The organism is Winogradskyella helgolandensis, assembly GCF_013404085.1.
GTDB classification, from domain to species: Bacteria; Bacteroidota; Bacteroidia; order Flavobacteriales; family Flavobacteriaceae; genus Winogradskyella; species Winogradskyella helgolandensis.
The window spans coordinates 403,701-461,371 of record NZ_JABFHO010000001.1 but is presented as its reverse complement, the minus strand read 5'-3'; the positions used below and the strand labels follow the sequence as shown (position 1 = coordinate 461,371).

The window sequence follows — 57,671 nt, the reverse complement described above, 5'->3', positions numbered from 1 at the left end:
AAAGAAAACAAACTTCATTTTAGAAGTCGTTTAATATTCAAATTTTAAAAATATATTCAGACCTGTTGGGCTCCAAAAAACCTGACAGGTTTTATTATGCATAAAAAAAGTGCCCAAAATTACTTTCGGACACTTCTAACCAATCAATCAACTTTTGAAAATCTTACTTTTTCATAGCTGTTACTAAGTCGTGAGTAATTTTAGTTCCTTACAATAAAATTCATAAGATTATTTTTGGTGGAGTGTAGGTAGCAGTTTTATTAGCATTCTAGTTTTTATTTTGAATGCAAATGCAATTTACAAAGCCATTAAATTACAGCCCCTAATATCTGAATTATCAAATCTTCCGATGATTTCAAACTGGCCATTGTCATCGACTTTTCCTAAATCTTGAGTCGCAATAAATGAACACGAATTTAAATTTGCTAAATCAATAACATTAATACCTCCTGTTTTATTTGGTTGTTGGATAGTGAGTGCATCTTCAGTATCTCGCGTTAGTATTTTCATCCAAGGTGGACATTCAAAAACACCATTACCTTTAGAGTAGGCCTGACTTAAAAGTTCTGTCATGCCGTATTCGCTATGTATTTGGTTAACTCCAAAACCGGTTTGTAAAGTTTGATGTAACTCTTGCCTAATAATTTCTTTTCGTCTACCCTTCATGCCTCCTGTTTCCATAATTATGGTATGTTTCAAATTTAGTTGATAGGCTTCAACCAAATCTAATAATGCAAAGGAAACTCCTATGAGTAATGTTTTTTGTTGTTTAGCTTCAAGTGTTTTTAGTGTATTTGCTAATTCTTCAAGGTTGTTGAGGTAAAATCCACTTTCAATTTGATTAGATTTTTCAATTAAATCATTTACCATATAGATCAGTGAAGAACCATCGCGTTCTAAATAAGATGGCAATAATGCTAAGACTACATAGTCTTCAATAGTCCCATAAAAGTGCTTAAACGCTTTTAGATAGCTCTCTTCGTAGAGATTTAAGTCTGTAACTAAATGTTTACTCGTAATACTTCCTGTTGTGCCAGAGCTGCTAAATGTTTTTTGAATTGGTAAAGAAGAACTTAAAACCTCATGAGATTTGAAAAATTGAATCGGTAAAAATGGAATTTCAGAAACTTGTTTTATATCTGAAGGATGTTTATACAATAAATCGCAAAATGAACGATAGACTTTGTTGTTATTAAACTGAAATTTAAAAACTTCCAAAGCTAGATCATCGAATTCGGCATTGGATTTTATATTAAAAATGGAGTCTTTAGATATCATTCTGCAAAAATATGGAAAATAAAAAAGCGTCCCGATAATTTTCGGGACGCTTTTAATAGGTATTAAAATTTATACTTACTTAATCACTAATTTCTTAGTAGTAGAAGCATTATTCTGAGTAATTTTTACAATGTAAACACCAGACTTTAAGTTAGCAACATTTAACGTGTTGTTGGTTATAGTTTGGTTTTTAACTTGCTTACCTAAGATATCAAATACTTGCACAGAGATAGCATCGCTATTTGTAGAAGAGATTGAAACAGACCCAGTGTTTGTTGGGTTAGGATATAAGCTAAAAGTAGTAGCATTAAAATTAGTAACACTTAATGGTGCTGCAATATCGCTAGTGTATCTTGGGAAAATTTGATAATCGTCATCGAACTGACCACCTAAACCTGTAATACTTACAGCAGTTGTAGGTATATCAGTACCAATTAAATCTTCGTCACCAAATGCAACTCTACAAATTGTAGTATCAGCACCTTCAGAAATGTTGTAATTTGTGTTATCTGTAAATGTACCAGCATCAGCAAATGTTGCACTGTTAATAGTAATTAATCGGCTTTCGTAGTTTTCTCCATTGTTTAAAAGATCTGAAACACTCACAACGATTGGAGTTAATGTGTTACCTGTAGAAGACGCACTTGCTACATTCTGAGTTGGAATAAACTGAAGTGTATTAGCATATTCAGTAAGCTGTCCTCTTAAGCCTGTAATACCATCACCATTACTAAAAGCAGTACTTAATAAACCAGCAGTATCATCGATTAAGATCCCAGCACCACCATCTTGGATGTATTTTTGGTTTCTATTACCTTCAGTAACAATATAGGATATAATAGCTTCACCTGTTAATTCGTAAGTTTCACCAAGTGTACCAGCTCTTAATTCAGTGATGCTAGCGACTTGGTTTAAAGATGCAACGCTAAACATTATAGTAGTATCAACAGCAGGTGCTATAGGAGTATGGCTATTATCAACTAGTTGCATAAAAACCGTGTAAGATTGACCATCTGTAACAGTTAAAATTTCATCGTTGGTATCGTATTTCATTGGTTGAGCAGTACCATTTATTGTCCAATGAATATGACCATCAAATCCACCAGTAGTTGCACCAACATTAAAATTTTGAACATTAATTGATAAGGTTACACTAGTTGTACCAGGTGCTAAAGCAGAATTATTACTAGGACTCGTTATTGTAATGCTAGGAGCGGTGCTTCCAACAGTAGAGTATGTGCCAATAGGAAATATAGAAGCACAAGATGTATTATCTGTACAGCCATCAACAGCATTAGGACCACTAAAAGTCCAATTAGATTCAACAAAATTTGATCCATCAGGTCCTGTACCGTCAACACGATAAGCCCAACCATCTAAATATTCCCAAGCTGTATCAGTTCCATCATTATTAATATCTCCGAAAGTGTCAATTACAGCTCCACCCGAGAAAATTTCAAGAGCATCATCTCCATTAATAGCAGCATTACTATCAATATAATCCGGAGTTATACCAAAATAAGCATTTGTTGATCCTGGGTTTTCAGATCCACCAGATCCTTCAAAACCAACATAAATAAAATCTCCAGCAGATGCAGAACCAGCAAAAGTAAGTTCTTCACCATCTGTACCTCCACCATTGGTTGCAGATCCAAATCCGTAAGTTGATAAATCAGCAATATCATTAACGACATAAATTTCAATTAATTTTGGTGTACCTCCCGTAAGTGGTCCATCAAAAGCACCAGTAATTATCATGTCCTGTCCAAAAGAAAAGGAAGCTACTAGTAATGTAAGTAATAAAAAGTAAATTTTTTTCATAATTTTATTTTATAAGGTTTAAGTAACAAATATAACAACAAATCCTTAACTTTAATAATCAGAATCGTTAATACTTATCATTTTACAATATGATAACATCGTAAATTTCAGGTGTTTCTAGTAGTCAAGATTTTAGAATTTTAATGTTAGGGAATTGTTATCAATTACATATTTACAGGTGGTTAATAGAGATATAAATTATATTTACAATTATTTAAAACGTAATTCAATTGAAAAAGAGAGATATTAAGATATTATTAGTTGATGATGACCTAGATATTTTAGAAATAGTAGGTTTTAATTTGTCTGCTGAAGGCTATCAAGTTATTAAAGGTGAAAATGGAGAAGAAGCCGTTAAATTAGCTAAAAAACATCAACCTCATTTAATTATAATTGATGTAATGATGCCAAAAATGGATGGCATTGAGGCCTGTGAACGTATTAGAGAGGAGCCTAATCTAAGCGAAACGATTATTACGTTTTTAACTGCAAGAGGTGAAGACTACTCGCAAGTAGCCGGTTTTGAAGCTGGTGCAGATGATTATATCTCAAAACCTATAAAGCCTAAAGTTTTAATTAGTAAAGTGAAAGCTTTGCTGAGACGTTTAAAGCATTCTGAAAGTAATGTTGAAACGGTAATGGAAATTGGTGATTTAGTAATTTATAAAGAAGAGTATAAAATTACAATAAATGGTAAAGAAACCGCTTTGCCTAGAAAAGAGTTTGAATTGTTATCTTTGCTAGCAACCAAACCAGGTAAGGTTTTTAAACGCGACGAGATTTTGGATAAGGTCTGGGGAAATGAAGTCGTTGTAGGCGGAAGAACCATCGATGTCCACATTAGAAAACTGCGTGAAAAAATAGGAGATAAATCCTTTAAAACCGTAAAAGGTGTTGGTTACAAGTTTGTAGACTAATGCAACATAAAACTCTTAAGAAATCATATAAGTTTGCCTTGCGAACAGCACTATATGTTACGTTGTTTACGACGTTGCTTGTAAGTGCTTTTTTGCAATATTACCATATAATTAACTGGCACTTTATTTTTTATCCATTAACATGTTTTCCGTTTACTTTTCTTATTATTCAGTATCGGGTTGAGCGATTTATATACAGACGTGTTAAGAAAATATACGACGATTTAACCCTTTTAGAATCGACAAGTCTAAGACGGCAACCCATAACTACAGATATGGGAACGTTAACAAAAGAAATTGATAAATACGCCAAAAACAAAAAGTTTGAAATTGAAACACTAAAAATTAGAGAAGAATATCGCAAAGAATTTATTGGTAATGTCTCTCACGAACTAAAAACACCTTTATTTACCGTACAAAGCTATTTACTGACCTTATTAGAAGGAGATATAAAAGACGAAAAAATCAAAAATAAATATTTAGCTAGAGCCACTAAAGGGGTTGAACGTCTAACCTATATTATCAAAGATTTAGATATGATTACCAAACTAGAAGTTGGTGATTTGAGTTTAGAAAAAGAAAATTTTGATATGGTTAAAGTGGTTCAAAATGTGTTTGATCTTTTTGAAATGAAATCTGCTAAAAAACACATTACCTTAACTTTTGATATTGATTATCCTGAGCCTATAATGGTTTATGCCGATAAAGAACGTATCCAGCAAGTTTTAACCAACCTTGTTGTTAACTCTATAAAATATGGACGCGAAAAAGGAACCACAGAAGTAAGTATAGAGAATCTTATAAAAAACAAAGCTATTATCAGAGTTACTGATAATGGAGAAGGTATTGCAAAAGAGAATCTTCAGCGTCTATTTGAACGTTTTTATCGTGTAGACAAGAGTGGTTCTCGTAAAGAAGGTGGTTCTGGATTGGGATTATCTATTGTAAAACATATTATTGAAGGGCACGAAGAAAAAATATATATTGAAAGCGAATTAGGAGTCGGTAGTGAGTTTTCATTTACTCTAGAAAAGTCCAAATAATTTCTTGTAATTTAATTCGTATTCTTGAGATTTAAATCCGCTAAATTTTTCAATTTCAGATAGCATATTAATATCAAAATCATCTTGGTCACAATACGGAGCAATTCTTTCTGAAGATAGCCGTTTAGCTAAATACTCTTGTTCAAACTGTCCTGGAGTGGGTATAAAAAAAGCTTTCTTTTCAAGTTTTTCTAAATCCATTAGCGTTGTATAACCCGATCTACTAAGAATAAGGTCGCTTTTATTTATGGCAATTTCAAGCTGTTCACTGGTCATATAATTATAGACAATTACATTGTCCGTAACCGTTTTCTGTTGCTCAGATTCTACCTTTCCTTTTACAAAGAGCACACGCCCTTTATAGTGTTTTAAGTCACTTAAAAGTTTTTCTTCTAAATACGTGCGTTGCGGTTCAGGACCAGAGAGTAAAACAAGTAGATTGTATTCAGTTTCTACATCTCGTTTTTTAAATCGAGTTAAGGCACCTAAATATTTTACAGGCGCCTCAAAATTTTTAGGATGACCTAATTCACCACTTAAATTAATTGTGCCCATATAATCTGGAACCCAACATTCATTAAACTTCGAAATTATTTTTTGATGTAATTTACTGCTTAGCCATGTTGTATTTCCACTTAAAACGCGTAATTGGTGTGTAATAAATACAGATGGAATAGTTTTATGACGTACACCAAATCTGTTATCCGAGATTATACCGGAAATAGCTTCAGTTTCAACTAAAGCCTTAATAACTTTTTTTTCGCGTTTAATAGTTTTTAATAGATGTGGTGAATCTTTTATCAACTTAATTTTAAAGCCATTTGCTTTTTTAGCATACGTAATATTGTAAGATGGTAATTCAAAGGAGCTCAGTGTTGGGAATTCCTTTTTTAATAATTCTAAAGCAACTCCATCACTGGCAATAATAGGTTCAAAGCCATTTTCGATTAAAGCATTTATAATAGGAATACATCGTGTAGAATGTCCTAATCCCCAATTTAGCGGAGCTACTAATATCCTTTTTTTAGTATTCACCTTATATCAATTTTTCTAATTTATAGATTAGGTTGTCTTTAACAAAGGTAAACCTAAAATGTTTGCTTAATTTTACCGAATTATTAATAAATCGATAATTAGTGGGAAGTAAAAATAAACTCAAACGCTTTAGAGAAAATGAAACCTTTCATAATGTGTATCAACCAACACGTGAAGAATTGGTGGATGCAACGTATAAATTAAAAGGAAAATGGAAGTCGGAAGTTTTTAAAAACAACAATCCATTGGTTTTAGAATTGGGTTGCGGAAAAGGTGAGTATACCGTTGGCTTAGCAAAACGCGATGCTAATAAAAACTTTATTGGTATAGATATTAAAGGTGCACGATTTTGGAGAGGAGCAAAAACGGCAATTGAAGAAGATATTCCTAATGCTGCTTTTATAAGAACACAAATAGAACTTATTGACCATGTTTTTAGCGACAATGAAGTTGATGAAATCTGGATTACATTTCCAGATCCACAAATAAAATATCAACGTACAAAACACCGAATGACCAATTTGCAGTTTTTAGAACGCTACAAAAAAGTATTAAAACCAGGTGGATTAATGCATTTAAAAACAGATAGCGAGTTTATGCATGGCTACACGCTTGGCTTATTACATGGTCTAGGTTTAGAAGTACTTTATGCCAACCATAATGTTTATAAATTAGAGGGTAGTCCAGAAGAAGTTACTGAAATTCAGACCTTTTACGAAGGTCAGTATTTAGAGAAAGACAAAGCAATTACGTATATTAGATTCAAAATCAACTAAAATTTGAGTATTACTGTCATTTTTTTTCTTGGACTTTTTGTCGCTATGATTGGTGTAATTCCACCAGGATTGTTAAATATGACAGCAGCAAGAATTAGTTTAAAGGAAGGCGCAGGTCGTGGTATTATGTTTTCTACCGGTGTTTGTATTGTAGTTTACATTCAAACGTATGTAGCGGCTATTTTTGCAAGATATTTGTCTAACCATGCGGATATTGTAGAGATCTTAAGACGTGTGGCTTTTGTGATATTTGTATTAATTACCATATATTTTTTAGTTTTAGCTTCAAAAGAGGAAGAAGTAAAAGAAGAGACTGAAATAAAAAGTAAACACGGCAGATTATTACATGGTATGTTGTTGTCTGCACTAAATATTTTTCCAATTCCATACCAAGCCTATATGACCATTACTTTAGTATCTTTTGGTTGGATGGATTTTCAGAAATTAAGTATTGTTACCTATGTGACTGGAGCAGCAACCGGAACATTTGTTATGTTATATTTTTATATTTTCTTTTTTGATAAGATAAAAGATAGCAAGTTCTCGTCTCAAAAAAGCATGAATCTTAGTATTGGTATTATCACAGGTCTTGTTTCATTAGTTACATTAATTAATATTTTAAAGGAATTCTAAATGCAACCTGAAACGCTTAGTTTTTTCGAAAAAGTATATGAGATCGCAAAGAAAATTCCTTACGGAAAAGTAACTAGTTATGGCGCTATTGCAAAATATTTGGGTGCTGGTAAAAGCGCCAGAATTGTAGGTTATGCGATGAATGGTTCTCATGGAAAAGATGTGCCAGCACACAGAGTTGTCAATAGAAAGGGGCTATTAACAGGGAAGCATCATTTTGAAGGCACTAATTTAATGCAACAGCTTTTAGAAAGTGAAGGCATTGAGGTGGTTGATAATCAAATTCAGAATTTAGATGCTGTGTATTGGGATCCTGCTGAGGAACTTTAAATGTGGTTTTTGCTGAAATGTTTATATGAAGAAACTGCTTATAATATTCATTTTTATTACGTCTTGTCATAAGAATGAAAACACTATAGCATTGCCTTTTATAACTCCAAAAGAATGTGATTCTGTAATAACCGAGGAGTCAATATCGATGTTACGTTCTACACCTATAGTTTATGCCATAAATTTAAAGGATTCATTAGATATGAATTTTAAGGTTAAATATAAATCTTCAGATTATACAGATAATAGTATTGCCTTAAATAGTCACGATAGCATAAAAGTCTTTGTTCATAATCGTAAAATTAAATTTCATACCGATGAGTTTAATATTTTAAGTTTTCCACCACCTCCGCCACCTCCACCAATAATTCGTAACTCAAGTTTTGATGTCAACGACGAAATAAATTCATCTGTTTATGATACTTTATCAATAAATAAATATGAAGAGGAGCTAACAAAGGAATTAGAAAAAAGGCGTAAAATTCATTATAACACGTTTCCTGTTTATATCTATAATTTTGGCAATCAGGAAACAATAATACAAAAACCTATAGTTGAAGATTTGTTTATGTTATTGGAAGCAAAAGATGAAAATGAGGAATGGAAACCAATCGAGTATTTAAAACAATACAAGTTTTTGTGTGGTACAGGTCATGAGGATTATAGATTGAAGCCTAAACATTTTATGTTTTCAACAGTGAAAAGATATGACGGTAATTACAAGACTAAATTGAGAGTTAAGTTGATGTCGTTTAATAAAATATATTATTCAAACATCTTTGAAGGTTGTATAAACCATAGTCAGTTTGATTCTGAATTCATTGTAAATCAAACAAAATCTAATTTTCAACATAAAGACTCTATTACATTGAAAAGAAAATTAAGTGGCTTATTCCTTAGTGAGTAGTTTTACTTGATAATTACAAATCTGCTTTCTTATTTATAAATCAAATTCAGTCATAAATCAATTCAATTTATGAAGTTCTAATTCTAAACTATTCTAAGTACCTTTGCTTTTAGAATTAATCTTAATAAGAGAAATTTGAGTCTAAGTTCTAGTCTTTATTTTCTCTAGTCTTATCATTTATATGAAACTAATAAAACAAGATATACTTAACGCACTTAAAACCATAACAGCACCGGGAGAAGGAGAAAACATGGTAGATAGTGGAGCTGTAACAAACGTCGTTACTTTTGCTGATGAGGTGATTGTAGATATTACAATAAAAAACCCAAGTCTTCAAGCACGTAAAAAAACCGAAGTTGAAATTTTACAAACTATTCATAGAGAAGTTTATGAAAAAGCGAAGATAAAAGTCAATGTAAAAGTTGATGCACAAGCAGCACAACCAAAAAATGAAATTAAAGGAAAAGCAATTCCTGGTATTCAGAATATTGTTGCTGTGGCTTCTGGTAAAGGAGGCGTAGGTAAATCTACAGTAACCGCAAACTTGGCTGTTACCTTGGCTAAGATGGGTTTTAAAGTCGGTGTTTTGGATGCAGATATTTACGGACCGTCTATTCCAATTATGTTCGATGTTGCTAACGAGCGACCTCTATCTGTAAACGTGGATGGTAAGTCTAAGATGAAACCTGTAGAAAATTACGGAGTAAAAGTATTATCTATAGGATTTTTTACAAAACCAGACCAGGCGGTGATATGGAGAGGCCCAATGGCTTCTAAAGCTTTAAATCAAATGATATTTGATGCCGCTTGGGGAGAACTAGACTTCTTATTGCTCGATTTACCTCCAGGAACAGGAGATATTCACTTAAGTATAATGCAAGCTTTGCCTATTACAGGTGCTGTTGTGGTAAGTACACCGCAAAACGTAGCTTTAGCCGATGCTAAAAAAGGAGTAGCCATGTTTCAACAAGATAGTATTAATGTGCCTGTTTTAGGAATCATAGAAAACATGGCGTATTTTACACCTGCAGAACTGCCAGATAATAAATATTATATATTTGGAAAAGAAGGAGCCAAGCATTTAGCGGAAGATTTAAAAGTACCGTTTTTAGGTGAAGTTCCATTGATTCAAAGTATAAGAGAGGCTGGTGATTTAGGACGACCAGCAGCAATGCAAAGCGGAACGCCAATTGAAGCTGCTTTTGAAGCCATTACTCGTGATGTTGTTCAACAAGTGGTTAATAGAAATGAGGACTTACCAGCTACGGAAGCAATAAAGATTACAACCATGGCAGGTTGCTCTGCCGCTAAAAAATAATTAGTCATTAATTTTCTTCTCGTTTAGAGTGGAAAGAATGAGGATAATAAGAATTAAAATGAATTCAGAGGATATTAGATTAAACGTAGAAAAAGCATTGGATGAAATTCGTCCCTTTCTACAAAGTGATGGTGGTGATATTAATTTATTATCTATCGAGGATGATAGACTAGTAAAAGTACAACTAGTTGGTGCTTGTACATCTTGCAGTGTTAACCAAATGACTTTAAAGTCTGGTGTAGAGATGACCATTAAAAAATACGCACCACAAATCGAAAAAGTTATTAATGTTGAAAAATAATGTGACATTTATCACATTCCGATTAAAATCACATTAGTAGTTTTGTAATTGTAAATAAATTTAACCTATAAGATGGTAACTGAGAGGTGTCGAATTACAAATCTTGTAGGTTTTTAATATAAAAAAATAAAGCAGTAGTCTTTAGATTCCTGCTTTCGCAGGAACTAGATGATTACAACAGATATACTTATTATTGGGGCTGGTCCAACTGGACTTTTTACTGTTTTTGAAGCCGGACTTTTAAAATTAAAATGTCATTTAATTGATGCATTACCACAACAAGGAGGGCAATGTACAGAGCTTTATCCGAAAAAACCGATTTATGATATTCCTGCATATCCAGAGATTTTAGCAGGCGATTTAACGGATAAATTAATGGAGCAATGTAAGCAGTTTGAACCTGGATTTACTTTAGGTGAACGTGCAGAAACCATAGAAAAACAAGAGGACGGTACGTTTATCGTTACCACTAATAAAGGTACAAAACACCAAGCTCCTGTGGTTGCTATTGCAGGTGGTTTAGGAAGTTTTGAGCCACGTAAACCTTTAATTCATAACATCACCGATTTTGAAGATAAAGGTGTTGAGTACATGATTAAAGAACCTGAAATATATCGCGGTAAAAAGGTGGTTATTGCTGGTGGTGGAGATTCGGCTTTAGATTGGAGTATATTTTTAAGTGATATAGCAGAAAGCGTGACCTTAATTCACCGAAGAAACGAGTTTAGAGGTCATTTAGATTCTGTAGAAAAAGTTCAAGAATTAAAAAATAGTGGAAAAATAAATTTAATCACTCCAGCTGAAGTTACTGGAATTGTTGGTGATGATAAGGTTGAAGCTATCGTTGTAAAACAAGCGCAACATATTGAAAAAGAATTTGAAGTAGAATGCGATCACTTTATTCCTTTGTTTGGATTATCTCCTAAGCTTGGACCTATTGCGAATTGGGGACTAGAGATTGAAAAAAATGCCATAAAAGTTAATAATGCATTAGATTATCAAACTAACATACCAGGTATTTATGCCATTGGAGATGTAAATACATATCCGGGAAAATTGAAATTGATTCTTTGTGGATTTCACGAAGCTACATTAATGTGTCAATCAGCTTATCAAATTATTAATCCAGGAAAACGCTATGTTTTAAAATATACTACTGTTGCTGGTGTTAATGGATTTGATGGAACTCGTAAAGAAGCTCCAAAGGCAGTGGTAAAAGCAATAGACTAATGGACAGTGCAGATATAAATATTACGATTATAGATCGAGAAGGTGTAAAGCATCAAATTGAAGCTCCTACAGACATGGCTATGAACTTAATGGAGGTAGTTCGTTCTTACGAGCTAGCTCCAGAAGGCACCATCGGCATCTGTGGAGGTATGGCTATGTGTGCTTCTTGCCAATGTTATGTATTAAGCGATACTGAATTACCGGAAATGCAAGACGATGAAGAAGCGATGTTGTCTGAAGCGTTTTATGTAAAGGATAATTCGCGTTTAGGTTGTCAAATTCAAATGACACCAGAGATGGAAGGTTTGGAAGTGGAATTGGCTCCTGAATCTTAAATTCCTGAGAACAAAGTTACCTCATAATTAAATCAACACGTATTCTCTCTTATAATAATTAATATTATAAATAGAATAATAACAGGTGTTGCTGATATAAAAGAAGTATACCAACTATAATATCCTCCATATTTTAAATCTCCATTATTTTTTTGATAAATTCCGTCAGAGAGTTCTATTTTAGAGGTACCAATAATTTGTTGTTTTCTATATATCTGAAAACCTTCTTTTTTGGTGATTTTTTTAGATAATATCATTACAGCTTTGCAGATGAGTAATGTTACAAATGGCGAGAACGTATACACTAAACACTGGTAACCACAGAGGTAATTCCAATCAGTTAAAAGCATTATTATTCCAATTAGACCAATAATAAAAGAAATTTTAAGGTATTTCTTATATCTGTTTTTAGTTTTCAAATCTTCAGTCAAAACTATTATGGGGACGTTCAAAACCCCACAAATAATAATTATCATCCAGAAGTACATTTCTGATAATTCCATGAATTTTTATTCTAAAATAATCAGTTTGGTTAGTCTGTTACTAGATTAGCTTCTTCTACAAAACTTAAAGCGTGTTTAAATCGATTAGATTTATGAAGTATGTTTCCTTTACTATTTACAACTATATAAGTCGGAAATAATTGTATTTCTAAATTTTTATAAAGTGTTTCATTAAAACCAAATTGGTTATAATTAGTCCAATTATATTGATGTGTTTTTAAATAGGTCTCCCATTTGCTTTTACTTCTGTCAATAGACATTCCAATAACCTCAATTTTTTTATTCTTTTTAGTATCAATATATTCTGCAATAACTTCATGGTCTTTTACACAAGGTGCACATTCTAAATACCAAAAATCTAAAATATAAATTTTCTCTTCTTCTAATGTTATGTTAGTTTGTTTTCCGTCTGAAGTGTTGAATTTATATTTTGAAAAATCAATGGTATTTAAATATTGGTTTTTGGCTTGAAACGTTTCAGAATTATCTGCTTTTCCGAAATTAAAATTAATCTTAAAATCTTGCTTAACGGGGAATAATAAGATAAGTAGAAAAAGTGTAAAGTTCTTCATTGTCGTAATTATAAATTTTTAGTTTTTCAAATTCAATTCGTCCTATAATCGCTTAATCTCGTAGTTATAATTGAAACTATTCTTTAACGATCTTCTTAACGTATATTCCATTATCCATTTTTATCTTAGCAACATAAGCACCTCGCGAGAGTTCACTAGAGTCATATTCAAATAGGCTTTCATTTAAAGCTAACACAGTGTCAATCAGACGACCTGAAATATCATAAATTGTAATAGATTGTATAGGGTATTTTGCTTTGATGGTTAATATATTTTTTACAGGATTTGGATAAATTTCGAGGTTAACAGTTTGATGATCCACTAAACTTAATGACTGTTCTATACTTGTCTGTGCAATATTTGTGTCGATAGGATAATTGTAATCAAAAAATATTTCAGCATCATTTTCAAACATATCACCTTCAACCAAAGTGTCAAGTGTTTTTAATTTGAATGCAACATAACCATCATTATTAGCATCGTCAAAAGGTAAATTGATGTTTTCGAAAATAAATTCGATGCTATTATTTTCGATCCTTATATCAAATTCATGACTAGCATCGATTAAAAACAATGATTCTAAGTTAAATTTAGTGGTGTCAATAATATCTTTTACTACAACGTTAGTGGCATTTATTGTTCCAATGTTTTCAAAACGAATAAGGTAATGAACATAGTCTCCAATTAAGTCTGGCGTAATAATAGAACCTTCTAGGCAAGTTTTATCATTTGGGTCAAAGGAATTAAAAATGGTTTGATTTAAGGTTGTAACATTGTCATTTGGAGTTTGATCTCCATTAACTGGATTGATGACTCCTACAAAATTTAATATGTCACCAGCATTTAAAGCAGGAGATTCCATAGGGTTATTTAAATGCATTGTAAAAAAAATGGTTCTTTCTTCTAGTGGTAATAGGTTAGTGAAATTCCAGTTTAGTGTATTTTCAATTTGAACATCTGGCAGTGGATCGGCAGAAGTAAGATTCAAGACATCATCTTCAAATGTAAGATCTATAACATCAGATAATATGGTAGTTCCTTTGTTTTTGTATATTAACTTGTAGTCAGCATCAAAGCCTGAAACTGCATTGTTCAAAGGTATAAGTGTGATTTCAAGATCTGAATATGTTCCGTTTGGTATAAGGCAAAAATCTTGAATAATTGGGCTTGTTTCAGAAGTAAAATCTACAGATATGCTTGTTGGTGAAATGGAAAAATAGTCTGGATTTTCTAATATTGGAGTTATAGTATATGAGCCTTCTTCAACATTTAATTCATAGTTACCAGAATCATTGGCTATTTGTTGGTACATGCTTGTTCCATTATCTATTGAGAATTTTAAATTAGGAAAAGGCATATCGCTGACATCACAACCATTAGCGTCTAAATCTAAAATATTATTGCCGCTAATAGTAAAATAAGTGCCTCCAGGATTAAAGGAACAATAAGAGTTTACAACAGTGTTGTAACCTAGCAAATCTAATTTGTTTTGAATATCTTCTAGTTGAAAGTTATCTCCACAAATGAACTCTAGATTTGGGTTCCCAGAAATACCTAAAGATACTTGGTCAATACCATTTTTCACAAATAGAGATGCTAAATTATTTGAGCTACAATCTAGTATTCTTATGTTAGGAGCAAGTGTAATATCTAAAGTGCTCAATTGATTGTTTTGGCAGTAAAGAGATTCTATAGATGATTCAGAAACATCTAATGATACTAAGTTATTATCATTAATTCTTACGCTATCAAGGTTTTCAAATCCACTTAGATCCAGCGAGGATAGCTCGTTATATCTTACATCAAGAAAGGTGAGATTTGTAGCATTAGAGATATTAAGATCGCTTAGCGAGTTGTATCGACATATTAGATGGGTTAAGTTTTCAAAACCACTCACATCTAAAGAGCTTAAGTTATTGCTAGTGCATTGTAACTCTTCTAAATTTACTAATGCACTAACATCTAATTGGGTAATTTGATTTACGCTGCAGCTAATATACTTTAATGTAGTAAGGTTAGTTACGTCTAAACTTGTAAGCATGTTATCAAAACACTTAAGCGTTTCAATAGAATTTGCGCCTGTAAGATTTAGAGACGTAATATTGTTTTTACTGCAATCTAAAAAGGTTAGATTAGAAAATGAACTTAAATCTAATTCCGTTAAATCACTTTCATCGCATGTTAACCAATTAAGATTTGTTAACGCACTTATGCTTTCTGAAGAGGCCAAAGGATTCCATCCACAATTTAGACTCAATAAACTACTTAAACCGCTTAAAGGCTCTAAAGTTGTTAAGCTATTTCTATTACAATCTAGTACTTCAAGATTTGTGAAGTGCTGAATTCCTTCTAGAGATGCTATTTGAAATAAAGAAATGTTAAGTGAAACAATCGCTTCAGCTTCACTTACTTGTATTTCCCCATCAAAATTTGTGTCAGCATAAGAGCCAAAATCACCATTGACATTCTGGTCTACAACGGGTTGATTGAGTAAGGCATCTTTAAAATTTGCATCTGGAATGTCAATAATTTGGGATTGTGTGGTTTGTATAGAAAGAATTGCAATAAGAAGTAGGTAAAAGAGTTTCATTGTCGAGTTATTAATAGCTTGACTCAAATGTAAGAAATTAATTATCAATGGTTTTTAAGAAGTTTCTTGTTCATAAAACCAATTAGAAAAACAAGTATTAAATTATTATAGCTGATAAGGTTTTTTTTACTTTTGAAATTACTATCTTTCTTAAATAGATTACTCTGTTTTATAATCAGCTAACTTTGTTGGTCCTTCCAATAAAAAACGATCAATTTTCAAATTACCATCTTCAGACGTTATAATTTGCCATTTAATTAATGAAATCTCACCATTTTCAATTTCAAGTCCAGTAATACTTCTTGGGTGAACACAACTGCCATCATTAAAATAAGCAATATCTCCAGGTTCTGGAAAACGCGGTCGGTGTGTATGGCCAACAATGGTGATTAAATTGTTGTTTTCAATAATCCAGCGTTTGGTTCTTTTTTCTATTTTAATGAGTTCTGTATAATTTTTAGCCGGACTTGTAGGATCTGCAATTCCCATAACATTCAACGGTTTCCATAGGATACGAACCATAAACCGGCTCCATTTCCAAAATAGATAATTCCACCAATCGGCTTGATGACCATGGGTTAAAAATAACTCTTGATTGGTGTCTGAATGTTCTAAAATAATGCCTTCATGGTATTTAATATCACAAAATAAATCTTCATCATTACCTGTTTTTGGATCGAAAAAAGTATTCAAATGTTTTTCTACATATTTTGGGTCACGATACACCATGTCATGATTACCCCAAATCATGTGCAAACGGTTTTCATCATGAAATTGCTTCATCAACATATACACGTTTTTGTGCGCACTGAATATAGACTCAAAAGATAGATTCTCCCAAAGCTCATCACCATCTCCAAGTTCACAATAGCTAAAACCTTCTAGAAAATAATGTCTTAGGGCATGAAAATAAATATTTCGGTTATTGGCAAAATCATCTGCAAAACTATTATCTCCTCTGTGACAATCGCTAAATAAAATAATCTTTGAAGTATCGTCAAACTTAAGACGTTTGGCAGTATTGTAAGCGCGATCTAATCTCGTTTTTGAGGACATGAAAAATGTTTCAACTAAAGTAGTAAATCTTATTCAATTTTTTCAATAGCAATGGGAAGTAAACGATCTACAAATAATGAGTAAGCCAGTGATGATGGATGTAAACCGTCTGATGCAACTAGATTAGGATTATTTAAGCCTTCCCGTGTAATATCCGTAATATTTACAAATGTTATATTTTGCTGATTACAATAATTTTCAGCAAACGTATTGTATTGATTTATTTGTTCTGAAATGGTTCCCGAATTACTACTATTTTGACCAAATGGTGTAAATGCATAATCTGGAATAGAAACCACAATTACATTATCTTTATCGTTTTTAGCCAATTGAATCGCTTTTGAAACTAAAGCAGGAAACTCAGTTTCATATAATGAAAATGGTTTGCCTTGGTATTGATTGTTAACACCGATTAAAAGTGTGACTAAATCATGATTGTTTTCAGGGTTTTCAATTGTTATTGCATTAGTTAGATTTGTTGTCGTCCAACCTGTCTGCGCAATGATATCAAGGTTAAAAGTATCGTCTACTGAAAATTCAGTTATTAACTCGGATTTTAATTGCTCTGGAAAACGACAGGTGTTGCAAACGCTTTGTCCAATGGTGTAACTGTCACCGAGAGCAAGAATGTTATAGGTTTGTGGATCGGTTAGTTCCTCTTCTTCGTCCTCAATAATGTCTTCTATAATATCGTCCTCTTCTTCTATTGAATTAATAGTCTCGCTGGTGCAGCACGTGAGAATCATAAATAATCCGTAAAAAAATGTTTCAGCTAATCTATTCATAGTCTATATACGATTATAGTGCCATATAGGTTTTTGTAATATAAAAAATGCTTCTCTTATTGAGAAGCATTTTCATAATTAAAGTTTATTTAGTTAAGCGCTGGCTTATAAATAGCTAATAAAACTATTATTTTTTATACAATGGATCAACACCTATTGTGCCAACTAAGCGGTTAATATAATCAGTGGATTTGACGTCGTTGTATAGTTTTTGAGTTGTATCTAAACGCGAATTTAATTGCATGTCATCGACTAAGATATCATTGTTTGGATTATTGATAAACGATTCTAAGTAATCTATTTGAGATCCGTAATAGGCAATATCCTTCTGCTGTTTTAATACTAATCGTTCCTTGTACCAATCTGAATTCACAACATAACTTCTGTCAAAATAGTGTCTTAATTCAGGATCACTAATAGCTTTACCTTCGTAATGGCCATAAGCCATAATGTTTAACAGAATTTTTAGTGGCGGAATCGCAGCTTCAATACTGCCATCTTCAAAATAGTTTAAAGCCACTTTCTGCTGTGCTTCAACAATATTGTTAATCCCATCTACATAATCTTCTAAATTTTGCAATTCAGGCTTTAACATGCGCTCATTAAAAACCGCTGTAGGTTCGTCAAATAATCTATTTAAACATAATAGAGAAAACCTTTTGGTTATTCTGTATCCTAAACGACTCGCTAAAACTTTTTTACCGTTATGTTCAAAATCTTCAAGTTTTTCTAAAGATCTGTTGGCTATTAGGTTTTTAGGGTCTCTATCTTCAGGTGCCATTCTCGCCCAAATCTCAGGGATTAATAAACTCACATCGTGGTCTATTTTGTTTTCTGCACCAACGTAGCCTGCAGCTGTGCTAAATCCGTTAGATTCTGTTAGAATATGCGATAATAAAGCATTGTTTAAATCGGTTGTTGGAGTTAACATATTAAAGGGAGCTTTTGTTAATGCTCCTTCAGATCCTGCACCTGTTGTGGAAGGTGATTTACCTGTTAGACTACAAATAAAGTCCATAAACAACTCAGGAGTTTCCTGATAATGAATTGGGTTATAAACTGCTAAAGGTCTGATGCCTGCTTCACGATCTGCTGGGTTATTTCTTCTGCCAGGTAAAACAGCATTTACAACATGAATAACTGGATCTTCAGGTTTAATTCTTCTGCCTAAACGAACTCCTATATCTGAAATATAGGTAGCTTCAGATTCTTTGTAGAAAATATTTGGTTCTAAATAACGCGGATTCTTGGTTGGTTCACCATCTACAATTCTTGGGTGAGAAGGTAAAACAAACTGAATTTCGTCATCATTAGAATCAATAATTTCCTTGATAAAATCTTTTACAGGTTGCGTGTATTTATCGTAATTAATCGTGTCTTCATAAATCGCAACAGCATCTGATTTAGTTAACATTTCATAATTGGTTAAGAATCTACCATCTGAAATGATATCTAATTCTGCCAGTTTATCATAGCCTCTAACAATGGCCTCATCGGGTCTTTGGAATAAATGCGCTTCACAGTTAGTTAGTACTTTGACACTTTTGTTAGGGTATTCTGGATTTAAATTTTTAAAGCGTTCATTTGGAAGGGTGATAGATGCTGTAATATCGTCTTCTGTTTGAATCTTTTCACATGCCGAAAAATCGGAACGTAATTTATTAAGCATCCAATTGCCTTTTTGATTAAAGCCGATTCTTACGTAACTACCAACTACTGGTGTATGATTGTAGTTTAAAGCCGTTCCTTTAACACCATTAATGAATTCAACAGACATCATGTCTTTCCAATTAAGGTTTGCTCCATGAGCTTGTCTGAATAGACGTTTTACAAACAATACTAAAGAACGAATATGAACAGGAATGTTTTTTAAAAATTCATTGAATTCATCTGAATTTTCTTCGTTAGGGGTTAATAATTTTACGGCTGAGCCTAAGGTTCTTTTTTCACTTAAGAAAGATCTTGATTTTGGCCTGTTAGGGACTTTAACTTTCCATCGGGTTGAATAATTGAATTCAATTATCTCATCTGCTTTCTTAAAATCTTCATCTATATTATGAATGTTGAAGGCGTTATAAGTAATAGCATTTTGCATTGATTTTGAAATCTCAGATTTACCACCTCCAGAAACTGTACAGGGTTTGTGGCAAAATACACCTTCGGGATAGGTTTCAATCATACGCCACAAATCAATGGATTTATGTTTTTCTAGTTTTAGCTTATTTCCTGAGGGATGAATGTAGGTTTTAAAAGGAGATAAGGTAAGTTTTTGTTCCTTGCCTTTATAATTCCATGTGATGCTGTTAGTTGCTGTGTTAAAGAAAGAAGATTCTGGAATATAGATAATGTTCGGATATGTTTTATCAATAGCATAATTTTCGGGCATAACCTCAATACGATCTGCTATTAAAGTTTTAATATCTTCAAAAGTATGATCTAGCCCGTAATATTTAGAATAATCAGTACAATCAACAGTTTCACCCATAACACGTCTAGCATAGGCTATGGCACCACCTGCATGTTCTTCCTCGGCTAGGCCAAATAGATTTGCTGAGTAACTGATTTGCGTTTTTATTTCTTTTTTAGAATAGCCAAAATAGTTGTCTGCAATTAATGTGACTACAACACCTCTTTCGTCTCTACACGTAATTTTAAAGGCGCCACCATCATTATAAAGTTCATGTTCGTTGGTCCAGCACATGCCATCTTTTTTCTGACGGTCTGTAGCATCATTATAATGTGGAAGTCCTACATCTTTCTTTTTTAGTGTTAATAATTGAGGAGCTAGAACAATACAACCTGTATGTCCTGTCCAATGTTCTGGGTCTAAGGCAGCATCATTATGTGCTAAATTAGGATCGCCAGCATTGCCGAAAATAGATTCCACAAAATCTAAATTACTTACTAAATTACCTGGTGCAAAAAACCGAACTTCTAAAGATTTTTGTGAAAGAATACCTTTTACTTCAGGGGAAACTACAGGTCGCAGCAACATAGAAACCATCGTTTTTGCTTTCTCTTCTTGATGAGATGTGAATGGGAGTATTTTTAAGTCATCTGAAGGATTAAAGGCTGCATGTAAAAAATGGGCTAATACAATTTTGGGCACTTCTTGTTTATCTAAAGGCACAGGTAATGGCCCTTCAACAATATGAAACGTCCCTTTCGTTGTTCGTTTATCGTGTAAGGGATTGTTTAAAATGCCTTGTTTTATACGTTTTGTGGTTACTAAATCACTTTCAAATGAAATACCGTCAGGTGGTAAACTTGCTTCTCTAGCTTGTCCTTTTTTGGATAGAATTAGAGTGTTATTTGGAATAACAAATGATTTATCAATAGTAATATCTTTTAGATAATCATCTATAAAATTTTGAATCCTTGAATCTACAGGACAATGATGACTAGCTAATAGTCGTGATTTTTCGCGTAAACTTCTGATAAGCCCATTTGAAAGTAATTCAAATTTAGGATCACAAAACTTTTCTTCACTATTTTTTGCATCTTTAAAAGTAGGCTGCCCAATAGCTGCTAACTGTAAGTTGATAAATTGAATTAATTCATTTCTAGTTTCCTTCATAACACTTTAAACTTTAAGATATTAAATATATCAAAATTTAAAGCAAATTTAGGGCTCAAAAGAATTTTAAAACATGTCGAAAGTCATTTAATAAAAGGATATTAAAACTTATGCTGCCATTTCCACTATTTAAAAGCATTTAAGCCAGTGATATCTAAGCCTGTGATAAGCAGATGTATATCGTGAGTTCCTTCATAAGTAATTACACTTTCGAGGTTCATAGAATGACGCATAATGCTGTATTCTCCAGATATTCCCATACCACCTAGCATTTGTCTAGCGTCACGTGCAATAGTAATAGCCATTTCTACATTATTACGCTTTGCCATTGATATTTGTGCTGAAGTTGCAGTGCCTGCTTCTCGCATCACGCCAAGTCGCCAAGCTAATAATTGTGCTTTAGTGATTTCGGTAATCATCTCCGCTAACTTCTTTTGTTGTAGTTGAAATTGTCCAATGGGTTTTCCAAATTGCATACGTTCTTTACTGTAACGCAATGCTGTATCGTAACAATCCATTGCAGCACCAATCGCTCCCCAAGCAATACCAAAACGTGCGGAATCTAAACAGCCTAATGGCGCTCCTAATCCAGATTTATTAGGTAATAAGTTTTCTTTTGGGACTTTTACATTGTCAAAAATAAGCTCTCCAGTAGAAGATGCTCTAAGTGACCATTTGTTATGTGTTTCTGGTGTAGAAAAACCTTCCATACCACGTTCTACAACTAATCCATGTATTCGTCCGGTTTCATCTTTTGCCCAAACGACAGCAACATCGCAAAAAGGAGCATTAGAAATCCACATTTTTGCACCATTTAAAAGATAATGATCTCCCATATCTTTAAAATTAGTTACCATAGCTCCAGGATTAGAACCATGATCTGGTTCTGTTAGTCCGAATGACCCCATCCATTCACCAGAAGCCAATTTTGGTAAATATTTATTTCGCTGTTCTTCGTTGCCATATTTCCAAATAGGATACATAACTAAAGACGATTGAACAGATGCAGTACTTCTTACGCCAGAATCTCCGCGTTCAATTTCTTGCATTATTAAACCATAAGAAATTTGATCTAAGCCAGCTCCACCATATTCTTCAGGAATGTATGGCCCAAAAGCTCCAATTTCAGCTAAACCATTTATAATTTGTTTAGGGAATTCTGCTTTCTGAGCATACTCTTCAATGATAGGAGAGACATCGCGTTTTACCCATGCTCTTGCAGCATCTCGCACTAATTTATGCTCTTCCGTTAGCAATTCATCAAGGTTGTAATAATCTGGTGCTTCGAATAAATCTGGTTTCATTCTTATTATGTTATTTATAACTTCTAAATTTTGAGAATATATCAAAACAGAAGGTGTTATTTTATAAGTTCAACAAAAGTAACGAAAACGTTATCATTGCCCAACAATAGAATTACATTTTCAAATAAAAATCTTTGGTGAGATTAATGTAGTCTTCTGTGTATTGATGACGAGCAGTTTCTATAATTAATTCTGAAGTTTTAACTTCTTGTTGCTTGAAACTAAATTCTAGTAAGCTGCGTTTAATCTCAGATTGAGGATTTCCTTTAACATGAAGAGCGCGATTAAGATATAAACCAGCTTTTAAAGCTAATTCTGTGAATTTAACCTCTTCTTTATAAGGGATCACAACGGAGAAAAGACCATCGGTTGAAAGTAAATTAGCCACAGCATAAATTAAATGCTCAAACGGCATGGCGTCATTAAAACGTGCTAAATCCCGAGATTTGTTGTCTGTTTTATAGTCTTCTGAGTAGAAAGGTGGATTACAAATAATAAGGTCGTATTCGTCATCCATTTCTTCAACAAATTCTAATAATGATGCATGGTAGCAAAACAGGCGATCTGCCCAAGGCGCATTTTCAAAATTTTCGGCACATTGTTCAAATGCATCTGCATCAATTTCTAAGGCTTCAATAGTTTCAGCGCTGCTACGTTGTGCTATCATTAGACTTAAAACTCCAGTGCCTGCACCAATATCTAAAACCGAAAATGGATTTTTATCAACTGAAGCCCATGCGCCAAGTAATACACCGTCTGTGCCAATTTTCATAGCGCAACGGTTTTGGTTGACTGTGAATTGTTTGAATTGAAATGGCTTATTCATGTTTTTTCATTCTTGTGAAGGCAGTAATCTGTTTTAATAGTATACGCAATTACTCTTCAAGATACAAATCAATCAGTCCTTCAGGAGTATTAACCTCTATCGTTTTGTTTTCTCGATCGACCTTTACGATAAATTCATCATTCATAGGAATTAAGATTTCAATACCATCTCTGTCAATTTCGAATAAAGATTGGGCGGTAGTGTCATTAATACTTTGAAGAATACCTACGTCTCCAAAATTGGTATCTTTAATTGTGAAACCTATAACTTCATGAAAATAAAATTTATCACCTTCAAGTTTAGGAAGCAAATCTAATGGTAAGTATAATTCGGTCTTTATTAAGGCATCAGCATCTGCTTCAGTATCGACGTCTTCAAATTTTAAACGTAGTAAATCGGATTTGTGTAATTGTGATGATTCCACAAAGAAAGGTACCAAGTTCCCTCTAAGATCTATAAATATAGCTTCTAGATTATCATATAAATCAGGTTCGTCAGTATCTAGCTTCGCGAGAAGTTCTCCTTTAAAGCTATATTTTGAAACAATTTTTCCTAAATAAAAACAGTCTTCTTTTTTCATTTTACTAGTTGTAAGTTTGTGTGCAGTTGAGAAAAAAAATACATGTCACACTAAAATACATCTCTACTGCGCTCGATGTGACATTTTGGGTATAAAAAAACCCAGACTAAAATAGTCTGGGTTAAAAGTATAAAAAAATTATTTTTTATTCTTCTTCGTTAGCTGCTGTTTCTTCAGTTGCAACATCTTCTGCTACTTCTTCTTCAACAACTGGCGTTGCTGCAGCAATACGTGCTTCATTTACAGCTTTTTCAGCTTCTAATGCTTTAGCTTTAGCATCAGCATCAGCTTTAGATAAGCCATCAGTTTTTGCTTCAACTTTAGCTGCTTTTTCTTCTAACCAAGCGTTGAATTTTGTTTCAGCTTGCTCTTCTGTTAATGCACCTTTTCTAACTCCACCAGCTAAATGGTTTTTTAGCATTGCTCCTTTATAAGATAAAATAGCTTTTGCAGTGTCAGTTGGTTGTGCACCATTTTGCAACCATTGTACAGCTCCGTCAACATCTAATTCGATAGTTGCAGGATTTGTGTTTGGATTGTAAGCACCTAGTTTCTCTAAGTATTTACCATCTCTTTTAGCGCGAGAATCCGCTGCTACGATCCAGTAATAAGGTTTTCCTTTTTTACCGTGTCTTTGTAATCTAATTTTTACAGGCATAATAATTAATTAATGAGGTTCTCGACCTCTGTTATTAATGAGGGCGCAAAGATACTATTATTTTTTATAACTGAGTGAAATAAATCACTTTAACTTATAACACGCTTACTTTAGCTAAAAGAAGAATCAGAGTTACGCTCATTATTAAAAATTATTATACTTTTGACATTCTTGTTTCGTTATATTTGAAGCATAGATAAAACACATTTTTAAATGATGAAAAAACTAATCCTCTTATCTCTTGTTTTTTTAACAGTTTTTAGCTGTGGTGATGAAGTGCAATTTAATACACCTGCTTTTCAAGGAGATCGTGAGAATGAGCTTTGGAGGGCAAAAGGCTTTTCGGCAAGTATTGGAATTAATGGATTTTTAACCATAACAGGAACTAATGGTCCTGAATCTGTTAAACTTACAGTGCCGTCAGTAATCGAATCAACTTTTATTGTCGGTGACATAGATGTTATTGAGGCACAATATATTGATGGTTTTGGAACTACATATTCTACAATTAATAAACCAGATGAAAGTGTTTCAATATACCCTGAGTTAGGTGAAATTATTATTCAAGAAATAGATGTTGTCAACAAAACCTTCACAGGAACGTATAGATTTTTAGCATTTGATGCTTCTGGATTAAATTCAGTGGGATTTACAAATGGTATTTTTTATAAGGTGCCTTTGATTTCTGGTGAGTTTCCGGCAAACCCAATAACTTGTATGGATGTAGAAATCGCAGCTGATATTGCATTGTTGGCTTATGAAGCGACTTTTGCTTCCGATTTAGATTTTGTAAATAGAGATGCTTATTTAGCAGCTTGTAATGCGTATTCAAACGCGCTAACTGAACAGCGTACATATTGTGGAGATTCAGATGGATCATTGCAAGCTATTATAGATGGTTTAGGTGATTGTCAGATTTCTTGTGAGATTGCTACGGCTAATGTGGTAGAAGCAAATTCGCAATATATTACTGCAACTATTGGTAATTTTAATGAAAAATGTGCACAATATTTACTTTACTTACAAGAGCAAATTGAAATTTGTGGAGATGTGGATGGTAGTATTCAGGCAGCAATAGATGGTTTGGATTGTGGTGATGCGGATGGAGATGGAGTACCAGATGCTTATGAAGATTTTAATGGAAATGATGATCTTGAAGATGATGACACAGATGGTGATGGCATTCCAAATTATTTAGATAATGACGATGATGGTGATGGTGTATTAACACAATATGAAGCTAAAGATGCAGATGGTAATCCTGCAGATACAGATGGAGATGGAGATGTCGATTATTTAGATAATGATGATGATGGAGATACATTGTTAACCATTAACGAAAATGCAGATCCAAATGGTGATGGTAATCCTGACGATGCTGTCGATACCGATGGTGACGGAGTGCCAGATTATTTACAAGCATAAATAAAGCTTATATAAAAATATTAAAGCGTTACTCATTATGAGTGACGCTTTTTTTTATGTTCAAAACTCTTTGTAATTTCACTTGAGAAAAGTTCAAATTCTATGTAATTTTATAAGCTAACTTTTTGAAAGCTATAATTGTAATATTTGCTGATTATAAGTGTTTTACGCTTTGGTGACCTTGCAGTAAAATACACCATTTAATAATAAACGACAGAACAACGCATGTACTTAATATTCGATACCGAAACCACAGGATTACCAAAACGTTGGGATGCACCAATTACAGATACTGACAATTGGCCAAGATGTATTCAAATTGCGTGGCAATTGCACGATGGTATGGGGAATTGTATTGAGCATGAAGATTATTTGGTACAACCGGATGGGTTCAATATTCCTTATGATGCTGAAAAAATCCATGGTATTTCAACCGAATTAGCCCAAGAACAAGGCATTCCACTTTCTGAAGTTTTAGAGAAATTTAATGCGGCTTTGGCTAAAACTAAATTTGTTGTCGGGCAAAATGTAAAGTTCGATTTAAATATTATGGGTGCAGAATTTGTACGTGAAAACGTTACAAATCCACTTCAAGAATTACCCGTTTTAGATACTTGTACCGAGCACACAGCAACCTTGTGTCAATTACCAGGTGGACGTTATGGAAAGTTTAAATTACCAACCTTAACGGAGTTACATGAGTATTTATTTAATAAACCCTTTTCTGAAGCACACAATGCCACAGCCGATGTTGAAGCAACGACACGTTGTTTTTTAGAATTAATAAGACGTAAACAATACACCAAAGAGCAGTTAGATGTAGAGCCAGAATATTTTGAGAATTTCACGCAAGAAAACCCTGCAGAAATCCAACTCATTGGTTTAAAACATATAAATCTTAAGAAGGAAAGTGCTAAAATTAACGCACGACTTCAAAAAGAACAAGCCACACCAACAGTAGTAGATAAAGAAGCGGCATCACAAATAAAAGATGTCGATTTTGCCCATTTACATAATCATTCACAATATTCCATTCTTCAATCCACCATTAGTGTTAAAGATTTAGTTGCTGCAGCAGCCAGAGAAAATATGCCAGCTGTTGCGATGACGGATCATGGAAATATGATGGGAGCCTTTCACTTTGTAACGGCAGTTTCCAATCATAACAAAGGAGTTAAATCACAACATAAACAGGCAGAGGAAGCGGGATTAGAAAAGAAAGGTAAAATCATAAAACCAATTATTGGTTGTGAGTTTTTTGTATGTGAAAACCATGCAGACAAAACCCGAAAAGATAATGGGTATCAAATTGTCTTAATGGCTAAGAATAAAAAGGGCTATCATAATTTGGCAAAATTATCTTCAGCAGCCTTTACCGATGGATTTTATTACGTACCGAGAATTGATAAAAAACTGATTGAGCAATACAAAGAAGATTTAATCTGCCTTACAGGAAATCTGTATGGTGAAGTACCAAGTAAGGTATTAAATGTTGGAGAAATTCAAGCTGAAGAAGCCTTGTTATGGTGGAAAGAAACCTTTCAAGATGATTTGTATATAGAATTAATGCGTCACAATCAGGAAGATGAAAATCGTGTAAATCCTGTTTTGATTGGGTTTTCAAGAAAGCATGATGTTAAATTGGTAGCAACGAACAACACGTATTACGTCGATCAAGAAAATGCCAATGCGCATGATATTTTACTGTGTGTAAAAGATGGTGAAAAACAGGCGACGCCAATTGGTCGTGGTCGTGGTTATCGTTACGGTTTACCAAATCAAGAATATTATTTTAAGTCTTCAGAGGAGATGAAAGCACTCTTTAGAGATGTGCCAGAAGCGATTGTAAATATTCAAGAAGTAGTCGATAAAATTGAGCCTTATGAATTAGCGCGAGCTGTATTATTGCCTGCTTTCGATATTCCTGAAGAATTTAAATTTGAAGAAGATTTAGCCGATAGTGGTAAACGTGGTGAAAATGCATTTCTAAGACATTTAACCTACAAAGGGGCAAAAATACGTTACGGCGAGATTACACCAGCCATTGAAGAACGTCTTGATTTTGAGTTAAGCGTTATTGAAAAAACAGGGTATCCAGGTTATTTCCTAATTGTAGAAGATTTTATTCGCGAAGCTCGAAAAATGGATGTTTCCGTTGGTCCTGGTCGTGGATCTGCAGCAGGTTCGGTGGTCGCCTATTGTTTATGGATTACCAATATTGATCCTATAAAGTACGATTTACTTTTTGAGCGTTTCTTAAATCCAGATCGTGTAAGTATGCCCGATATTGATATCGATTTTGATGATGAGGGTCGTGGTCGTGTTATGCAATATGTAATTGATAAATACGGTTCAAACCAAGTAGCGCAGATTATTACTTATGGAACCATGGCTGCAAAATCTTCAATTAGAGATACCGCCAGAGTTTTAGATTTACCATTAAATGAAGCCGATCACATTGCGAAGTTAATTCCGTTGATGTCTAAACTAGGCAAGATTTTTGGACTTTCGGAAAAGGAATTAGCAAGTAAATTTAGAGCTGAAGATTTAGAGAAAATTAATGAATTACTCAATATTTCTGATGGTGACGATTTACAAGCCGAAACCATTAACCAAGCAAGAATCTTAGAAGGTTCGGTTCGTAATACCGGAATTCATGCTTGTGGCGTAATCATTACCCCTGGAGATATTACCAATTATGTGCCTGTAGCGCTGGCGAAGGATTCCGATTTATATGTTACCCAATTTGATAACTCTGTTGTAGAAGATGCAGGATTGTTGAAAATGGATTTCTTGGGATTAAAGACCTTAACCTTAATTAAAGATACGGTTAAACTTGTAAAAGCTAAGCACGATATTTTACTCGATCCGGAGAATTTTCCGTTAGATGATGTACCCACATACGAGTTATTCCAGCGTGGGGAAACAGTTGGTGTGTTTCAGTATGAATCGCCTGGCATGCAAAAACACATGAAGAATCTGAAACCTACGGTTTTTGATGATTTAATTGCCATGAACGCCTTGTATCGTCCTGGTCCGATGGAATATATTCCAAGTTTCATTGCGCGTAAACATGGTGATGAAGAGATTGTATACGATTTACCAGAAATGGAAGAATACCTTAAGGAAACCTACGGAATTACGGTTTACCAAGAGCAAGTAATGCTACTGTCTCAAAAGTTGGCTGATTTTACCAAAGGTGAAGCCGATGTCTTGAGGAAAGCGATGGGTAAAAAGCAGATTGCGGTTTTGGATAAGATGAAACCAAAATTCATTGAACAAGCAAGTGCAAAAGGTTTAGACGCTAAAAAGTTAGAAAAAATCTGGAAGGATTGGGAAGCCTTTGCGAGTTACGCCTTTAACAAGTCGCACTCTACATGTTATGCATGGATTGCTTACCAAACGGCTTATTTAAAAGCGCATTACCCTGCAGAATATATGGCTGCGGTTTTATCCAATAACATGAATGATATTAAATCCGTAACCTTCTTTATGGAAGAGTGTAAACGGATGCGATTACCGGTTTTAGGACCCGATGTTAATGAGAGTTTTTACAAGTTTTCAGTAAATAAAGATAATGCAGTTCGTTTCGGAATGGGAGCGATAAAAGGTGTTGGTCATGGAGCTGTTCAAACGATTGTAGACAACAGAAAAGAAGATGGAAACTATAAATCTATCTTCGATTTTGCCAAACGTATTGATTTACGTGCTGCCAATAAAAGGGCTTTTGAAGGGCTGGCGAATGCAGGCGGTTTTGATTGTTGGGCAGATACCCACAGAGCGCAATATTTTGCAGACGAAGGTGATGGTGTTAGCTTTTTAGAAAAAGCAGTTAAGTACGGAGCTAAACATCAAGAAAATGAGAACTCGGCACAAGTCAGTTTGTTTGGTGCGGCTAGCGATGTTCAGATCGCAGAACCTGTAGTGCCACCTTGTGAAGATTGGGGAACAATGGAGAAATTATCACGAGAACGCGAAGTGGTTGGGATTTATATATCTGGTCATCCACTCGATGATTTTAATATTGAAATGAAAACCTTTTGCAACGGAGTCGTAGCGCATTTTAATGATTTGGAGTCTATTGTAAATAAGGAAGTCACTTTTGGAGGTGTCGTTACCGATGTACAACATCGTGTGAGTAAACAAGGGAAAGGTTGGGCAATTTTTACGATTGAAGATTATACCGATAGTTTTGAATTTCGAATTTTTGGAGAAGATTATTTAAAGTTTAGACACTTCTTTGTCATTAACTCTTTTGTGTATGTCAGAGCCTTTGTACGAGAAGGTTGGGTAAACAGAGACACAGGTAAAAAAGGAGATCCAAGGATTCAGTTTAATAGTTTTCAGCTGTTGCATGATGTGATGGATACTTATGCTAAAAAGTTATCGATTCAATTAAATATTAAAGATTTAGAAAGGGAGACAGTTTCTGTGTTGTATGACTTAATAAAATTCCATGAAGGCAATCAAACCTTAAATTTTGTGGTCTATGATAATGCTGAAAAGATAAAAGTACAGATGCCAAGCCGAAAAAACAAAGTTAAGATTTCGCAACAACTTTTAAATAGTTTGAAGGAGCATGATATAATGTATAAGTTGAATTAGATTTCTTATATGATAAACAAAAATTCTTCAGACAAAATTATCTCGGATTTAACTTCTAAATATGGATTTTTATTGAATCTTAGAAAAAGGTTTAGGTTACAATAACAATTGCTATTGATAACACCTTGTTTCATGCAATCATTGTAAGTTGTTTATTAATATTTCTACAGAATATTCTATCTAAGATTTATTTAATAAATTAGTTGCTTAACCACGTCACTAGCTATACATAAAATCGTTAGTTTCAATTTGGAACAATACGCATGGGAATATTTGATATATTTAAGAAGAAGACAACTGACTCAACATTTCCAGAAAATGAATTAGAGAAAATTTTCTTGCGAGCTACACAAGAAATAGCTGCGCAAAAAGAATTTTATCAAAAATTATTATGGAGTCAATTGTTTGTTTTGACCGCCGAACATATGAATTCGGAAGAAGGAATTCAAACATTGGAAGAGGAAACAACTGTGCGATTTGTAACGTTTGAAGAAGGACAAATACCAATTTTTACTTCTACAAATAGAATTTTTGATAAAGGTATAATTAAAGAGGAAGTTCCTTATGTGAGTCTAAAAGGCCAGGATTTATTTCGTATTGCAGAAGGAGTAACATTTATCCTAAATCCTTATTCAAACTATGTAAAGGAATTAATTCCAGAAGAAATTGAAAATCTCATGAACGGAACAATCTATGACAAGATTGATGAACAAGAAATAGAGGATAATAAATTTCAAGAGTTTAATGACATATTTGAACGAGCAGGAAATAAACAAGAAGGATTGATCTTGCTTGACGGATACCATATTAAAAAATTAAATAAATCAGAAAAATCAAGACTAGAAGAATCTGTAATAGAATTTGAAAAATGTCTTGCCATAATTCCTGAACATTGGCAAAGTATGATATTAATGTCCAAGGCGCTTCAACGATTAGAAAGACATTCTGAAGCTCTTGAACATTTAGAAAATGCCTGTAAAATTGAATTGGAAAATCATTCCATTGCTATGGAAGCCTCATTGGAAGCTATGCATTTGAAAGATATTGAAAAAGCATTGTATTATTCTTCGGAATCTTTAAAAAGAAAACCCAATGATCCTGTATTGATGGGCAATCATGCAATGAATTTACTTGTAGCAAATAAGGACCAAGAAGCCAAAAATACTATAGACAATGCGATTAAATTAAAGTTTAATGACGCGGTAAATAAAAACATTAGAGCAGTTATAAATGACGTTATTTCTGGTAAACGAAAAAGACCAACTTTCGAAGACGCAATTAAATAATTAACGCGAGTTAACACCTTGTTTAATTAATTGTTTGGTCAATGTCAACTTGCTAACATTGCTGTAAAATATTCTCACTATGACTTATTTATAAATTAAGTGTTTATACTATAGTTAAAAACCCTAAATAGAAATTAATAACATGTTGTTCGAAAATCCATTATTTTTAATTCCTTTTAGCAGCGGACTTATTTTTTGCGTTGTAGGATTGGTTATGTATAAATTTCCACCAAAGAAGATTAACGGAATCTATGGCTATAGAACGGCAAGCTCTATGAAAAATCAAGTGAGATGGGATTTTGCACAGATATATGCCTCTAAACAAATGATAAAATACGGACTGCTACTTTCAGTATTTGGATTAGTTGGTTTGGTGTACGAGCCAGCTGAAAGTATTTCTACTATGTTAGGCTTAGGTTTAATGATTTTAATGGTAGTTATACTGGTCATCAAAGTTGAGAAAAAAAATCAAAGAAGAGTTTAAAGATAGTTAATATAAACGTATTAGAAACACTTTCTTAAATCACTAGTGGTGCGGTTCTTAAAATTATTGTTTGCGTGCTTTTTTTAAATGCAATTTGAGAAATTAAGTCTCTTTTTCATTTTATTAATTTAATAGAAGAAAAAAACAGACAGACTTGTCTGTTTTTAAAATTATTTATATATTTGCACTATGAAACATGCCGAAGTAAAAAATAGAATTACAGAAACGGCCTCATTTTTATTTTATAAGAATGGGTATAATTCTACAGGTATCAATCAAATTATTGCGGAAGCAGGCATTGCTAAGGCAACGTTATACAATCATTTTAAATCTAAAGAAGATATTTGTCTGGCGTATCTTCAGCATAAGAATATCAATTTTCTAGAAGATTTTGAAACTTTTACAACGTCTAAACCAAAAGGAAAAGAGCAAATCCTAGCGATATTCGATTTCCTTCAACTGTTTTATCAAGATAAAGATTTTAATGGCTGTTGGTGTATTAAAACCGTTTCGGAAATTCCAAAAGATAACGAGATGATTCGTAATGAAATTCAATCTCAAAAAAATGATTTTATTGCCATCGTAGCAAGACTGATTACCAATAATTTAGAACAAGTGAAAAGTGAGCAAGTAAATTCACTCGCAAGACAAATATACTTACTGTATGAAAGTGCTGTTGGAGAAAGTCACTTGCATCAAGAAGATTGGCCTATTGTAGAGTCTAAAAATTTATGTGAAAAAATAATAGCTTAAAAAAATTTGAACAAACAAAGACAGACCTGTCTGTCTAATTTTAATAATTTAATAAAAATATAATGAAAGAATTTGAAAACAAAGTAGCCTTAATCATTGGTGGAACAAGCGGAATAGGGAGTGCCACTACAAACGCCTTATTAGAAGGTGGTGCAACTGTACATGTTGTAGGTAGAAATACAGATAAAATTGCAGACGCACCAAACTTAGTAAAACACACAGCAAACATCTCTAGTACAACAGAAGTGGATGCCTTAATCGCTAAAATTGATGGCTTAGATAACTTAGACTATTTAGTGAATGCATCAGGGATTTTTGGCCCTAAACCGTTTTTAGATCATACTATGGAAGACTATAATTCGTATTTAGATTTAAACAGAGGCTTCTTCTTTATCACACAAAGTGCTGCTCGAAAAATGAAAGCGACTCAAGGAGGCTCTATTGTGAATGTAGGTTCTATGTGGGCAAAACAAGCTGTAAAAGCAACACCTTCTACGGCCTATTCTATGCAGAAAGCAGGTTTACACTCGCTAACGCAACATTTGGCTATGGAATTAGCAGAAGATAACATTCGTGTGAATGCAGTGTCTCCTGCCTTAGTAAATACGCCTGTATATCATGGTGTTTTTGGAGGTGAAGAAGCAGCTAAAGAAGCATTGGTTGGCTTTAATGGTTTTCATCCTATCGGTCGTTTTGGAGAAGCAGAAGATGTTGCCAATAGTATTGTCTTTTTATTATCAGATAAGGCTGCTTGGGTAACAGGTGCTATTTGGGATACCGATGGTGGTGTTATGGCTGGTAGAAATTAAAAAACTAAAAATAATTATTGAGCCATAACCTTAACTCATTTTGGTTATGGCTTTTCTATTTTATAAATCTCAAAATAATTTTGAGATTTAAATTTGAATTCAAACTATGAAAAATTTAGTCCTAATCTTAAGTATTGTTTTACTGTTTATGTCTTGTAAAGAGGAGGTAACATCAGAAACAGATCGTGTTTCTAAAGCAATAACATCCAAGGTTACAAGTGAAAAATCAACTTTAAAATATAAAACATTAGCTGTAAACGGAATAAACATAGCTTATAGAGAAGCTGGTAATCCTAAAAAACCAACCATCGTTTTACTACATGGTTTTCCGGCATCATCGTATCAATACCGAAAAGTGTTAGCACAACTCTCTAACGAGTTTCATTTAATTGCACCTGATTATCCTGGTTTTGGTAATAGTGATTTTCCAGATGCGGAAACGTTTACCTATACATTTGATAATATTGCAGTTACTATTGATTCATTTTTAGAACAAAAAGGGATTAATTCTTATGCGATAATGATTCAAGATTATGGCGCACCTATTGGTTTTAGATTAGCGACTGCACATCCTGAAAGAATTACAGCCATCATCAATCAAAACGGAAATGCTTATGAAGAAGGTTTAGGTGAGGCTTGGGCTGGAATAAGGGCACTTTGGAAAAACAGAACTAAAGAAACAGAAGATGCTTTATTACCTGCATTTTCATTAGAAGGTTTAAAATGGCAATACACACATGGTGTTAGAGATATAGAAACTGTAGATCCGGATACTTATAATTTAGATTATTTGAGATTGTCTCGACCAAACGCACATGCCGTAAATTTAGATTTGTTTTACGATTATCAAAATAACGTGAAGCTTTACCCAAAATGGCAGCAATATTTAAGAGATAATCAACCACCATTATTAATAGTTTGGGGTAAAAACGATGCTTTTTTTCCTGAAAGTGGAGCCGAAGCGTTCAAAAAAGATGTAAAAGAGATTGATTATAATATTTACGATACAGGACATTTTGCTCTAGAAGAAGAGGGTGATGCTATTATTGAAAGCATAAGAAACTTCATGAGAAATCAGAACAAATAGATATATAGAATGAAGCAATCTGTAATAATTTTACTGGTTTCACTAGCCTTATTTGGATGTCAGCGTAAATCAGAAGAGACTAAAAAACAATTCTTTTTACCACCAGCGACGACCTATAATTATGTAGAAATTGATAGTGTAAAACTGTTTTATAGAGCAGCAGGAGATCAAAGCAAACCAACGATTGTATTGCTTCACGGTTATCCATCGTCTTCACACTCTTATAGGAATCTTATTCCTATGTTGGCAACGCATTATCATGTGATTGCACCAGATAATTTAGGGTCGGGTTACAGCACACATTTAGATCCGGCAACCACAACATACACTTTTGATGTATTGGCGGACTATACGGAGAAGCTAATCGATACACTTCAAATTAAGAATTATGTAATGTACATGCAAGATTTTGGAGCTCCTGTGGGATACCGAATGATGATGAAAAATCCAAAACGGATTGAGGCTTTAATTGTTCAAAACGCGAATGCATATCTAGATGGTTTAACGCCTAAGAGACACGATTTTTTTAGAACGGCACAAACGGATACTTCTCAAGTAAAGCACGATTTTTTATATCGTTTAACAGGTGAAGATGCGATAATAAACCAGCAGTATTTATTTGATTTAGACAGCACAAATATCAACATTCAAAGTCCAGATGCTTGGACACACGATTTGGTGTTTTTAAGGTCTCAAAAAGACAGAGAAATTCAAGTGCAGTTATTTCAGGATTACAATACCAATTTAATTCGCTATTCGAAATGGCAAAAGATGTTAAGAAATAACCAACCAAAAACCTTAATTGTTTGGGGTAAAAAGGATTTGAAATTTAATGCTAATGGAGCCAAAGCATATTTAAGAGATTTACCCAATGCAGAGTTGCACTTATTAGATGCTGGCCATTTTGCAGCAGAAGAAAAGACTCAGGATATTGCAATACTTATTTTAGAATTTTTGTCTAAGAATGAGATAAGATAAAGAGTTAAAAGTGCGAAACCTACTTTATAAATCATATTTAAGGTAAAGGCTTGTAGTTATCCTAAATTTGCGCAAAGGATGGTAACGGCATCCTTTTTTTCTCTCAAAAGCAAAAAAGATATAGTGGACAGCCTGGTTTATGCGCCCCAAAAAGTGCATATATAAGTCATCTATATGGCTATAATCAAAACATATACAGCCATTGTAAGGTTTGCCAAATATTTTGACTAATTTTGCAGTTACATCCGTAAAGGGTGTATAGAAAACGAAGTAAAATACATTTAAAAAATAAACATTATGGCATTAGAGATAACAGATGCAAATTTTGAAGAGACAGTATTAAAGAGTGACAAGCCTGTAGTAGTTGATTTTTGGGCTGCTTGGTGTGGACCTTGTCGTATGGTTGGACCAATCATTGACGAAATCAGTACAGAATACGAAGGTAAAGCTGTAGTTGGTAAAGTGGATGTTGATGCAAACCAAGAATTTGCAGCTAAATATGGTGTAAGAAACATACCTACAGTATTGGTTTTTCAAGGTGGTGAAGTTGTTGGTCGCCAAGTAGGAGTTGCTCCTAAAAAAGCATACTCTGACGCTATCGACGCACTTTTATAGTCAATACTCTAAAAGAAATGATAAAAGGTTTGCCTATACGGCAAACCTTTTTTAGTTTCGGTAACTGATGGATTTACAACAAGAACTCAATAAAACAGGAGGTTTTAAAAATCTCGAATTATTAGCGAAGCAAGTCGTTGAAGGCTTTATTGCTGGCATGCATAAAAGTCCGTTTCATGGGTTTTCGGCAGAATTTGCTGAGCATAAAATTTACAATCCAGGGGAAAGCACTAAACATATTGATTGGAAACTCTATGCCAAAACAGATCGTTTATATACGAAGCGTTATGATGAGGAAACTAATTTACGCTGTCATATTATTTTAGACAATAGCAGTTCTATGCATTATCCTGATTCGGCTGGGACTTCTATAGATCATCTTAATAAAGTAGCCTTTTCAGCTTTAGCGAGTGCATCCTTAATGCATATTCTTAAAAAGCAGCGCGATGCTGTAGGCTTAAGTATTTATAGTGATAATTATGATTTTTATTCACCAGAAAAAGGGAGTGAGCGTCATCACCAGATGTTATTGCATAAACTGAGTGATGCTGTAGTTTCTAAACCAGAAACAAAAACAACAGAAACGTATCGGTATTTGCATCAGATTGCAGAAAAAATTCATCGTAGGTCCTTAATTTTTGTGTTTACAGATATGTTTCAAACGTCAGAAGACGATGAAAAACTGTTTGAAGCGTTGCGACATTTAAAGCATAATAAGCATGAAGTGGTCTTATTTCATGTTTTTGACAAAGAAAAAGAGTTGTCGTTTGATTTTGATAATAGACCCAAGCGTTTTATAGATGTGGAGACTGGAGATCATATTAATTTATATGCGGATAATGTGAAGGTGACTTACGAAAAAGCTGTGAAAGAGTATTTTACGGATTTAAAATTAAGGTGTGGTCAATACAGAATTAAGTATGTGGAAGCCGATATTAAGGCCGGATTTAATAACATATTAACCACCTATATGATAGAGCGACAAAAATTTATTTAGATTATTTATTATTTTTTTTGATTTTTGTTTGTGGAATTGAAAATGCGATGTATATTTGCACTCGCAATTAAGCAACGGTCTGGTAGTTCAGTTGGTTAGAATGTCGCCCTGTCACGGCGAAGGTCGCGGGTTCGAGTCCCGTCCAGACCGCTAAAATTGCAGAAAGAAGCTTCAAGAAATTGAGGCTTTTTTTAAGCAATTTAACGAAGTTGTGTTGTTCCAAGAGCAATCTTGGAAGTAGTTTACCAAAGTGATTTGGTATTCCAATGAGAAGCTTTCCTTTCTTTCTGAATAAGAAGATTGGGATGCTTTTTTGTTTTAATGCAATACATGTGACTTTAATATAAAGTTGGTGTCTAATAGATGCTATTAATCAACAAAAAAGGTGTAATAAGAAATTATTACACCTTTTTTTGTGCTTTAATGAGCCTGTTGAGATAGTAAAAAACTAGGTAATAAAGTAAGGCGATAATGTTAACTAGAACGCAAGTTACCAACAGGTTATGAACATGTAAAACGCATTTAGTCGGGTAATAAAAGCGTTTAATCGAGGGTTTGTTAGGAATTTACGAAAATACGTTTATATTTGCAGTTCTTATTAAGTTTTGAAAACGCTTAAAAAGAAATATTTTAATCCATTTTACTACAGGCAAGTAATTGCTTAAAAAACGTCCCTCGTTTTAAGTTTTAGTATTGTTTTAGGTTTCCCCTAAAATAGTTAATAATCCATTCCCTTCCCTCAGTGTATCGCCTAGCGTTACCGATTTTGATATTGACTAATTTTAACCCTAAATATAATACGTATGAAAACCCTAAAAATTACTTTTGCATTACTAGCTGTTTTATTATTAACGGTATCTGGAATCCAATCAGACAACGTTACAGTTAATGATGAAGAACCTACTTACAAAGAAAAAACGAGTTATGACCTATTGGCTCATGATAAGACTAGAATAAAGTTAAAAACTCAAGGATAATATATCATTTTATTTAATAAGAATTCATAGCCCACTTAATGAGTGGGCTTTTTACGTTAGTATAAAACCAAATGATAATTAAAATATAGTTTTGATATTTTAGTATATATTTGATTGATTAATTAATTACTTCGTTTAGATGCGTATTTATCTTACTTTAATTCTTTTATTCTTGTTTGGAAACGCATTTTCTCAAAACCACTATTCAAATACATACGATAGTATTTTTAAACTAAGAAGCCTATCGTTTGATGATGATTTATCTGATAGTTTAAGGGTTGTTTATGCCAATAAAGCTATGGTGTTATCACACAAAACTTCTGAAGATAGCACAGTTCTTAAAAGTGGAAGAAAATTAGGGATGTTGTATGATGTGTTAGGTCAAACTGATCTGTGGCAACAACAGAATAAAAATAATTTACAACTAGCGCAGAAATTATCTGATACATTGGCATTAGCTGTAGCTAATCTTAATATTGGTATAGCAAAACAGTATTATGACGTTCAATATGATAGCGCATTTTATTACTACAGAGGCGCATTAAAGTATTATGATGAATTAGGTGATACGGAACTTGTGGCAACACTATATAGTTATATTGCCGAAATTCAACTAAATGAGAAAGTTTATATAAGTAGTGAGGAAAATGCAATTAAAGCATTAAGATTATATAATACTCTGCCAAAAACGGAATCTATTTTAGATGATATTTGGATTGTAAATAATCTATTAGGTCAAATATCGGGACACCTAGGTCGCTATACTGAAGCTTTAGAATATCATAATAAAGCCATTGACATAGCTAATGACATGAGGAATGGTGAACGGAACAAAACCATCTCACTTCATAATCAAGCTAACATGTATATTAAATTACATGATTATGAAAAAGCTATTGAACTTTTTAATGATCTCATTGAATTACGACCAGTTTACGAAGCGCAAGAGCCAACATTCTATCCATTAATTATTAATAATCTTGCTTTTACTAAAGTACTTGCTGGTCATAACGATTATGATAAAATAGATAATATGTTCTATGAAGCATATAATATTAGTTCTAGTCTTGATGATGACGTTACTAAACTTGCCGTAACAATTGATTTATCAAAATATTATAAGCATTTAGCGCTAAAAGATTCCACTTTAAAATATACGGTCAAGGCTTATAATTTAGCAAAGAAAATATCGTCAACAGATATTTTATTAGAATCCATGGTTTTGCTTTCTGAGTTAAAAGGCGGAGAGGAAGGTAAAAGGTATCTATACGATTACATAAAACTAACGGATAGTTTATTATATGTAGAACGAAATGTAAGAAATAAATTTGCTAGAATTGAACTTGAAACCGATCAACTAGTCGCAGAAAACAAACAAATATCTAAAGAAAACCTCTATTTACTAATTTTATCTATTGGTCTTTTAGTGACAGCCATATTAGTTTATATCTTAATTTCTCAACGCGCAAAAAACAGAAAGTTAAAACTAATTCAAGTACAGCAAAAAGCAAATGAAGATATCTATAACCTAATGCTAGGGCAGCAAGATAAAGTAGATGAAGCTAGGGCTAAGGAAAAAACAAGAGTGTCAAAAGAGTTGCACGATGGAGTTTTAGGAGGGCTTTTTGGAGTGCGTTTAAGCTTAGATAGTATTAATTTCCAAGAAGGAAAAGAGGCGATGATGACACGAGCCAAATATATTAGTCAGCTTAAAACTATTGAACATGACATTCGGAAAATATCACACGAATTAAACACCGATTTTGTTTCTGGATCTAGCTTTGTAGATATTGTGTCTGAACTCATTGAGAATCAATCTCAAGCTTATAATTTAGAATACGAATTTGATTATACAGACGATATTCATTGGGATTTAGTATCTAATAAAGTGAAAATAAATATTTATCGTATCATTCAAGAGTCTATGCAGAATATCTATAAACATGCCAATGCTAAAGTCATTGAAATTAGTATTTCGTTGGAAAAAGACTTAATTTGCTTGGATATTGTAGACGATGGCTCTGGCTTTGATATTTCAAAAAGTAAAAAAGGCATTGGTTTAAAAAATATGAGTTCTCGAGTAAGTGATATCAACGGCACTATAAACTTTTCCTCACAATCCGATACTGGTACAACAGTTAATGTAAAAATTCCCTATACAAACTAATTCAAATGGAACACATCAAAATTTTAATGGTAGACGATCATCCTATAATTATTGAAGGCTATCAAAATGTTTTAATGGCAACTAAAAAGGAGGATCAAAGTTTATATATAGATACGGCTAATAATTGCGATACTGCGGTAATAATGATTGAACGTGCATCAAAAAAATACCCATACGATGTTTGCTTTTTTGATATTAGTTTACCAGGATCAGAAGATGGCAAGTTTGCTTCGGGTGAAGATTTAGCATTGTTAGCAAAGCGTTTAATGCCTAGAGCTAAGATTGTAATTTTAACAATGTTTAATGAAACGTATAGAATCCATAATATTATAAAAGAAATTGATCCAGACGGATTTCTTATAAAAAGTGATTTAACATCTATGGAATTGGCAGATGGTTTTCAGCAAATATTAAAATCCCCTCCATATTATAGTAGCACTGTAAGTAATTACACTAAAAAAACAATTTCTAGCGATATATATGTAGATGATATAAATCGAAAAATTTTGCACTTACTATCTCAAGGTATAAAAACAAAAAGTCTAAATGAATATATAGACATTTCTACAAGTGCCATTGAAAAACGGAAAAAACAGCTTAAAATTTTGTTTTCTGTGGCCGATGGAAAGGACGAAACCTTACTAAAAGAAGCACGAGAGAAGGGATATTTATAAAAAAACGAAGAAATATGGCATTTTTATGTCATGTTAAAACTCTTGAAACTACCGTTAAATAAGAAAACTACGGTTTTACCACAGCAAGTTTGCGGTTTTACCACAGCAAAGAGTTAAATGTGTTCTATATATTGCACCTGTCAGCAAGAGTTAATTAATCCCTTATTAAGTAATTGTTGAATTAATAGCAAGAATAAAAACCTAGTCTCATCTTATGTGGCTAGGTTTTTTCTATTAATACCAATTTGCATTATGTTCCGATAATTTTACAATAAAAAAGCCGAAGTAAATTATAGCTATAATAAATTTTAAAAATGTTGAAGCAATAAACCCTAAGAACGAACCAAAAGCAGCTTTCAGTGCTTTGTTAAAATCATTTCTGTGTATAAGTTCTCCAACTAAAGCACCAACAAAAGGGCCAATGATAATACCAAAAGGAATAGGTGAGAACAACCCAATAATTAAGCCGAGCGTTGTGCCAATCATTCCGGCTTTACTACCACCAAAACGCTTGGTGCCAATGGCAGGAATAATATAATCTAAGACATAAATAAAGATAGCGACTAAAAGCGAGACAATTAAAAACGTTTGACTCAATTCTACACCTTCTGTAAAATGAAGTACCAAAAGACCTGCCCAACTTGTAAGTGGTCCAGGTAAAACGGGAAGAAAACTCCCAAGAACACCCAATATCATTAAAAGTAATGCCACAAGCACTAAAAATAGTTCCATATAAATAAATTCAATTCATTAATATGACGTCATAAGTAAGGAATTGTTACAATTTTTAAACTAAATAATTAGTTGAAACTAAATTTTTAGTTATATTAGCAGTGTGATTTAATAATATCATGTTGAGGATCCTGAAATTAATGCAGAATCTCATATATGTTTAACTAAATAAGAATCCCGCTGTCGTGGGACATAAATATGAAACAATTAACAAAAGCCGAAGAGGAGATTATGCATGCCTTATGGCAACTTAAAAAAGCGAATGTAAAGTCTATAATAGAAACGTTACCAGAGCCCAAACCGGCGTATAATACAGTTTCTACCATCGTTAGAATTTTAGAATCGAAGGGTTTTGTAGACTATGAGAAAAAAGGGAAAGGCCATGTGTATTTTCCGATAGTTGCTAAAGAATCTTATAGCAATCAATCCATTAATAAATTAGTAGATAATTATTTTCAAGGCTCTTTTAAAAGTATGGTGTCCTTTTTCGTCCAGAAAAATGATGTGGATGTTAAGGATATTGAAACCTTACTGAATGAAATCAATAAAAAGGACTAATTATGTTGTATTCTATTCTTCAAATCGTCGCTTTTCAAGCCTTGTTTTTATTGATTTACGATTTGTTTTTAAAACGAGAAACATTCTTCAATTATAACAGAGCGTATTTAATAATTACATCGGTTTTATCACTTGTATTGCCATTTATTAAATTCCCGCAACTAAAAACGATGGCAACTAAAGATATGGTTATTCATTTACCAGAAGTGTTTATTGGAACGAAAGGACCAACGGTTTATGATATACAAATTGCAGAACAAGCTGGTATTGTTTTAGAGCAGCCACAAACACCAATTTGGCAAACAATTGCATTAATAGGTGTTGCAATAGCATCCCTAATTTTTTTAGTAAAAATCACCAAGTTATTATGGTTAAAATATAAAAACCCTAAACGCTGGAAAGGCAATGTTCTTATTGTGAACTTAATAAAAAGCAGTGCTGCATTTTCATTCTTTAATACCATATTTTTAGGAGAACGTATCTCAGAATCTGAAAAGCCAACTATTTATGAACACGAGTTGGTTCATATTAAAGAATATCACACCGTAGATTTATTGTTTTTTGAATTGCTTAGAATTGTATTCTGGTTCAATCCTTTGGTATATATCTATCAAAATAGAATTAAAGAACTGCACGAATATATTGCCGATGCCAAAGCTGTAAAGCAAAGTGGAAAAGCAGAATATTACACAAGTTTACTCAATCAAGTATTAGATGTTAATCAGGTGTCTTTTACTAATACATTTTTCAATAAATCATTAATCAAAAAACGAATCGCTATGTTACAAAAATCAAAATCAAAACAGCTTCATTTGTTGAAGTACGCACTATTAATTCCTATGGTTTTTGGAATGTTGATTTATACATCTACTGAGGTTAGAGCGCAACAAAATATAGACTCACAAGAAACCTTGGTTGATCAAGAATTGACTGATGCCGAATTAATCAAAAAATACTATGATAAAATGGTCTCTATGAAAAAAACTGGAGCCACATTTTTTGAAATTTCTGATTTTGCTGGGATTAATACTTATAGCACAGAGAAATATTTGCTTTCTAGAACAGAATTCTTAAAGCTAAAAGCTTATGGACAATATATTTCCGACGGTATAATTCAAAGAAAATCTGAAGAAGGTACATTGACTCAGAAAGATATTAATACTGTAAGTTTAATGCGATTAGACAAATTTGAAACTTATGCAGATTTTAAGGCGTTTAAAAACACAAAAGCAGAAAAAGAACGATGGGAATCAAACACCCAAGATGGTATTTTAAAACTTTATGTTGAAGATGCTGGAAATAAAACAGATGAAGAAACCAAACGTTTTAATGCTTTAATCGATCAGCTTGAGAATGATGAATATTTTAAGAAGTTAGTTATCTCAAGTAATAGATCAACTATGATAATAGACTCTCCTAAAGCTCAAAACCGAGAAATTCATATTTTAAAAAACGATGAACAACGTGTAGAAGTTCCATTCTCTGTTGTAGAAGAAAGTCCTACATTACCTGAGTGTGAAGACTTAGAAAGTAATTTCGAACGAAAAAATTGTATGAGTAATTTTGTTAATAAACACATTGGTAAAAATTTCAATACAAGTGTCGGAGATAATTTAAGTCCAGGAAGAAAACGTGTTTTTGTACAGTTTAAAATTGATACCGATGGTAGTGTTAAGGATATCGTAGCGAGAGGGCCAAGCCCAATGTTGGAGGAAGAAGCAAAACGTGTTATCGCAACCTTACCTCAATTTATACCAGGGAAACAAAAAGGAAAAGCTGTTGTAGTGCCTTTTTCTATACCAATTGTTTTTCAGGTTGCAAGTAAAGGAATTGATACTACAAATGTTGATGAAACGAAAAACTTGAAGGAGGCTTTATATAATTCGTCTAATAAAAGAAACAAAAAAGAACTTGTCGAATTTTTAAAAGAAGAAATCAAAAAACTAGAAAAAGATATTGAAAGATCGGAAGCTGTGCCTTTTAGCGAAGTAGAAGTTGCGCCAATTCATCCCGATTGTGAATCGCTGTCTAACACTATAGAACTTAAAGATTGTTTAGCTCATGCTATTAATAAGCTCGTTGGAAAAAATTTTAATACTGATCTAGCAAATTCTTTAGGTTTACCAGCAGGTCAAAAACGAATTTTCACACAATTTATAATAGATAAATCAGGAAACGTAACCAATATCGTAGCAAGAGGACCACATCCTAAATTAGAAGAAGAAACTATTAGAGTTTTAAAGTTATTGCCAAAGTTTACGCCAGCCACACAAGGAGGTGAGGTAGTAGATGTATCGTATGCTTTGCCGATTGTTTTTCAAATTCATGATTCTAAAAAAGACTAATTACTGCTTATGAAATTAATTTTAGGGTTTTTGTGTTGTGTTTTTGCTATCCATTTAAATGCTCAAAATATAAAAGAGGAAGCAGATCATCTTTATGTTAATGGTAATTATTCCAAAGCCATTGAGACGTATAAAACTCTTCCTAATTTAGATGCTGTTTATGATGATATTGCAAAGGCAAATATGGCTATCGGCAATTATGGTGAAGCTATAGTGAATTATGAAAAAGCGATTACAGCCAACCCTAAAGACCTTTTATTTCAATACGAATACGCTAAACTTTTATCTAGAACTAAAAAGTACGATAAGGCAAATCAGCTGTTTTTAAACTTAATTGCATCTGATAGTTTAAACCCTAATTACTATTATGAGTTAGGTATTGTATTAGAAAAGCAAAAGGATACTACGGCATTACAAGAGTTTATTAATACTTATACTCTAGATGACACCCATCAAAAAGCGATTTTTAAGATTGCAAAACATCATTTAATAAAACGAAATTTTGTAGAGGCTCATGGGTATATCGATCGCGGTTTAGAAAGTTATGAAAATAATGTAGAGCTAATTAGCTTGAAAGCACAAACCTATTACCATCAAGAGTATTATACGCATGCTGTAAGTTGGTTTAATAAGTTGTTAGATTTAGGTGAAAAATCAGAGTTTATTCATGAAAAGTTAAGTCTGAGTTATGCCCAAAATTCAGATTATGAAGATGCGATTTACCATAGAAAACAAGCTTTAAAATATAGTCCAAATGATGCTAATGCGATTTTTGTTATTGGTAATTATTATCAACTGTTAGAGAACTTTGAAGAGGCTGAAAAACATATTTCATTAGCTTTGATGCTGAAAGATCTTCCACTTTCTGACGAATATCAACAATTAGGAACCATTTTGAACCGTCAGAAGAAATACGACCAAGCTATTAAAGCCTTTCAAAAATCGTTAAAAGAAGATCCTACTAATATGATGTCTGAGTTTTTCTTACTGAGAACGAAAGATGAATACTATGCTGATGTTGATAGTAAAATTAAGCTGTACGAGCAATTTATTGAGAAAAATAAAAAAAGCCCATTTGTGAGTTATGCTCAAGGGAGATTAAAAGAATTAAAGGAGGAAAAGTTTTTAGAAGGAGACTGAAATTTCCAATACGAAATACAACCAACACCATTCTTGTTTTTATTGTCTAAAAGCGAAGCTGTCTAGCCTCATTTTGAATAAAATATCGTACTTTTCGCTATTAGAATGCTAGTAATGAATCGAATTGTTTGTCTTTTAATCTTGCTTATCGTAACCTCGTGCGATTATTTTGAAAAGAAGAAAGTTTATCCTGAAGAGCTTCTTGAGGAAGAACTTCAAACGTTTAATTGGAATGAGGTTGATACCTATCCAACATTCACCAATTGCGAATCTCTGACTGAAAAAGAAGAACGAAAAATCTGTTTTCAGAACACCTTAATTACTAATGTCAACCACTATTTAGAATCGCAAAATTTAATCGTTTCTAATGATGTTAATGATACCATTACGCTAAAAATTATTATTGATAGAACTGGGTTATTAGAAGTAGAATCTATCAATGTTCATCCTGAAACGGTTCTAGAAATTCCTGAAATTGATAGTCTGCTACGTCAGAGTTTAAAAGGTGTTCCTAAAATATATCCAGCCATTAAAAGAAATCAGCAAGTCACCACTGCGTTTGAGTTACCAGTGATTGTGAGAATTAATTAAAATTCTCTAGCTTCCTTTGTACGATTTTTATACCCTATACACAGTAATTTCAAATAAGAATAATCAAAGCTGTTATTTAGAAAAGCGTCTTCCTTTCCATTCATATGATTTAAAGAAGGATAAAAAGGCGATGTAGACGTTAAAAATTGGATATACAAGACTTGAAAACACAAAAGAATATAAAAGTATTTCCTGTTTAAAAAAACGTACGGTTTTAAATAACAATAGGAAATCAATACTCCATTTAATTATAAATAAAGCAATGGCTATTTTAAGTGTGATACTATTGAAATATACGGCTGGAATTAGTCCTAAACACACCAAATTTCCTAAAATTACTATTAATCCAACGACTTTCGTAAACCAATTTTTATTTTGACTGGTTTTAGCAGCCCAACGCAAACGTTGCTGAATTAAATCTTTAGTGCTTTCTGCAGGATTTGTGGTGACAATCGCATTATTAGATTTTAGATAATGGACGTTTTGAGCATCTTGTTTTATGAATTTTTCCAGAAGAAATATATCATCTCCACTAGCAATAGTATCATTCCCTTCAAAACCATTAACCGAAAGAAATTTTGATTTTTGGTAGGCAAAATTAGCACCATTACAAAGTATTGGTTTTTTAATTCCGAAACTACCCATTGTAGCACCTTGTAGACTTAAAAAATCTAGAGTTTGAAAGCGATTTAGAAAAGAGGTATTCCCATGATACGTAACAGGAGCAACGATGCAATTTGAGGATTTTAATTGTATGAGTTCATCAAAAGTATCGAGCCAATATTTCGGAAGGATACAATCGGCATCTGTTGTAATTATCCAATTAAATTTTGAAACTTTAATAGCCGATGTTATCGCATCTTTTTTAGGTGAATTTGAAATTCTCTTATTTTTAATAATTTGAATATTGTTAAATTGAGTATCATTCGTTTTTCTTGAAGTACCGAGAATATTTTCTATTATCGCAACCGAATTGTCCTCAGAATCATCATCAACTAAAATAATTTCAAACATAGACTTTGGGTAATTCAGTTTTAAAATTGATTCTAATAATTTCGGAAGGTTTTTAGCTTCATTTCGAAACGGAATTATAACAGAGAATTTCGTTTTAGGAGGTAAATCTTGTACTTTAAAATCATCAACCTTATCAAAACCATAACTCAGCCAACCTATAATACATAGATAGGTAATTGTAGCAAAAATGAATATAAATGACACCATTATTCTACTAGTTTTGGAAGTTTAAAGTTAAGCACAAAATAACTTCCAAATAGACTCGGAATAACAAAATTGAGTAGCCACATGAGCGTTGTAATAGATAAAACGATAAGCTCATTCACATCAAGATAACTAAACAGAAATACGGCAATACTGCCTTTAATCACCATGTCAAAAATTGAAATGGTGGGCACAATCGACGCCAATAGGTACATACTCGTTATGACAATCATAGCCTCATCATAATTGATGTTAACACCAAAGACAGTAAGCAAATAATAAAACTGAAATGAGAAGATTAAATATCGAATTAAAGACCATCCTAAATTTAAACCATGCACTTTTAAAGGAATCAATTTTATAAAATTGAGTAGAGAAGCGATTGAAAATCCTTTTATTTTGAAACGTTTTTGAGTCATGCTAAACAAAGCAATCAGTCCAATCAATAAAATAAGGGCTCCAACACTTGCGACTTTCCTATAATTTATATCAAGTTGGTAACGATTCACAAATAGTATAAAACCAACACCACCTAAAATAGTGGTTATGGTCATTTGCGCCATGTTGCCTAGAAGGTTGAGTAATACAATTTTTGTTCTAAGAGTTTTGGTGTAGTAAATGGCTTTTGCTCCATAATCTCCAATACGATTTGGAGTGATTAACGAGGCTGTTAAGCCACCTAAGCTTTGTTCTAATGCTGATTTAAAGGAAATAGGTTTAACAATGTTGACTAATTGTTGCCATTTTAAAATTTCGAAAAACCAGTTTAAAAGACTTAAAACAATCAATATTATGGTGTTTTTTAATGAAAAAGTATCATTTTTATATAAAAAAGACACAAATTTGTTGAATTCTAAATTTTTGTTTTCAATAATTTTAGAATAAATAAAACAAAATGCACCAACAACAATACTCAACTTCATAAGTACAAAGAAGAATTGTTTAATTTTGTGAGGTACATTGTAAGGCATACTACAAATAAAATCAAAAACTAACAGATGCAATACTATTTTAAACAATACCTTTTCTTTTTTGTTGTCGTTTTTATAACGTTAAATAGCCAGGCGCAACTAAAAGACACTGCACAATGGAAAGCGATGTTTGCGGTGGGAATTAACTATCCAACAACAGACGGATTTGTAAAAGGTTCTTATGCTAAGGCTGTAAATTTTCCAACTGTAAATTTAGGAATTCAACACATGCTAAAACGTCAATATGGTGTAAAACTAGATTATGGTTTTAGTCGGTTTAAAAATGATGACGATTCACCAGATTTTAAAATTAACTACTCCAGAATTAACGCTCAATTTGTTTTTGATCCTTCAGAGTACATAGGTTTTTTGCCCATGCGCTTAAGAACAGTTGTGCATGTTGGTCCGGGTATCACCTTTGTAAAACCATTGGGGACATTAGGAGACAATAAACAGACGTTTATGAATCTTATAGGTGGTGTAGAGTTGCATTATGCTATAAATGAAAAAGTTTCCGTTTACACCGATGTTGCTTACGTTTATGGATTGACGTCTTTAGATAATTACGAACCTGCACTGAGTGGTTTAGGAGCTTTTAATGGCAGTGTTTTTAACCTTACCTTTGGCGTGGCAGTTTCGTTAAGCGGTTGTCGATATTGCGATTAACTAATAGGATACATGAGCAAAGAAAAAATTATTTTAGGCATAGATCCTGGAACTACAATTATGGGTTTTGGACTCATAAAAATTGTGGGTAAAAAAATGGAATTTCTGCAACTCAATGAGCTCATGTTAAAAAAATATGATGATCATTACCTTAAGCTAAAACTTATTTTTGAACGTACTGTAGAACTCATTGATACTTATCATCCCGATGAAATTGCAATTGAAGCACCTTTCTTTGGTAAAAATGTACAAAGTATGCTCAAATTAGGACGCGCCCAAGGTGTGGCGATGGCAGCAGGTTTGTCTCGTGAAGTTCCGATTACAGAATATGCTCCCAAAAAGATTAAAATGGCAATCACAGGAAACGGAAATGCCAGTAAAGAGCAAGTCGCTAAAATGTTACAAAGCATGTTAGGACTTAAAACGATTCCTAAAAATCTAGATTCCATGGATGGTTTAGCAGCAGCCGTTTGTCATTTTTATAATGAAGGTCGTGTTGAGGTTGGTAAAAGTTATTCTGGTTGGGGAGCTTTTGTGAAGCAGAATGAAGATCGTGTTAAGAAGTAAGCAGTTTACAGTCTCAGTATTCCGTAAAAAATAGTAAATGAGAGTCATTATCTTACTTGTAATATGCAGTCAGTCGCTTTTGAGTTTTAGTCAAGGGCAAGTTGAAATGAATGCTATTGCTCAAGAACATTGGTATCAATCTCAAAAAATTAAAGATTCGTTAATTCTTGAATTAAAAATTATAAACAAAACGGATTCAACATTTGTGGCTTCTTTTGAAGCCTCAGAGAAACTTTGGGATACTTTTGTTGCAGAACAATTTAAACTCAAATTTCCAGCGTATGAATCTTGGGAAACAAGACGAGAAGTTTACGGAAGTCAATTTGATATGTTGCATTTTAATTTTTTGAAACTCTATTGCGATTTAAGAATTTCAACGTTGTATGACTTATTTGAAGACTAAGAAAAAATTTGAATGAAACCCACTGCAAACGGCTATTGAATACTGAAAACTAATATGAGCGGCATCTACATCCACATCCCATTCTGCAAGCAAGCATGTCATTATTGCGACTTTCATTTTTCAACCTCTTTGAAGAAAAAAGACGAACTCATAAATGCATTATGTCAAGAATTAGAACTTCGTAAAGATGAATTCAAAAATTCAAACGTAGAAACTATTTATTTTGGAGGTGGAACACCAAGCTTATTAACCAATGATGAATTACAATTTATAATAGATTCCGTTTATAAAAATTACAAGGTTTCTGACACCCCAGAAATTACACTTGAAGCCAACCCAGATGATTTATCTAAAGACCGAATAATAGAACTTTCTAAAAGTTCCATCAATCGTTTATCTATCGGTATTCAATCTTTTTTTGAAGCCGATTTAAAATTGATGAATCGCGCACACAATGCAAACGAAGCTAAAGAATGTTTGTCTGTGGCGACGCGCCACTTCGATAATATTTCTTTAGATTTAATTTATGGCATTCCAGGAGCTTCAAACGAACAATGGTTAGAAAATATAGAAATGGCATTAAGTTTTAATGTGCCCCATATTTCAAGTTATGCCTTAACCGTTGAACCAAAAACAGCGTTAGCGTCATTCATTAAAAAAGGAATTATTAATAATGTAGATGATGAGCAAGCGCATGAGCAATTTCATCTTTTGAAGGCTAAATTAGAGGCTTCAGGATTTGTACATTACGAGCTATCTAATTTCGGAAAAGAGGGTTATTTTAGTAAAAATAATTCGGCCTATTGGCAAGGGAAATCTTATTTAGGAATCGGACCTTCGGCCCATTCATTTAATGGGAAACAACGAGGCTGGAATGTCAGTAACAATTCAAAATATATTAAAGCAATTCAGCAAAACGAGTTGCCAATAGAAATAGAAACCTTAACCAAAACAGATCAATATAATGAATACGTAATGACGGGTTTACGAACTATTTGGGGAGTGTCGTTTGATAAAGTTGAAAGCAATTTTAGTAGCGCTTTTAAAGATTACTTAATTGAACATTCCAAAATTTTTATAAATCAACAATTATTGTATATTGATGATGGGCATTTACGCGTCACGAGAAAAGGTCAATTTTTATGTGACGGTATTGCTAGTGAATTATTTAAAATCAACTAAGCGTGTTAGCAACAATAAAATTCAAATCAAAAAAAAGAGTCATAGATTTATCTCAACCCTTAGATATTTCAATTCCAATTACAGGACAACCGAATAATGTTAATGCTTGGTATGTAGATCCTCCTAAGATCGTACCAGAAATTATAGATGGGGAAACAATTAGTGTAGCCGATGGTGCTGCAGTTAATTTTAACACCATAACTTTTAATCCGCATTCACATGGTACGCATACCGAAACGGTAGGTCATATTACAGAAAAAGTCTATTCTATAAATCAGTATTTAAAGCAGTTTTTCTTTTTGGCAGAGGTCGTAACGGTTGCACCAGAAAAGTTAGGTGAGGATTATGTGATTTCACGTAAACAATTACAATTTGCATTAGGTAATAAAAAGCGCGAAGCCATTGTGATTAGAACCATGCCAAATACGCGTGAAAAACACACTAGACAATACTCAGATACAAATCCAACCTATTTATTGGAAGAAGCTGCAAATTATCTAAAATCTAAAGGGATTAAACACCTTTTAATAGATCTGCCAAGTGTAGATAAGGAACAAGACGAAGGTGAACTTTTAGCGCACAATGCGTTTTGGAACACTAGTGGAAAACTACGACTAGATGCGACCATAACAGAATTTATTTACGTGTCTAATAAAATTGAAGATGGAGAGTATATGTTAAATCTTCAAATTGCACCGTTTGAGAATGATGCGAGCCCGAGCAAACCAATTTTATATAAAGTAATAGACTAATTACATGTGACATTAGCCTTGTGCAAGTGTCATATACTTAAAGACGCATGGAAACATTTTTTATAATTATCATTAGTATTTTAGTAACCTTAGGTTTGGTGACTATCTACAACCAATGGAAAACCAAAAAGGTTTCTGATAAGCAATCGATTTTAATATTAGACAAAATAAAACGGGTTTGTAAATTTGTAACCGTCGAAGGTGATTTTGCAGAAATATACCATTATGAAGACGTAAAAGCGAAATTCCTAAAGCTTATATCTAGTCGAAAAAAAGCATTAGTGGTGATAAATGCCAAAGCACACATTGGATTTGATTTGAGTAAAGTGCAAATGTCTGCTGATTCGGCATCAAAAACAGTGACATTTTCTCATTTTCCTCAGCCTGAAATTTTATCCATAGAAAGTGATATTAATTATTATGATAAACGCGATGGTATGTTCAACAGGTTTGAAGCGGCCGATTTAACCGATTTACACACTAAAGCAAAAGCACATATTTTAGATAAAGTTCCCGAAAGTGGACTATATAATATTGCAAAACAAGAAGCCTTAGAAGCCATTCGTCTTATTGAAAATTTAGTGGAAACTATTGGGTGGACATTGGATTATTCTGCTTTGAAGATAGAAGGAGAAGCTGATAAGAAAATGTTGAAATAAGGATGCAACATTCTTCATTTTTTTTATAGTCTGTATTTATAGGGAAAAGGCAGGTTTTGAATAGGTTAATTGTTTAAATTTAGAGAAAATTAACCAATAAAAATGAAACGCTATCCTTTCATTTACATCTTTTTAGTGTCGCTTTCTTTTGTAAATGCTCAATCTATTTTTCAAAAAGATGCTTTTACAATTCTTGCCGACTCTTTACATGTAAAAGGGGAGTATGACCAAGCTTTATTGTTTAGAAAGCAGGCGATGCAAACTCAAAATAGTGCTTCAGCAGATTATCAAGCTTATTTAAAGGCTAAATATTTTCATACCTATTCTGCGCGTATGGAATTTAAGAGTTATGACTACCATAATGTAGATAAGGCAATCACTAAAAAGGTTCGGGAGCAGTATCTAGATAGTGCTTTGCAATCGGCTATAAGCGCTAGAGATTTATATAGTAGAGAGAAACAACCAGATAGAATATTTCAGTACCAAATTCAAAACCGTATATATCATCAAACGGCGTATTTAGGGAATTGGGAACACGCTTTAGAACAGGCCCAATTGGGTTATGAAGTTTTAAAAGATACACTGTCTTATAAAGACAAATCCTTTGTAGATTTAATTTATGATATTGGGTTTATCTATAGTGCACTAGGCGATTATTCTAAAGCCGTAGAGCATTATCAAACCTCACTCGATTTATATAAAAGTATTATTGGAGAATATAACACGGATGTTGCGCAAGCCTACAATAATATTGCCGTAGAGTATAGATACCTGGGGTTAAAAACAAAGGAATTGGAATCCCTTTTGAAGGCAAAAACCATTTGGGAAACGCTTGATGAAAACGATAGTCAACAGTTCCTTTACAGCTGTTATGGTAATTTATTTTATTGGTATTCCTATTATGGGGATTTTGATAAAGCGGAAGAATATATTTTGAAAAAAGATAAACTAAGAACCGATGCTAAAACCACTACTAATAATCTTCTACTAAGAAATAAGGAGGAAATTTACAAAGATAAATTATCTAATTGGTACGATTTAATGTTACATTATTCTCGAAAGAAGGATACACTAAAAAGTATTTATTATACAGACAACATAATAAAAACAATAGATACTCGTAAAAAATTATCTAGGTTCGAAGTGAATACGTTGTGTTCTTCATTGAAGTTTTACACGTCAATTATCGCTGATAAGCATCCTGAAAAAGCATTACAGTTGCTAAATAAAGCCATTGCTATAAAAGAAAAATATAAAACGGTTTACTACACTAAATCTTTTAGTTTTAAATTGTACAAAGCCGAATTGCTTTTGGAAGAAAGGAGATTTAATGAGGCTTCAGTATTGCTAAAAGACTTAGAGGATCTAAAGGATAGTGAAGAGACTTTAAGTCAATTTAAGTTGGCGATTTTAAATGCGAAAACAGCGCAAGCTTTACATCAGAAAGTGGTTTCTAAAACTTATTTTGATGATGCTTTTACACTATTGAATAATTCTAATAAAAATAGTAATAATATAAAAGTTGAAAACTTAAAGCCCTTAATTTCATTTGAAACTATTGCTGGATTTTTGGCGATGGGCGATTTTTATTTTGAACTTTATAATGAAGACCATTCTAAAATTAATTTAGAAAAAGCAACACATCGCTATACGTTGGCTTCTGAAATTTACAATCAATTATACTTAGGGCAACGCTATAATCAAAGTTTATTTTTAAACTATAATGCTATAAATGAAGGTTTGTTAAATGTGGCTTTAGCCCAACCCGATAACACGAGTTTGTTATCCGAAATTTTAAATAGTATTGAGAATAACGGTTCAAAATTAACATGGTCTAAATTTGTTTTTAACAACCAACGACAGCAATTAAAGATTCCACAAAACTTAATTAATCAAGAAGAGGGTCTTAAAGCCCAACTTAATTTTTATCAGAAGACCTTAATTGAATTGAACCAAGATTCAGAAGAAAAAAAATCGCTTTGGCAGAACAAGATATATGAATTGAAGAATGATTTAAATAAACTACAAGATTCAATAAAACAGAAAAATAAAACGTACTATCAATTTAATGTTCAAAAGTTTGATATTACAAGTTTACAAGCAGATTTGAAAGAAGAGGAAGTGATTTTGAAATATATATTTACGGAGGCTCATCTTTATACTTTTCTAATAACTAAAAATGAGATTAAAATCTTATCTGAACGGAATAAAGAGGTTGTTTTAAGTGCTTTAAAAGAAAGTTTAGCTGCTTTAAAACAAAGATTGCCCAATTACCAAGAAAGTTTAGGAAACCTCTCTACTTTATTACTAAATCAAATCAATTATCAGGAGTATAAAAACTTAATCATTATTCCAGATGGAGCTATACATTATGTCCCTTTTGAAGCACTTATTTTAGATAGGAAAATGCCGTTGGTAAGTTATGCATCATCTTTACTCCTGTATCAAGAACAGAGAAAGACCAAATTAAGCTTTAAAACTGTAAATATAGGAGCATTTTCCGCTTCAGATATGCAATCAAAATTGCCCAAGGTATCACATGAAGTAAACTCAATTCTTAACATTTTTGATGGATCTACATTTTTAAATGCTACAAAAGCAGATTTTGAGAGTCAAGCTAAGCAGTTCAATGTATTACATCTTGCTATGCATTCTAAAATTGATGAGGTACATCCGGAGTTTTCATCACTGAGTTTTTATGGTGAAGACGATAATCAACTTTTTATTTCAGAATTGTACAATGAAAGCCTAAACGCCAACATGGTTGTATTAAGTGCTTGCGATACTGGTAGCGGTTTTTACGAAAATGGAGAAGGTGTTATAAGTCTGTCTAGGGCGTTTAATTATGCTGGAGTTCCAAGTACCGTAATGAGTTTATGGAAGGTAGATGATGACGCTACGGCTAACATAATGAGCTACTTCTATAAGCATTTAAAGCGTGGTGAATATAAAGATGAAGCGCTAAAAAATGCCAAATTAGATTATATAGAAAATACTGATGATGACTTATTAAAGCATCCCTATTACTGGTCGGGTTTTGTAATAACAGGTAATACCGATGCTCTTGTAGAGGCAGACAATTATTGGTTCTATCTTTTAATTATTCCTTTTATTATAATTCTGTTTCGGAAGCAGCTATTACAGTTTTTCAAGAAGTGAACTAGCTTCTGGTCTCTTAAATGTTTCGTCTGAATTTAATAAAGATTTCAGCTCTTGTTTTGCTTTTTCTATTTGCTTTGTTTTTATATAAGCTAAAGCCAAATACCAATGCGATCGATTTGTTAATATGTCAGAATACTTCAAATGTTCTTCAAATTTGGTAATTGCATTTTCATAATCGTCTATGGCTAATAACGAATTTGCTTCATAGAATAATAACTCTGAATTTTTTGAATCTTGATAAGCCTTTTGAAACAATACAATAGCTGGTTTATAATCGGCTTCACTATAAGCTATAAATGCATTATTTACAGTCGTTTCATTATCCGTTGAACGTATTATTGGAGAGGTTACGTTTTTTGAAGGTTCAAAATAGGATGAGAATAATTGGTCTTCATCAAGTTTAGAATTCATGAAAAAATTCAAACTTAGCATTATTAATATAAGTCCTGCAGCTGCAATCAGCGGTTTAAGCCATTTGTGAGTTGTTTTCTTGTCATGCTCAGAATAATCATCTTCGTATGATTTTAACTGACTTTTAAATTGTAAGTCATCTTCTTTTTCAGAAACCAATTTGACTTTTTTGAGAAAGTCTACGTCTTTTTTAAAGTCGGAGTCACTTTCATAAAGTTTGTCAAATTCCAGAGCTTCGTTAGGGGTCAAGCTCTTAGAAAAATACTTTTCTATTAGTGTTTCGTTACTCATTATTTAGGGGATTTTTTATCAGGTTTTTCAATGTTTTCAGGCAGCGCGATTTTTGACTCCGCACTACGGCTTCATTTTCATAACCCTCTAAAGTTGCTATTTCATCATTAGTTAGTCCTCTGTAAAAACTCAATGTTAACATTTGCTGGCAACTTTTTCCTAATTGCTTAAAATAATGGCGAAGTAATTCTTGCTCTTTGGTAAGCTTTTCTGATGTATCTATAGCGATTTCTTCATAATCAGCGTTTACTTTATGTAGTAAAACATCATAAGATTGCTTGGAGGAATATTCTTTTAATTTGTTGTATATGAGGTGTTTCCCTATACCAAAAAGATAGGTTTTAAAGCTGCTATTGATGTCCTGTAGTTTTCCGGAAATCGCATGCTTTCTAATGGCTAAAAATGCTTCTTGAAAAATATCTAAACTATCGGCTTCATCAATATTATATTTTTTAGAAAAGAAAATAAATTCATTTCTATAATCGCTATAAATCACTTTGATGAGCTTGGTGTCATCGTTTTTTAGAGCATCAACAAAATGTTGTTCCATAGAAATTTAGAAATTTTTTTTTAGAAGATGTTAACATCTGTGATTTTTCCTTGACTAAAGATAAATCATTCTAAATCAAATCAACATGAAAACTAAATTATTTCTTAGCCTAGTAATTTTAACGTTTATTTTCCAGCATTCTTATTCGCAAAAGCGAATTTCCAAATTTACAAAAATAGTTTTTGTTGTCAATGAAACATCTAACACCATTGATGCCTTAGAGCTATTTGATCAGAAAAAA

Annotated in this window: 54 protein-coding genes and 1 tRNA gene (2 of these 55 cut by a window edge); 37 read left to right on the top strand and 18 right to left on the bottom strand. The window is 32.9% G+C overall.

What is annotated here, in order from left to right:
* A protein-coding gene (gene tyrS, locus HM992_RS01750; protein ID WP_179318425.1) for a tyrosine--tRNA ligase crosses the window boundary here: on the top strand, nucleotides 1-34 show its final stretch. It extends 1,277 nt beyond the left edge of the window; only the last 34 of its 1,311 coding nucleotides appear in the window; its start codon lies off the left edge, out of view; the stop codon is at nucleotides 32-34.
* A 263-nt stretch (nucleotides 35-297) separates the two neighbouring features.
* Here tyrS and HM992_RS01745 read toward each other — a convergent pair whose 3' ends face one another.
* A complete protein-coding gene (locus HM992_RS01745; RefSeq protein ID WP_179318423.1) occupies nucleotides 298-1,278 on the bottom strand; it encodes a long-chain-fatty-acid--protein ligase in 981 nt (326 codons plus the stop codon).
* A gap of 75 nt (nucleotides 1,279-1,353) precedes the next feature.
* Nucleotides 1,354-3,099 (bottom strand): T9SS type A sorting domain-containing protein, encoded by a 1,746-nt coding sequence (locus HM992_RS01740; RefSeq protein WP_179318422.1) that lies wholly within the window; start codon nucleotides 3,097-3,099, stop codon nucleotides 1,354-1,356.
* 230 nt (nucleotides 3,100-3,329) lie between these two features.
* Here HM992_RS01740 and HM992_RS01735 point away from each other — a divergent pair, with 230 nt between their 5' ends.
* Both HM992_RS01735 and HM992_RS01730 read left to right on the top strand, forming a co-directional pair.
* Nucleotides 3,330-4,016 (top strand): response regulator transcription factor, encoded by a 687-nt coding sequence (locus tag HM992_RS01735; protein ID WP_178986713.1) that lies wholly within the window; start codon nucleotides 3,330-3,332, stop codon nucleotides 4,014-4,016.
* The gene (locus HM992_RS01730) at nucleotides 4,016-5,059 is read left to right on the top strand and encodes a sensor histidine kinase (RefSeq protein ID WP_178986714.1); all 1,044 of its coding nucleotides are present in this window, start codon (nucleotides 4,016-4,018) and stop codon (nucleotides 5,057-5,059) included. The genes HM992_RS01735 and HM992_RS01730 overlap by 1 nt, the downstream gene beginning before the upstream one ends.
* Here the strand turns inward: HM992_RS01730 and HM992_RS01725 are convergent.
* Entirely contained in the window at nucleotides 5,042-6,094 is a 1,053-nt protein-coding gene (locus HM992_RS01725; protein ID WP_179318420.1) for a glycosyltransferase, read from the bottom strand. The genes HM992_RS01730 and HM992_RS01725 overlap by 18 nt on opposite strands.
* Before the next feature lie 101 nt (nucleotides 6,095-6,195).
* Between HM992_RS01725 and trmB the strand changes: the two genes are divergently transcribed.
* The 8 genes from trmB to HM992_RS01685 all read left to right on the top strand — a co-directional run bounded on the left by trmB (nucleotide 6,196) and on the right by HM992_RS01685 (nucleotide 11,924).
* The gene (trmB, locus tag HM992_RS01720) at nucleotides 6,196-6,870 is read left to right on the top strand and encodes a tRNA (guanosine(46)-N7)-methyltransferase TrmB (protein ID WP_178986716.1); all 675 of its coding nucleotides are present in this window, start codon (nucleotides 6,196-6,198) and stop codon (nucleotides 6,868-6,870) included.
* A 3-nt stretch (nucleotides 6,871-6,873) separates the two neighbouring features.
* Entirely contained in the window at nucleotides 6,874-7,503 is a 630-nt protein-coding gene (locus tag HM992_RS01715; RefSeq protein WP_178986717.1) for a LysE family transporter, read from the top strand.
* The gene (locus HM992_RS01710; RefSeq protein WP_179318419.1) at nucleotides 7,504-7,833 is read left to right on the top strand and encodes an MGMT family protein; all 330 of its coding nucleotides are present in this window, start codon (nucleotides 7,504-7,506) and stop codon (nucleotides 7,831-7,833) included. It abuts the gene before it with no gap.
* Between the two features lie 25 nt (nucleotides 7,834-7,858).
* On the top strand, nucleotides 7,859-8,740 hold the full coding sequence (locus tag HM992_RS01705; RefSeq protein WP_179318418.1) for a hypothetical protein: 882 nt from the start codon (nucleotides 7,859-7,861) through the stop codon (nucleotides 8,738-8,740).
* A gap of 181 nt (nucleotides 8,741-8,921) precedes the next feature.
* Nucleotides 8,922-10,058 carry an Mrp/NBP35 family ATP-binding protein gene (locus HM992_RS01700; protein ID WP_178986720.1) on the top strand — a complete coding sequence of 379 codons (1,137 nt, stop codon included), beginning with the start codon at nucleotides 8,922-8,924 and terminating at the stop codon, nucleotides 10,056-10,058.
* Between the two features lie 58 nt (nucleotides 10,059-10,116).
* Nucleotides 10,117-10,359, top strand: coding sequence for a NifU family protein (locus tag HM992_RS01695; protein WP_178986993.1), 243 nt, complete (start codon nucleotides 10,117-10,119; stop codon nucleotides 10,357-10,359).
* A 168-nt stretch (nucleotides 10,360-10,527) separates the two neighbouring features.
* The gene (locus HM992_RS01690) at nucleotides 10,528-11,589 is read left to right on the top strand and encodes an NAD(P)/FAD-dependent oxidoreductase (protein WP_178986721.1); all 1,062 of its coding nucleotides are present in this window, start codon (nucleotides 10,528-10,530) and stop codon (nucleotides 11,587-11,589) included.
* Complete coding sequence (locus tag HM992_RS01685; protein WP_179318417.1) at nucleotides 11,589-11,924, top strand: 2Fe-2S iron-sulfur cluster-binding family protein; 336 nt, start codon at nucleotides 11,589-11,591, stop codon at nucleotides 11,922-11,924. Before HM992_RS01690 ends, HM992_RS01685 begins: the two co-directional genes overlap by 1 nt.
* 32 nt (nucleotides 11,925-11,956) lie before the next feature.
* Here HM992_RS01685 and HM992_RS01680 read toward each other — a convergent pair whose 3' ends face one another.
* From HM992_RS01680 to HM992_RS01635, 10 genes are all read right to left on the bottom strand, one after another.
* Nucleotides 11,957-12,274 (bottom strand): hypothetical protein, encoded by a 318-nt coding sequence (locus tag HM992_RS01680; protein WP_179318416.1) that lies wholly within the window; start codon nucleotides 12,272-12,274, stop codon nucleotides 11,957-11,959.
* 182 nt (nucleotides 12,275-12,456) lie between these two features.
* Nucleotides 12,457-12,999 carry a TlpA family protein disulfide reductase gene (locus tag HM992_RS01675; RefSeq protein ID WP_179318415.1) on the bottom strand — a complete coding sequence of 181 codons (543 nt, stop codon included), beginning with the start codon at nucleotides 12,997-12,999 and terminating at the stop codon, nucleotides 12,457-12,459.
* A gap of 76 nt (nucleotides 13,000-13,075) precedes the next feature.
* Nucleotides 13,076-15,589, bottom strand: coding sequence for a DUF7619 domain-containing protein (locus tag HM992_RS01670; RefSeq protein ID WP_179318414.1), 2,514 nt, complete (start codon nucleotides 15,587-15,589; stop codon nucleotides 13,076-13,078).
* Between the two features lie 159 nt (nucleotides 15,590-15,748).
* Nucleotides 15,749-16,645 (bottom strand): metallophosphoesterase family protein, encoded by an 897-nt coding sequence (locus HM992_RS01665; protein ID WP_179318412.1) that lies wholly within the window; start codon nucleotides 16,643-16,645, stop codon nucleotides 15,749-15,751.
* Between the two features lie 29 nt (nucleotides 16,646-16,674).
* The gene (locus tag HM992_RS01660) at nucleotides 16,675-17,430 is read right to left on the bottom strand and encodes an SGNH/GDSL hydrolase family protein (RefSeq protein WP_229720426.1); all 756 of its coding nucleotides are present in this window, start codon (nucleotides 17,428-17,430) and stop codon (nucleotides 16,675-16,677) included.
* A gap of 127 nt (nucleotides 17,431-17,557) precedes the next feature.
* A complete protein-coding gene (locus HM992_RS01655) occupies nucleotides 17,558-21,007 on the bottom strand; it encodes a hypothetical protein (RefSeq protein ID WP_179318410.1) in 3,450 nt (1,149 codons plus the stop codon).
* A gap of 125 nt (nucleotides 21,008-21,132) precedes the next feature.
* On the bottom strand, nucleotides 21,133-22,311 hold the full coding sequence (locus tag HM992_RS01650) for an acyl-CoA dehydrogenase family protein (protein WP_179318408.1): 1,179 nt from the start codon (nucleotides 22,309-22,311) through the stop codon (nucleotides 21,133-21,135).
* 112 nt (nucleotides 22,312-22,423) lie between these two features.
* Complete coding sequence (locus tag HM992_RS01645; RefSeq protein WP_179318406.1) at nucleotides 22,424-23,137, bottom strand: tRNA1(Val) (adenine(37)-N6)-methyltransferase; 714 nt, start codon at nucleotides 23,135-23,137, stop codon at nucleotides 22,424-22,426.
* Nucleotides 23,138-23,186: 49 nt separating this feature from the next.
* Nucleotides 23,187-23,717 carry a ribosome maturation factor RimM gene (rimM, locus tag HM992_RS01640; protein ID WP_179318404.1) on the bottom strand — a complete coding sequence of 177 codons (531 nt, stop codon included), beginning with the start codon at nucleotides 23,715-23,717 and terminating at the stop codon, nucleotides 23,187-23,189.
* A 145-nt stretch (nucleotides 23,718-23,862) separates the two neighbouring features.
* Nucleotides 23,863-24,375 (bottom strand): 30S ribosomal protein S16, encoded by a 513-nt coding sequence (locus HM992_RS01635; protein WP_178986732.1) that lies wholly within the window; start codon nucleotides 24,373-24,375, stop codon nucleotides 23,863-23,865.
* A 213-nt stretch (nucleotides 24,376-24,588) separates the two neighbouring features.
* Here HM992_RS01635 and HM992_RS01630 point away from each other — a divergent pair, with 213 nt between their 5' ends.
* From HM992_RS01630 to HM992_RS01565, 14 genes are all read left to right on the top strand, one after another.
* Nucleotides 24,589-25,800, top strand: coding sequence for a DUF6252 family protein (locus HM992_RS01630; protein WP_179318403.1), 1,212 nt, complete (start codon nucleotides 24,589-24,591; stop codon nucleotides 25,798-25,800).
* Between the two features lie 225 nt (nucleotides 25,801-26,025).
* On the top strand, nucleotides 26,026-30,405 hold the full coding sequence (gene dnaE / locus HM992_RS01625) for a DNA polymerase III subunit alpha (protein WP_179318401.1): 4,380 nt from the start codon (nucleotides 26,026-26,028) through the stop codon (nucleotides 30,403-30,405).
* Nucleotides 30,406-30,668: 263 nt separating this feature from the next.
* Nucleotides 30,669-31,691 carry an SseB family protein gene (locus HM992_RS01620; RefSeq protein ID WP_179318399.1) on the top strand — a complete coding sequence of 341 codons (1,023 nt, stop codon included), beginning with the start codon at nucleotides 30,669-30,671 and terminating at the stop codon, nucleotides 31,689-31,691.
* Between the two features lie 142 nt (nucleotides 31,692-31,833).
* Complete coding sequence (locus tag HM992_RS01615; RefSeq protein WP_179318397.1) at nucleotides 31,834-32,175, top strand: SdpI family protein; 342 nt, start codon at nucleotides 31,834-31,836, stop codon at nucleotides 32,173-32,175.
* A gap of 189 nt (nucleotides 32,176-32,364) precedes the next feature.
* Nucleotides 32,365-32,928 (top strand): TetR/AcrR family transcriptional regulator, encoded by a 564-nt coding sequence (locus HM992_RS01610; RefSeq protein ID WP_179318395.1) that lies wholly within the window; start codon nucleotides 32,365-32,367, stop codon nucleotides 32,926-32,928.
* A gap of 62 nt (nucleotides 32,929-32,990) precedes the next feature.
* Nucleotides 32,991-33,737: an SDR family NAD(P)-dependent oxidoreductase gene (locus HM992_RS01605; RefSeq protein ID WP_179318393.1), complete on the top strand. Its 747-nt coding sequence runs from the start codon at nucleotides 32,991-32,993 to the stop codon at nucleotides 33,735-33,737.
* Nucleotides 33,738-33,843: 106 nt separating this feature from the next.
* Complete coding sequence (locus tag HM992_RS01600) at nucleotides 33,844-34,824, top strand: alpha/beta fold hydrolase (protein ID WP_179318391.1); 981 nt, start codon at nucleotides 33,844-33,846, stop codon at nucleotides 34,822-34,824.
* Nucleotides 34,825-34,833: 9 nt separating this feature from the next.
* Nucleotides 34,834-35,802, top strand: coding sequence for an alpha/beta fold hydrolase (locus HM992_RS01595; protein WP_179318389.1), 969 nt, complete (start codon nucleotides 34,834-34,836; stop codon nucleotides 35,800-35,802).
* Nucleotides 35,803-36,099: 297 nt separating this feature from the next.
* A complete protein-coding gene (gene trxA / locus HM992_RS01590) occupies nucleotides 36,100-36,417 on the top strand; it encodes a thioredoxin (protein WP_020898224.1) in 318 nt (105 codons plus the stop codon).
* Between the two features lie 67 nt (nucleotides 36,418-36,484).
* A complete protein-coding gene (locus HM992_RS01585) occupies nucleotides 36,485-37,414 on the top strand; it encodes a DUF58 domain-containing protein (RefSeq protein ID WP_179318387.1) in 930 nt (309 codons plus the stop codon).
* 76 nt (nucleotides 37,415-37,490) lie between these two features.
* Nucleotides 37,491-37,564 (top strand) — tRNA-Asp (locus tag HM992_RS01580).
* A gap of 653 nt (nucleotides 37,565-38,217) precedes the next feature.
* Entirely contained in the window at nucleotides 38,218-38,391 is a 174-nt protein-coding gene (locus tag HM992_RS01575; protein ID WP_178986742.1) for a hypothetical protein, read from the top strand.
* Nucleotides 38,392-38,530: 139 nt separating this feature from the next.
* Nucleotides 38,531-40,558 carry an ATP-binding protein gene (locus tag HM992_RS01570; protein WP_179318385.1) on the top strand — a complete coding sequence of 676 codons (2,028 nt, stop codon included), beginning with the start codon at nucleotides 38,531-38,533 and terminating at the stop codon, nucleotides 40,556-40,558.
* A gap of 5 nt (nucleotides 40,559-40,563) precedes the next feature.
* A complete protein-coding gene (locus HM992_RS01565) occupies nucleotides 40,564-41,232 on the top strand; it encodes a response regulator (protein WP_178986744.1) in 669 nt (222 codons plus the stop codon).
* Between the two features lie 234 nt (nucleotides 41,233-41,466).
* On the opposite strand, the gene HM992_RS01560 is transcribed toward HM992_RS01565, so the two are convergent.
* The gene (locus tag HM992_RS01560; protein ID WP_179318383.1) at nucleotides 41,467-41,964 is read right to left on the bottom strand and encodes a DUF456 domain-containing protein; all 498 of its coding nucleotides are present in this window, start codon (nucleotides 41,962-41,964) and stop codon (nucleotides 41,467-41,469) included.
* A 198-nt stretch (nucleotides 41,965-42,162) separates the two neighbouring features.
* Here HM992_RS01560 and HM992_RS01555 point away from each other — a divergent pair, with 198 nt between their 5' ends.
* The 4 genes from HM992_RS01555 to HM992_RS01540 all read left to right on the top strand — a co-directional run bounded on the left by HM992_RS01555 (nucleotide 42,163) and on the right by HM992_RS01540 (nucleotide 46,598).
* The gene (locus HM992_RS01555; protein ID WP_179318381.1) at nucleotides 42,163-42,522 is read left to right on the top strand and encodes a BlaI/MecI/CopY family transcriptional regulator; all 360 of its coding nucleotides are present in this window, start codon (nucleotides 42,163-42,165) and stop codon (nucleotides 42,520-42,522) included.
* Between the two features lie 2 nt (nucleotides 42,523-42,524).
* Nucleotides 42,525-44,867, top strand: a complete 2,343-nt coding sequence (locus HM992_RS01550; RefSeq protein WP_179318379.1) for a M56 family metallopeptidase — start codon at nucleotides 42,525-42,527, stop codon at nucleotides 44,865-44,867.
* Between the two features lie 9 nt (nucleotides 44,868-44,876).
* Nucleotides 44,877-46,007, top strand: a complete 1,131-nt coding sequence (locus tag HM992_RS01545) for a tetratricopeptide repeat protein (protein WP_179318377.1) — start codon at nucleotides 44,877-44,879, stop codon at nucleotides 46,005-46,007.
* Nucleotides 46,008-46,121: 114 nt separating this feature from the next.
* Nucleotides 46,122-46,598, top strand: a complete 477-nt coding sequence (locus tag HM992_RS01540; protein WP_179318375.1) for a hypothetical protein — start codon at nucleotides 46,122-46,124, stop codon at nucleotides 46,596-46,598.
* 72 nt (nucleotides 46,599-46,670) lie between these two features.
* Here HM992_RS01540 and HM992_RS01535 read toward each other — a convergent pair whose 3' ends face one another.
* Entirely contained in the window at nucleotides 46,671-47,819 is a 1,149-nt protein-coding gene (locus HM992_RS01535) for a glycosyltransferase family 2 protein (RefSeq protein ID WP_179318373.1), read from the bottom strand.
* Nucleotides 47,819-48,739 carry a lysylphosphatidylglycerol synthase domain-containing protein gene (locus HM992_RS01530; protein WP_229720425.1) on the bottom strand — a complete coding sequence of 307 codons (921 nt, stop codon included), beginning with the start codon at nucleotides 48,737-48,739 and terminating at the stop codon, nucleotides 47,819-47,821. The genes HM992_RS01535 and HM992_RS01530 overlap by 1 nt, the downstream gene beginning before the upstream one ends.
* Nucleotides 48,740-48,814: 75 nt before the next feature.
* On the opposite strand from HM992_RS01530, the gene HM992_RS01525 reads away from it, so the two are divergent.
* From HM992_RS01525 to HM992_RS01495, 7 genes are all read left to right on the top strand, one after another.
* Entirely contained in the window at nucleotides 48,815-49,453 is a 639-nt protein-coding gene (locus HM992_RS01525; protein ID WP_179318371.1) for a cell envelope biogenesis protein OmpA, read from the top strand.
* Between the two features lie 12 nt (nucleotides 49,454-49,465).
* On the top strand, nucleotides 49,466-50,020 hold the full coding sequence (ruvC, locus tag HM992_RS01520) for a crossover junction endodeoxyribonuclease RuvC (protein WP_178986751.1): 555 nt from the start codon (nucleotides 49,466-49,468) through the stop codon (nucleotides 50,018-50,020).
* 37 nt (nucleotides 50,021-50,057) lie between these two features.
* Nucleotides 50,058-50,423 (top strand): hypothetical protein, encoded by a 366-nt coding sequence (locus HM992_RS01515; RefSeq protein ID WP_179318369.1) that lies wholly within the window; start codon nucleotides 50,058-50,060, stop codon nucleotides 50,421-50,423.
* Between the two features lie 54 nt (nucleotides 50,424-50,477).
* Nucleotides 50,478-51,605: a radical SAM family heme chaperone HemW gene (gene hemW / locus HM992_RS01510; RefSeq protein ID WP_178986753.1), complete on the top strand. Its 1,128-nt coding sequence runs from the start codon at nucleotides 50,478-50,480 to the stop codon at nucleotides 51,603-51,605.
* A 2-nt stretch (nucleotides 51,606-51,607) separates the two neighbouring features.
* Nucleotides 51,608-52,357, top strand: coding sequence for a cyclase family protein (locus tag HM992_RS01505; RefSeq protein ID WP_179318367.1), 750 nt, complete (start codon nucleotides 51,608-51,610; stop codon nucleotides 52,355-52,357).
* A gap of 47 nt (nucleotides 52,358-52,404) precedes the next feature.
* The gene (locus HM992_RS01500) at nucleotides 52,405-53,016 is read left to right on the top strand and encodes a DUF4230 domain-containing protein (RefSeq protein WP_179318365.1); all 612 of its coding nucleotides are present in this window, start codon (nucleotides 52,405-52,407) and stop codon (nucleotides 53,014-53,016) included.
* Between the two features lie 102 nt (nucleotides 53,017-53,118).
* Entirely contained in the window at nucleotides 53,119-56,175 is a 3,057-nt protein-coding gene (locus HM992_RS01495; RefSeq protein WP_179318363.1) for a CHAT domain-containing protein, read from the top strand.
* Here the strand turns inward: HM992_RS01495 and HM992_RS01490 are convergent.
* Both HM992_RS01490 and HM992_RS01485 read right to left on the bottom strand, forming a co-directional pair.
* Nucleotides 56,155-56,880: a tetratricopeptide repeat protein gene (locus HM992_RS01490; protein ID WP_179318361.1), complete on the bottom strand. Its 726-nt coding sequence runs from the start codon at nucleotides 56,878-56,880 to the stop codon at nucleotides 56,155-56,157. The two genes, HM992_RS01495 and HM992_RS01490, sit on opposite strands and share 21 nt — an antisense overlap.
* The gene (locus HM992_RS01485) at nucleotides 56,873-57,430 is read right to left on the bottom strand and encodes an RNA polymerase sigma factor (RefSeq protein ID WP_179318359.1); all 558 of its coding nucleotides are present in this window, start codon (nucleotides 57,428-57,430) and stop codon (nucleotides 56,873-56,875) included. The genes HM992_RS01490 and HM992_RS01485 overlap by 8 nt, the downstream gene beginning before the upstream one ends.
* Before the next feature lie 85 nt (nucleotides 57,431-57,515).
* On the opposite strand from HM992_RS01485, the gene HM992_RS01480 reads away from it, so the two are divergent.
* Nucleotides 57,516-57,671, top strand: the beginning of a protein-coding gene (locus HM992_RS01480) for a hypothetical protein (protein ID WP_178986759.1). The gene runs 294 nt beyond the window's last position; the window shows 156 of its 450 coding nt (coding positions 1-156); the start codon lies at nucleotides 57,516-57,518; its stop codon lies beyond the right edge, outside the window.

Bases quoted from the DNA above. Each gene is read 5' to 3' on its own strand.
- HM992_RS01745 (WP_179318423.1), bottom strand. From the start codon at position 1,278: ATGATATCTAAAGACTCCATTTTTAATATAAAATCCAATGCCGAATTC.
- HM992_RS01740 (WP_179318422.1), bottom strand. From the start codon at position 3,099: ATGAAAAAAATTTACTTTTTATTACTTACATTACTAGTAGCTTCCTTT.
- HM992_RS01730 (WP_178986714.1), top strand. From the start codon at position 4,016: ATGCAACATAAAACTCTTAAGAAATCATATAAGTTTGCCTTGCGAACA.
- HM992_RS01710 (WP_179318419.1), top strand. From the start codon at position 7,504: ATGCAACCTGAAACGCTTAGTTTTTTCGAAAAAGTATATGAGATCGCA.
- HM992_RS01705 (WP_179318418.1), top strand. From the start codon at position 7,859: ATGAAGAAACTGCTTATAATATTCATTTTTATTACGTCTTGTCATAAG.
- HM992_RS01700 (WP_178986720.1), top strand. From the start codon at position 8,922: ATGAAACTAATAAAACAAGATATACTTAACGCACTTAAAACCATAACA.
- HM992_RS01695 (WP_178986993.1), top strand. From the start codon at position 10,117: ATGAATTCAGAGGATATTAGATTAAACGTAGAAAAAGCATTGGATGAA.
- HM992_RS01690 (WP_178986721.1), top strand. From the start codon at position 10,528: ATGATTACAACAGATATACTTATTATTGGGGCTGGTCCAACTGGACTT.
- HM992_RS01685 (WP_179318417.1), top strand. From the start codon at position 11,589: ATGGACAGTGCAGATATAAATATTACGATTATAGATCGAGAAGGTGTA.
- HM992_RS01680 (WP_179318416.1), bottom strand. From the start codon at position 12,274: ATGCTTTTAACTGATTGGAATTACCTCTGTGGTTACCAGTGTTTAGTG.
- HM992_RS01675 (WP_179318415.1), bottom strand. From the start codon at position 12,999: ATGAAGAACTTTACACTTTTTCTACTTATCTTATTATTCCCCGTTAAG.
- HM992_RS01670 (WP_179318414.1), bottom strand. From the start codon at position 15,589: ATGAAACTCTTTTACCTACTTCTTATTGCAATTCTTTCTATACAAACC.
- HM992_RS01665 (WP_179318412.1), bottom strand. From the start codon at position 16,645: ATGTCCTCAAAAACGAGATTAGATCGCGCTTACAATACTGCCAAACGT.
- HM992_RS01660 (WP_229720426.1), bottom strand. From the start codon at position 17,430: ATGAATAGATTAGCTGAAACATTTTTTTACGGATTATTTATGATTCTC.
- HM992_RS01655 (WP_179318410.1), bottom strand. From the start codon at position 21,007: ATGAAGGAAACTAGAAATGAATTAATTCAATTTATCAACTTACAGTTA.
- HM992_RS01650 (WP_179318408.1), bottom strand. From the start codon at position 22,311: ATGAAACCAGATTTATTCGAAGCACCAGATTATTACAACCTTGATGAA.
- HM992_RS01645 (WP_179318406.1), bottom strand. From the start codon at position 23,137: ATGAATAAGCCATTTCAATTCAAACAATTCACAGTCAACCAAAACCGT.
- rimM (WP_179318404.1), bottom strand. From the start codon at position 23,717: ATGAAAAAAGAAGACTGTTTTTATTTAGGAAAAATTGTTTCAAAATAT.
- HM992_RS01635 (WP_178986732.1), bottom strand. From the start codon at position 24,375: ATGCCTGTAAAAATTAGATTACAAAGACACGGTAAAAAAGGAAAACCT.
- HM992_RS01630 (WP_179318403.1), top strand. From the start codon at position 24,589: ATGATGAAAAAACTAATCCTCTTATCTCTTGTTTTTTTAACAGTTTTT.
- dnaE (WP_179318401.1), top strand. From the start codon at position 26,026: ATGTACTTAATATTCGATACCGAAACCACAGGATTACCAAAACGTTGG.
- HM992_RS01620 (WP_179318399.1), top strand. From the start codon at position 30,669: ATGGGAATATTTGATATATTTAAGAAGAAGACAACTGACTCAACATTT.
- HM992_RS01615 (WP_179318397.1), top strand. From the start codon at position 31,834: ATGTTGTTCGAAAATCCATTATTTTTAATTCCTTTTAGCAGCGGACTT.
- HM992_RS01610 (WP_179318395.1), top strand. From the start codon at position 32,365: ATGAAACATGCCGAAGTAAAAAATAGAATTACAGAAACGGCCTCATTT.
- HM992_RS01605 (WP_179318393.1), top strand. From the start codon at position 32,991: ATGAAAGAATTTGAAAACAAAGTAGCCTTAATCATTGGTGGAACAAGC.
- HM992_RS01600 (WP_179318391.1), top strand. From the start codon at position 33,844: ATGAAAAATTTAGTCCTAATCTTAAGTATTGTTTTACTGTTTATGTCT.
- HM992_RS01595 (WP_179318389.1), top strand. From the start codon at position 34,834: ATGAAGCAATCTGTAATAATTTTACTGGTTTCACTAGCCTTATTTGGA.
- trxA (WP_020898224.1), top strand. From the start codon at position 36,100: ATGGCATTAGAGATAACAGATGCAAATTTTGAAGAGACAGTATTAAAG.
- HM992_RS01585 (WP_179318387.1), top strand. From the start codon at position 36,485: ATGGATTTACAACAAGAACTCAATAAAACAGGAGGTTTTAAAAATCTC.
- HM992_RS01575 (WP_178986742.1), top strand. From the start codon at position 38,218: ATGAAAACCCTAAAAATTACTTTTGCATTACTAGCTGTTTTATTATTA.
- HM992_RS01570 (WP_179318385.1), top strand. From the start codon at position 38,531: ATGCGTATTTATCTTACTTTAATTCTTTTATTCTTGTTTGGAAACGCA.
- HM992_RS01565 (WP_178986744.1), top strand. From the start codon at position 40,564: ATGGAACACATCAAAATTTTAATGGTAGACGATCATCCTATAATTATT.
- HM992_RS01560 (WP_179318383.1), bottom strand. From the start codon at position 41,964: ATGGAACTATTTTTAGTGCTTGTGGCATTACTTTTAATGATATTGGGT.
- HM992_RS01555 (WP_179318381.1), top strand. From the start codon at position 42,163: ATGAAACAATTAACAAAAGCCGAAGAGGAGATTATGCATGCCTTATGG.
- HM992_RS01550 (WP_179318379.1), top strand. From the start codon at position 42,525: ATGTTGTATTCTATTCTTCAAATCGTCGCTTTTCAAGCCTTGTTTTTA.
- HM992_RS01545 (WP_179318377.1), top strand. From the start codon at position 44,877: ATGAAATTAATTTTAGGGTTTTTGTGTTGTGTTTTTGCTATCCATTTA.
- HM992_RS01540 (WP_179318375.1), top strand. From the start codon at position 46,122: ATGAATCGAATTGTTTGTCTTTTAATCTTGCTTATCGTAACCTCGTGC.
- HM992_RS01535 (WP_179318373.1), bottom strand. From the start codon at position 47,819: ATGGTGTCATTTATATTCATTTTTGCTACAATTACCTATCTATGTATT.
- HM992_RS01530 (WP_229720425.1), bottom strand. From the start codon at position 48,739: ATGAAGTTGAGTATTGTTGTTGGTGCATTTTGTTTTATTTATTCTAAA.
- HM992_RS01525 (WP_179318371.1), top strand. From the start codon at position 48,815: ATGCAATACTATTTTAAACAATACCTTTTCTTTTTTGTTGTCGTTTTT.
- ruvC (WP_178986751.1), top strand. From the start codon at position 49,466: ATGAGCAAAGAAAAAATTATTTTAGGCATAGATCCTGGAACTACAATT.
- HM992_RS01515 (WP_179318369.1), top strand. From the start codon at position 50,058: ATGAGAGTCATTATCTTACTTGTAATATGCAGTCAGTCGCTTTTGAGT.
- hemW (WP_178986753.1), top strand. From the start codon at position 50,478: ATGAGCGGCATCTACATCCACATCCCATTCTGCAAGCAAGCATGTCAT.
- HM992_RS01500 (WP_179318365.1), top strand. From the start codon at position 52,405: ATGGAAACATTTTTTATAATTATCATTAGTATTTTAGTAACCTTAGGT.
- HM992_RS01495 (WP_179318363.1), top strand. From the start codon at position 53,119: ATGAAACGCTATCCTTTCATTTACATCTTTTTAGTGTCGCTTTCTTTT.
- HM992_RS01490 (WP_179318361.1), bottom strand. From the start codon at position 56,880: ATGAGTAACGAAACACTAATAGAAAAGTATTTTTCTAAGAGCTTGACC.
- HM992_RS01485 (WP_179318359.1), bottom strand. From the start codon at position 57,430: ATGGAACAACATTTTGTTGATGCTCTAAAAAACGATGACACCAAGCTC.